Source organism: Gimesia maris (assembly GCF_008298035.1).
GTDB lineage: Bacteria > Planctomycetota > Planctomycetia > Planctomycetales > Planctomycetaceae > Gimesia > Gimesia maris.
This window is the reverse complement of the sequence record NZ_CP042910.1, coordinates 5,241,584-5,299,254: the sequence shown is the minus strand read 5'-3', so window position 1 is coordinate 5,299,254 and position 57,671 is coordinate 5,241,584. Positions and strand designations below refer to the sequence as shown.

The window sequence follows — 57,671 nt, the reverse complement described above, 5'->3', positions numbered from 1 at the left end:
GGATGGCCTGCGAACCGATGTAGTTTAGAGGTCGGCAAGTTTCCAGAGTGAGGATAGCCAGGGTTACCATATCCCGGCGAATGATTTCCCGGCAGATCCGATCTGCGATCTGCTGTTGCTCGACAGTGGGAGCAAAATCTTCAGGGCGTTCTACCGCAAAAGCGTGCGCGAGCCACTTTTTGATCATGACCATCCTAGCCTGTATCCAGATATACTGAGCGTTTTGGAGCGACACTTACTGAAAGAGAGTCGTCAGTAAGCTTCGAGAGTTAATCGAACGCAATATCGTAATTCTGTTGTGGTTTCAATTGACGCAAGTTATTTCCATCGTTGAACTAAGTCTAACAATAGCAGGATTGGATAAAAATGAAAGTATCCATCTGAAAGAAATAGGGATTCTGAAGAATCCCTGAAAGAACGGTCTTTTGTTTCAGGCAATGTTGAAGAGCGCCCTGGCGTTGGCGGTTGTGATTTCAGCCATTTCTTCAGCTGTTTTCTGATGGAGTTCCGCCAGGCACGCGCAGGTGTATTTCACAAATGCAGGTTCATTTCTTTTGCCGCGCATGGGAACCGGGGCCAGGTAAGGGGAATCTGTTTCCACCAGCAGGCGATCCAGGGGAATCTGTCTGGCGGTCTCACGCAGTTCGTCATTTTTCTTGAAGGTCAGCATGCCTGCAAACGAAATATGCAGACCCAGGTCCAGGCAGGCGGTCGCTGTTTCCGGACTGCCACAGAAGGAATGCATAATCCCTTTGAGTGGTGCGTCACCCGCTTCCTGCTGCAGGAGTTCTACAACATCCGCTTCGGCTTCACGGCAGTGGATGACAAAAGGAAGATCCAGTTTGCGGGAAAGTTGAATGTGTCTGCGGAAGTAATCCTGCTGCAGTTCAATCGGGGCATAATCCCAGTAACGATCCAGGCCCGTCTCGCCAATGCCTACCACTTTATCAGCGGTCGAGAGCGTCTCTATCAGTTCCCAGTCATTGGGTTTCATTTGAGCAACATAGTTGGGCTGAATACCGACCACTGCGTAAACATTCTCAAAGGTCGCCGCCAGTTCAACGGCACGTTGACTGCTTTCCGCGGTAATGCCGATGGACAGGATTGTCTCTACACCAGCGTCGATGGCGTTTTGCACGGTCTCCGGGCGATCGGGGTGAAAGGCTTCTTCGTCCAGGTGGGCGTGGGTATCAAATAACTTCATAAGGAATTACGGATTTCAATTCTGAGATGTTGACAGTTTCTTTTGGGGAGCGACTTTTTTGGCGTCGGTTGCAAAGTTGATCGACTGAAAGCCGGCAGCCAGACAGGTATCATAGGTGTGGATCATTTCGCTCAACGGGACGTCTGCCTGGATATCCAGGATTACCGGGATTTCTGGTGCCAGTTCCGCCAGTTGCATCAATGTCTGTTTCAACTGATCGAACTGAGCATACTCGCGCTCGTTTAATTCTACAATAGTCTGGTTATCCTGCTGTTTGAGTTTTAGCCAGACTTCACCCAGTGGTTGTTCTTGCGGAGTTGATTCGACAGACTCAATACTTCCCGTCGCGAGTTCTGTTGGCAGCAGAAATTCACGAATCTGGTTTGCCGAGGCGCTGATGAAGAAGATCAGCAGCAGAAAGACCACGTCAATCATTGGCGTCATGGTTGCCTGATCCTGGATGTCGGATCGGCTGTTATGATGAGAAGGGATTTTCATGGCAGGGTCAGTTACTCATTCAGGACCAGAAATTTGACGTTGGATATTCCTGCGCGGGCGCAGCTGATTAGTACGGGTTCAACGATTCGATACGGGATGCGGCGGTCGCCTCGGATCCGGATTTCCATTTCCTGTCGTTTGTTTTCGTCCAGCGACAGAAGTTGTGCTTCCAGTTCTTCCAGGCTGATTTCATTGCTGCGCAGGTGCAGTTTTTCATCCAAGGTGATCGTGATAATCATCCGGCGTGGCGCTTCATCCGGTTCAGATTCGTTTTGAGAAGCCTCGGGCAGTTCGACTGCCTCCAGTTTCTCATTCTGAGTCAGGTGAGTGGCGGCCAGAAAGAAGACGATCAACAGAAAGACAATGTCGATCAGGGGGGTGATATTAAATCGAATTCCCGGCTGACGGGGGCGTGTAGGGACTCGCATCTCTGTTAACCTCCGGGAGGTGATGAGGGTCGCGTTCCCTGCTGATCGGCGAGCCGTTGTGCCAGTTCCTCTTCCGGTCGTTTCCGGAGTGGTTTGCCCGGCTGTTTCGCTGGTGCAGGCGTACTGCGTTTGAAGTCAGCAAAAACATGTTCTGCTAATAACGAGGATTGCGCAACGAGTTCATCAATCCTGTTACGGAAAAAAGCAAAACTGGCGAGAGCGGGGACAGTCACACTGAGGCCGAACAGAGTTGTGATGAGCGCTTTGGAAATTCCAGGAGCGAGTTCTGCCACATCCGGATTGGCTTTCGCTGTGAATTCTGAAAAGGCCAGGATCATCCCCCAGACGGTTCCCAGCAGCCCCAGCATGGGAGAGAGTGTGCCGATGACGGACAGGTATTCGATTTTTCGATTCAATCGTGCCGACTGTTGCATGGCGGCGTCTTCCATGGCTTTTTCAACGGCTCCGTAGCCCAGTTGAACCTCAGCCAGTCCGGCAGAGAGGATATAAGACAGAAAGCTGGGGTTAGACTTACAAACGGAATCGGCACTGCGATATTGCTGCTGTGAGATTAAACCATGGACTTCTTCTGCCAGGCCGGGAGGCATCAGCGCGTTACTGCGAATGCTGATGACATGTTCCACGATTAACGCGACCATCGCGATACTTAAAACTGCGATGATGATTCCAATCGTGCCGGCATCATCTACCAGTTGACGGAAGTCGACTTTTGAAATATCTGATCCTGCACCCGATTCCGAATCCTCTGCAGCAAAGCAGAAGGCAGGAGATGCCAGCGGTAGGCAGATGCAGAGGAGACTGGCCCAGAGGAATTTACTCAGCGATTTTCTTCGATCCATCAAATCATTCATTTCCAGAAAAAATTCGTACTGTTCAATTATCTTGTGTCGTCGGTTGCGAACTCGCTTTGGTGATCTGGTCAATCATCTGCAGTGCCATTTGACGTGCAGGTGATTTTGAATATCGTGCCGCTGTTTCCTGATAAAGTCGCAATGCGTTCACAGTCTGGCCCATCGCCAGAATCGAATCGGCGGCTTTCAGACTGGCCTCTGCCGACAGTTGAGGATTTGAATTTTCAGCAAGTGGGATCCAGAGAAAGGAAGCAGCTGCCTGGCCATGTCGTTCCAGCATGGCATACCCGGTTCCCAATAGAAAATGTGGGCCTGCTCTCAGGAGTTCCGGAACCTGATTCAGATTGCGTTCCCAGCGCTGCAGTTCCAGCAGGCTGATATCACCGGCACGCAACCGGAGACGCCAGAGTTGGGTCCGTGCCAACTGCTGGATATTGATTTGTGGACTTGTTGCCAGAGAGCGAAGTGTTGCTTCTGCCTGTGCCTGATAATCTGGAGCCGTTAACAGAATACTGGCCCCGATCAACTGTTTCACTTCATCCTGATCCGTTAACCAGTTTTGTGCTGCATTGCGAGCGGGTGATAAAGTATCTTTGATGCCCCAGTCCAGTGGAATCAGATCGAATGAACGGGCATCAGGCTCATTCTCCACCATGATTTGAAAACGAAGCGCCGCCTTTAAGTTGTCTCCGAGCGCTAAAGCAGCTTTAGTCATCAATGCCAGAATTTCACGCCGAACCCAGAGACGGTTTTCTATATTCAAGGCTTCACTGAAAGATTCGATCGCTTTTTCGTATTCTTCATTTTGAAGCTGTTCCAGTCCCTGCTGGTGCTGTTCAGTTTGGGGGGTATGGACCTTTACGATTTCGGAACTGGGATATGTCTTTACTGTGCCACTGGGCAGCAGCTTCACTTTGATCTCTGATTGGGTGAAATCCAGAATCGTACACGGAAGAGTGGCCTGACCGACATGATGATCCGGGCGAACTTCGATCTTATCCTGGGCGCAGGAACTCGCTGTATTCTGAAATAAGAATACAAGTGCCAGGTTGATCAACAGGAATGCTCGCATGGAATTCTTTCGACTGGGAAATCAGTTATTCTGCAGGAGCTGATGTGGTCGTTTCTGAATTGGCCTGCTCTTTTTTCTGCTCAATCTGATCCTTGGTGAAAAACCAGGAAAAGAGCATTAAGAGAGCGCCTCCTGTAATCGCCATATCTGCCACGTTGAAAATACCGGTTCTCAAGGGGCCAAACCCGATGTTGAGAAAATCGATGACAATGCCATTCAGGAACACACGGTCAATTAAATTACCGATCCCCCCCGCCAGCAATAAAGAGAGAGCGATGAACTGTACCAGAGGCATCTGCCAGCGAAAAACCAGCATTCCCGTCACGAGAATCAGAAAAGCGGCGTTGGCAACGACCAGCAGAAAAAAACGGACTGGTTTTGACAGGCGGCTTCCCACACTGAGGAATGCACCCGTATTTTCTGCATATTCCATCCGGAATGTGTTATTCAAATAAGTCAACGGTGGTTCGTATTTAAGTTTTTCGACGGCGATCTTCTTGGTGTACTGATCACAGCCAACGCAAAATAACAGGCAGGCTATCAACAGTGTATAGCGAGTTGCTTTGGAAACTGACGATGACATTAAACACTGGCTTTCTGAGAGATTGAATTATTATTCTCGTGATCCGCAGGCTGCTACCGCAATTCCTTAGCGGTGTTTGATAAATTTGCGGACATTATAGTATCGATAGCTGCCTTTATTCTGACGAGCCAGTTTATCAAGTGAATTGCCTTCCTTGACCGGAAAACCCTCTCCAAATTCGATACAGTGGATTTTCGCCTTACCACCATTTTGTTCACGAATGTCATTGAGGTCTGCACTGGATAACTGTGGATGCTTTGCATCTGTCAGAAAGAATATGACATCCGGGTTAAAACTTAAAGCTCTTTTTAATGCGGGCAGATGGTCTGTTCCCCCATCAGGTTCGACACTTTGAATAAACTGACGAGCCAGGGTTCGATTGATATCTGTGGCATACAGTAATTCCGCTGACTTTCCCCGATGCTGCATGGCACGCGTGGTGGTATTATAAAAAATGATCTGGAACTGCTGATGGTGATTTAACCCTGCCAGGCTGGAAATCAGTTCTGATCGGGCTTTGCGAATGGGGGCTCCCTGGGGAGCGGCCATGCTGCCAGAACAGTCCAGTACGAATACAAATCGCTTGCCTGAATCAACGGCGTCAAAAAAATTGACATTCCCGGCCCCCATGACGGGAGGAGCCAGCGCTGTGCTGGGGGACATTAACTGGTCAGTGGTCAAATCAGTTGTGGGAGCACTGGGGGCCTGAGTCGGGCCTGCCCCGAGCATTTTCGAATTCAACTCCGGAAGCAGGGGCGCCACGGGGGGCTGTTCCATTACTTCGCTGATCTGTTCCTGAGCTTGTGAAACCTGTGGATTCTCTGGTGATTCCAGAGGTTCCTGATCTGAATCCTCGGGCTGATCGGCATCTGGGGATTGTTTGACATAAATCCCCACACTGCGGAGTTCTCCTTCATCGCCTCCTGTCTGACCGCTGTCGCAGCGATTCAGGCTGGAAATCAGGATCAGCAGGATCAAAGAGTGTATGGCCAGTGAAGCAGCCCAACTGGGGACAACAAGCAGAGGGGAATTCGTCTGCCATCGTGCTGTGCGTTGTTCCATTTCTGTAAATGCTGCTGGCATTAATTTAAATCCATGACTGATATATTCATTCCGTATAAACTAACTTAAGTCTCTATATTGTAGTGGATTATCAATTCTCGAACAGTCGGGATTCTAAAGTAGAGGATTGCATGGAACAGACGGTGCACTGAAAGATGGAAGTCATTGAAGTATTCGTGTTTCTCTTACGTTATTCCTTATTCAACTGTTGAAGGTATTGTTTTGTTATATCAACAGGAAAAACGCCATCTGGTGGCTCATAGGTAAATTCCGTTTCGGGTATGGGGGTATTCAGAGTGACTTTGCTAAAGTTAAGTGTGACCATACTTTGTAAAGAGTCCTGATTTTTTTTCAGGTAGACAATTCGACGGGGGAAAAGCGTATCCTGATCGAGGTAAATTCTAACAGCATCCGGGACATAAGCAGGTAATTCTACAGGGGCTGCAGGATCCCCTCCCTTCCATTGTGTCAGAAATTCGTCTTTCCAGACGCCATTCAAGACTGTTAATGACTTTCCACTGATGGTTCTTTCTGCCACGCTGACAAAATTCATATTTTTCTGAATGGATGCCAGTAATCCCGGAAGCCCTCCCAGGCCCAGTTCTGCCACCAGCATGTTTGATTGTGCTTGTGGATTAATCTCTGCCTGCTGCAGAATCGCCTGTACATCTCTGCGGGTGACACGCGATTCTCCTTTAATCGTGTGTTCTGTCCACAATACCTGGCCATCACAGATTTCGAGCAGGGTTCCCACCGGTTTTTTATCTGAATTCTGACTCTGTACTTGAAACTCGAGACGAAGTTTCAGGTCTTTCCCCTGTTTCAGGTCTTTTGCCTGCAGATAACTTCCAGTGATTATGAAAGGCTTGGGCCCAATCTCAACTTTCTCAGTAATGTGGGTTCGAATTGAACTGTATGAAAGGAGTTTTTCCCTGGCTTTATTAAGCATTGCCGCTGCATAAGCCGGATTTTTTTTCAAATTTTTCTCGGACTCATCAGAAACCGCATTACTGGCTGCTGGTTGGTCCTGCGGATCAGTCTGCGCGAGGAGTCGTTCATTGCTATGGTCGTTATCCTCTTGTCTGCTCAAGCTTTGTGGCAATTGAGCCCAGGAAGAGATCGAGAAAAAATCATTCAGGACTGCGACGAGCAGGAGGCCTGTTGTCAGGGTTAAAATGCGTAACATGTTCTAATTGTTCGGAAAAAATCGAATTTATCAAAGAATCGGACCACATTAGTCCGAAAACAGATGTATGAGGCAATCCATGTGTCTCTAGCTGGTTGAAGTATTTCAACCGGCAGACCGTTTAGCTCAGCGTAAGATCGTTAAAATTTGGGACTGATCGCATTTTAACGTTATTTCGGGCTTGGGGTCGACCTGAAAACTGAGTCTTTTTTGAACCGAACGTCGACCGTTCCAATTTCCCAGGGATCGACGTCTTAGTTTGCGATGGACGGTTCTTCACTTAACAAGTCGCATTATTCGTCGTGGGTATTCGAACAAGGGGTCATGATGAAGTACTACTTCCTGGCTTTAGGAACATTGGTAGTTGTCTGTGTTGGCTGTGCAGCCGACGGACAACAGGTAATTAAAAAAGGGCAGTACCATGCTCCACCAGCTGCGATGATGCAGCGACCGGGGCCAATGGTAGATGGACCGGGGCCTGGCGTATTGCCTATGCTGGCTCCGCCTCCAATGAGTGCCTACGCAGCACGAACCTCACAGGTTCGCTTCGTAGGACCAGCGGGCATGAAAGTGGGCTGGCAAGTCGCGGAAGGCTATGCCGAAAACCAGATCACAGCTCCGGGACGTTACAACTTCAACCAGGGGGCAACCTACCGGTTAAAGCTGTCACACATTCCGGGACGATCGATTCCTGCTCTGTATCCTTCACTGCAGGTCTATCCGTCACATCCAACGACAGATGCTTACCTGTCTCATAACAGTATTCCTCTGGAAATCACTCCGGAAGATCTGGATCAGGTGGAAAGTAACAACTTTGTCACCAAGGTGATCTATCTGCCGGATGAAAAATTCCAGGAACTGGCGATTGCCGGCGTGGAAACTCTGGTTTCTACCCGTCTTGATCCCGGTGTAGACCCGGTCGCAGAAGCAGATCGTCGTGGAACAATCATGGCTGTGATGCGTATGGGTAACATGGATCTGGAGATGCCAAGCGAAGATGGCGGTAACGAAACCGTATCACAGGTTTCCTATGATGGTGACGCCGGAGCTCACATGGCTCCCATGCCGATCCCCGGGGAAATGATCGGTATCGCATCCGGTGTACCTGTTCCCACAATGATGGGCGGCATGGGTGCTCCTGGGCAGCCAGCTTACAATCCAATCGCTGGAATGGGACCAACTCCTGCCTGGGGTATGCCTATGACAGGGACACCGATCGGACTCCCAGGCCCTCCCCACATTCCATTGGGTGGACCAGCCAGCCTGAAGTCTCACACGATTCGGAATGTATCGAAAACCAATCTGCCAAAACCGGTGGATCACTTCCTGGTGGACGTCAAACAGGATCCGGCACCAAGCCTGCCCAAACCTGTCAAGTATGTTCAATACTCGGAAAGTCATCCGGTACATGCTCCTGGCCAGGTTTCTTACCCAAGAACCATGGCACCAGGACCTGGTTATTAAAAGACTCTGGACCCACGTGACACTCCTGGTAACAAAAACCAGGAGTGTCACCCCTTGTCTTTTCAAGTGTCATCTCTGCTCTCAAATCTCATCTTTTACGGCTAATTCTCTTCTGTCATCCCTCTGGACAACTGATCGTAGAAACTCTTAGTCATGACAAATTCAAAACGACAAAACCGATCAAGCTTATTAACGCTCCTGTTAATGACCCTGATCGTTTTTGTCATGCATGCACCGGCTGCCTGGTCTCAAGAGATGATCGGCGGTCGCCAGTACAATTCAGGGAATCAATTCTATCATCCTCTGAATCAGCGCACTCCACCAGGGGTTGCCGGTCAATGGGCGGCAATGTCCGGCCAGGTTCAACCCGGTTATATTCAACCGATGAAATTCAGCCTGCCTTCCACGGGAACTCTGACTTTTTATGCAGGAGGTCCTGATCAGGCAATTCAAAAAGCATCACCTGCCTCGATTGGTTTTGGTGTCGGTTATGTGTATCGCGTCAAAATCAGTGGGATGCCGGAATTTCCAGGCGTCGAACTGTATCCGACAATTGAGTTGATTGATCGTCTCCATCCGCCTGCCGGGCTGGCAGAGCAGTATCCGGTTCCTGTCAGTTTTACAGCAGAAGATATAGAACTGGTGTTGTCCGGAAGGATGGTGACAAAAGTCGTTTACCTGGAGCGACCACAAACTGCAGTACCTGCCCAGTTTGATCGACAGCCAACGCAAACCATTACCGCACAGAAAAATCTGATTGCCGAAGCAGATCTGCTGGGCCGTCCCATGCTGATTCTCAGAATGGGGGGCCGACTGCCTTCCACTCGTGGTGAAGACCCTGCATTTTTCGGGAACGGGGCACCTGTACTTGAAGTAAATCCACCGACGGTCAAAAACTGATGTTTCGATTAACCAAAGGAAATTCCGTGTTAAAATTGTCGTTTAGAAATCAAAGAGGAGTATCGCAAATGCAGCGTGTCTGCTCTCTGGCGGCGATCATGCTGATGACTGTCAGCAGCGGGTGTTCCAGTTTATCTCCCGTTTCGGTTTCCATGCCCTGGGATAAACCAGCAACGAAACCAGTCGAAAAAACGGCACCGGCAGTTCAACATGCCGACTTTGACAATAGTGAAGGAGCGGTCACGCTGTCAGCACCAGCTCCACAAGTGGCTCCTGTCTCTGCAGTTCAGCAGGTTGCTTACTATCAACCTGCTCCTGTCTGCGAGCGACCTCCCTACTGTGAGTTTTCTCCGGCTGAAGTTCGAGATTTTACACTCCCTGCAGGCAATGATCCTGCGGTGGTGGAAATGTATCCCGACGAATATCTGTTTGATGGCGGCGATCGTGAGAACCCGGTTCATTATGACGATTACAATCGTCTGGGACTGGATACTGAAGACACAATCGTGGAATACCAGACACACAAAGGCAATCACGAAGTCAAAAAGTCAAATCGCGTGGCAGTCTATGCTCCCCGGTTTGCAGCCATTCGTTCCGCCAGTTCGCCACTCTCTGGTACTTCAATAGATACACTGGCAACGACAGAAGATACCGTTCATGGTGTTGGACTGGATGCTCGCACTGTGATCACACAGCACAAACAGCGTGAGCAGCTGGAAGGAATTCGCATGCGTTCCCGTGCCAGCGGAGTCGAAACCGAACAGCAGCAGGGGGCTGTCGGACAAACCGCTTATCTGGGAGCTCACACCAAACTCAACAATCTGTTCCAGGACACCGGAACGGAATCAACCGGACAGTTTGATCAATCTGACGAAGCACGTATTGCGTATCAGATTCAGGCAGCCGCCATCTGGTCTCGCACTCAGTTTCCTGTCATTGCCATCCGTCAGCAGTCCGCACATTCTTCAAAGAGTGCCGTCAAGCCTGAAGAATATGTGGGCATTGAAGACAAACGCAAAACAGAAGGTAACCTGAAACTGGTCAAACTGGCCGACAAGAAAAACGCGGAACCAGGTGATATCATCACCTTTACAATCAAATACGAAAACGTGGGTGACTTCGATGTTGAAGGCATCAAGATTGTTGACAACCTGACACCGCGGCTCGAGTACATTCAGGACAGTGCCACATGCGATCGTAAAGGACGCCTGGTCGTAGAGGATAACCAGGAAGGCAGCCTGATCCTGACCTTTGAAGTGGATGAGACAGTTCCCGGGCACCAGGGGGGTGTGGTCACCTTCAAGGCACGCGTTCGCTAATCTGATATCGAGGATGAAAATTAGTCTATAAAATCAACTTTGTGGATTCCCGCGAATCCTGAGCCCGTTGTGCAGCATGCATGACGGGCTCTTTTTTTTATCTCTTACGATTTTCTGCTGCCTTGAGAAACAGCATCCCTGCCTTCGAAGAGTGTTTAAAAATACTACAGTCTGAGGTGTTTTACTGCAGATTATCTGAAATGATAAAGTGGAAGCGAAACGGGGTTAAATTGAGAGTCGACTATAAAATGATTGTTTTCAGGTACTTATCAGCTTAAGTACTGAATCTGGTGAGTCCACCGATGAGTTTTTTGTATAGGCCTTCTCAGTGGCACATGAATTGCCATTATCAGCTGTGGAATTTGTCAATGAGATGCGAAGTCTCACGCGGAACGCAGTTGTTCTTTTTCTATTTATTATTGCTGGCTTCGTATCCTGTATTCTTTTGAAAAGGATAAAATTCGATGACGGTGCAACAACAGGGATCTATCACTCAGGACCTTTGTGTGTCGCAGGATTTGGTGGTCGGGATGTTCTGGATACATTCAGTGTAAAAGGGATCCGGGATGAATTACTGGAACTTGTCAAAGGACAGCAGTGCGAAACGCTGGCGCTTGACCTGACCGGTGTGAAATTGATTCCCAGTGGAATGTTGGGATTGTTGTCCTCAATTCGGGATCTGGGAATCGAAATTCATCTCTACAATCCCTCTGAAGATATCAGGGAAGTACTTGAGATCACCAGAATGAACCAGTTCATGCAGTTGCATGATGTAGAAATTCCTTATTAAACAATTCCTACAGTTTATGGCTAAAAGCGAAAGCTGATCTTTATCGGCTTTCGCTTTTTTTATGCAGTCTCGGCAGGACTCCTTTTCAAAATTACAACCAGAGAGTAATCTGGATTCCGGTTTAAAATGATTCTATCCTGGGTTTAATCTGGTGGAAAAGATGTCTCGCATTATTTCCGAACGCTGGCAAAAAGTCGAAGATCTGATTGATGAGTTCTGCCAAACCGATCAGGTTCCAGCGATCGCATTACAATTGGCTGTGGGTGATGAATCCCGCAGTTATTTCTCTGGACGTCAGCGAATCTCAGATCAGGCAGATACACTTTCTGATGACGCTGTTTTTCTGGTCGCATCCATAACAAAGCCGATTGTGGTTTCGGGTGTGTTGAAGTTGCTGGAAGAAGGGGCGTTATTACTGGGAGATCGAGTCAAACGATTTATCCCTGAATTTGGTTGTGCCGGAAAACATGGAATTACTTTACGCCATCTGATGACACACACTTCCGGACTACCGGATATGCTTCCCGATAATCAGGAACTACGCGCTGCCAATGCGCCGCTCTCCGAATTTGTGCAACAGATCTGCGAACTCACTCCCGATGAACCACCCGGTAGAATGGTGCAATATCAGAGTACGGGAATCGCAATTCTGGGGGAGGTGATCTTGCGGATTACAGGACAAGCCTGCGCAGACTATTTGCGTCAGACGCTGTTTGAACCTCTGCAGATGAATGACACCTCCCTGGGGCTGACGGAAGAATGGATGCTGGGGGACAATCCACGAGTAACAAGAATCACGGAAATCCGCATTCCGGAAGAGCTGGATGTCGAGGCCCATTGGGACTGGAACAGTTCTTACTGGAGGCGGTTCGGGGCACCGTGGGGAGGTCTGCTGACGACTCCTGCGGATCTGAGTAAGTTTGCCGGAATGCTGAGAGCGGGAGGCCGATTTCAGGATCAGCAGATCCTTTCACCTCATACAATCCGAGAAGCAATACGTGATCAGTTACCATCGATCGCCGGATTATCTGTTGCTGCCAGGCAGGGGAAAGGCTGGGGACTGGGCTGGCAGATCGTATCCGCCTCCAACAGCGATTATTATGGTGATTTGCTTTCCCGGTCTGCTTTTGGCCATGGGGGAGCGACCGGGACCGTTTTCTGGGTCGATCCGGAACTGGATGCATCCGCGGTGATTCTGACGACGGAGCCACAGGAACCTCATGGACGATTTCTATCCCTGATCACGAACAGAATTGTCGCTTCCATTGAACCGGGGTAACGAATGCGCTGGCAGAAAAGAAATAAGGTTGCCTTGTTTTTTTCAATCGGATTATAATGCTTTCTCTTAGAGGAGATCTGGCCTGTATCGTTCGTATATGACAATTTATTTGTCTGATTCAAAATGAACTCTGAAGCTGCCGCCATCCTGACACTGCTGTCTTATCTGCTGCTTATTTCAGCTTTGCTGATCTACCAGGCCGTTCGTCTTCCGGATGGCTGGCGTGCCTGGATCTTATTTGCGATTACGCGGGTCTATGCACCTGGGCTGTGGCACGTCCGTCGGAATCGTCGTTGTCCCTTTCCGGGCGATTCCGCTGGCATCGTGATTGCCAATCATCGTAGCCCAACAGACCCAATCATCCTCTGGTATAATTCTCATCTGGGAAATCCGCAGAAAAAGATGCGCTGTATCAGTTTTTTAATGGCCAGGGAGTATTATGAGCTGCCTGGTCTGGTTGGATGGATTTCACGCGCCATGCATTCCATTCCAGTGGACCGGAATGGTCAGGATGTCGTGCCTGTACGGGAAGCTCTCAGGCGTTTAAAAGAAGGGGGATTGATCGGGGTGTTTCCGGAAGGCGGGATTCAGGAAGGTCGTCCGATTGCTCATGCCAATTCCGGAATCGCGTTTCTGGCTCTGCGCTCAAAGGCTCCCGTGTATCCGGTCTATATCAATAGTTCCCCTCGTGGCGAGAATATGATCGAACCGTTTTATTCACGGGCTGATACCTCGCTGGTTTTTGGGGAACCCATTGATCTTTCCGATTACCATGCAAAGCGTCTGACGCGTGAAGTTCTGGAGGAAGTCACCACTCTAATGATGTGGAAACTGGCTGAGTTGGGAGAGACCGAATATCTTGGCAGCCCACGACCTGACTCTCAGACTGCAGTAATCCCCATCCCCTCAGACCGGTATCATACCGCAAACTGAAGCAGGCGGCTGTCGATTCATGCTAATCGCTTTTGAGTCGCTCACGATTGGGAGTGCCTGTCTCACCCAACGCACCCCCAAGGGTTCTGGCCGATGAGCGTCTGCATTACAACAGTTCTCCCATCGACCAGAATACCCCCGGGGTTGCCTGCTTCTGTTTATTTAACTGGAATTACCCATAGAGAGTTGAACAAACAAAAAGCGAAATGATTGAATTACCAGGTATTCGACGGCTCAAAGAGAAATGCGACAAAAAAACTGATTTTTTGAGATGAATGATCCCTTTGTCACAAAATACCGAACTCCTTTTCTGGATAATCTGTGATAAATCAATAAGATGCAGTTATTAATCAGGCGATTACTACGAACCCTTTTCAGTTCAAGCTGTCAGAACAGCTATCAGAGATCCCTTAGAAAGAATGTGAATCATGCCGGCTCTGGGTGTAAATATTGATCATGTTGCGACAGTGCGTCAGGCCCGTTTAACTTATGAGCCAGACCCGGTATGGGCAGCCGTTCTGGCTGAACTGGGAGGGGCAGACGGAATCACTTTGCACTTGAGAGAGGATCGTCGTCATATTCAGGATCATGATCTCTACACGATGAAAAAGACCGTTCAGGTTAAGCTGAATCTGGAAATGGCAGCCGAGGAAGAAATGACTCAGATTGCCCTGGATGTCCGACCCGATCAGGTCTCTCTTGTTCCCGAAAAAAGAGAAGAGCTGACAACGGAAGGGGGGCTGAATGTGATCGCAAATGCAGAACGTGTAAGTCAGTGTGTCCATCGGCTGCAGCAGGCGGGGATTGAAGTCAGTCTGTTTATCGACCCTGATCCGGCGCAGATTGAAGCTTCGAAAAAAGCGGGAGTCCATGCGGTTGAATTGCATACCGGACGCTATGCGGATGCCTCTTCTGCAGGAGAACAGGAACAGGAGTTAAGTATCCTGGAAAAAGCTTCTGCATTCACGATTGAGCAGGGAATGAAGTTACACATGGGACATGGTCTTACGTATCGAAATGTGACACCCGTGGCGTTAATTCCCCATGTGAGCGAACTGAATATTGGCCACAGTATTATTTCCCGTGCCGTACTGGTAGGGATGGAACAGGCAGTTCGCGAAATGAAGGCTCTTGTGAATATCTGAGTTCCGGGTTGCGCCTTGTCAGGGACCCCTGTTCACAGATTAACTCATTGAGTTTGTTTATTAATATCGTTTAAATATCGAAGCTGATCACATCAGCAGAACGCTCCTGTTTCACTGTTTTTGCTGATCCTCAGAAACCGCAAAGTTGTATGCCGCCACTCATGTCAGGTCGAATATCTGAGGACCCGATTTGACAGAGAACTTACGTCTGACAGTAGATTTCTACCGCTTGATACGTTATGGTGATTTTCAAACTAGCAGAGCACATCGCCCGAAAGATTCCGTCCAATTCGAGTGTGGGTGTGTTTTGTGCCTGAGGGTTTCGGTATGGTTGCGAATTCCTGCAATCGCTGTTTTCCCAGCCGATCTACTTCTAATCATGATGAATATAGGTAACCCGGAAAATGTGATTGTTACTCCCGCAGCCTGAAACAGGTTATCTGGTGTGGCACTCATGGCAAAAACGAGTAAAGAGAAAAGCGTTCCAATATCTGAATCGTTTTGGTTTTAACTGAATTGCTTACACGTAGACTGGTGATTTTCTTTACCAACTGCGGTCTTTGCTTGAACTTATTTTGGAAATGATCGGTTCTACGCAGGACAGAGTATGGCGGACCTCTACACCTGCTGGTTTATTCAGAATTTATAGAGGAGCAAATTGCGATGACTCCCAAAGACTTTTTTGCTTTTGCAGAAAAAAACGGCGCCAAGATGGTCGACTTGAAGTTCACCGACATCTTTGGAACCTGGCAGCACTGTTCTTACCCCATCAGTACCTGGGATGAAGGTACTTTCGAAGATGGTGTCGGTTTTGACGGATCTTCGATTCGCGGTTGGCAGACAATTGACAGCTCAGACATGCTGGCTGTGCCTGATCCGGCGTCTGTAAAACTCGATCCGTTTTTCAAGTCACCTACTGTGAGTGTGCTGGCTGATATCGTCGATCCGATTACCAAAGAGGATTACAATAAAGACCCGCGAAATGTCGCTAAAAAAGGTCTGGCCTATCTGCAGCAGACGGGGATTGCCGATTCCTGCTTTATTGGACCAGAACCGGAATTCTTTATTTTTGATGATGTGCGTTATCTCTCCAACCAGAGAGGCGCCATGTACGAAATCGATTCTTCTGAAGCCGCCTGGAATACAGGCCGTTCTGAAGAGGGGAACCTGGGACATAAAGTTGGTTATAAAGGCGGATACTTTCCCGTTGCTCCGACTGACACCTATGGTGATTTGCGTGCTGAAATGGTCGATGAGCTTCAGAAAGTGGGCATCGTAGTCGAAGCTCATCATCATGAAGTTGCTACTGCAGGCCAGTGTGAAATTGATATGGAATTTTCACCACTGCTGCAGATGGCTGACCAGTTCATGTGGTACAAGTACATCATCAAGAATGTTGCCAAGCGTAATGGGAAAACTGTTACGTTCATGCCTAAACCTGTTTTTGATGATAATGGTTCCGGCATGCATACGCATATCTCATTGTGGAAAGATGGCAATACGCTGATGGCCGGTGATGGCTATGCCGGGCTGAGTGAACTGGCTCTGCATGCGATTGGTGGAATTCTGAAGCACGGCCGAGCCCTGATTGCTCTTTCCAACCCGACTGCCAACAGCTTCCATCGTCTGGTACCTGGCTTCGAAGCTCCTGTGACGCTGGCGATGAGTCAACGTAACCGTTCTGCTTCCTGCCGTATTCCCATGTACTCCGGAAGTCCTAAAGCGAAACGCGTTGAGTTTCGTTGTCCGGACCCAACAGCCAATGGCTATTTGAGCTTTACCGCGTTGATGATGGCCATGATTGACGGTGTGCAGAATAAGATTGATCCCGGTGAACCACTGGATCGTGATATCTATGATATGACACCCGAAGAACTGGCTGAGACGAATGTGGCTCCCAAATCTCTGGATGAAGCGTTAGTCGCTCTGGAAGAAGATAGCGCCTTCCTGACCGCTGGCGATGTCTTCAGTGAAGACCTGATTAAGGCATTCATCAAGTTCAAACGGACTGAAGAGTTGGATCCTATTCGATTACGCCCTCATCCTTATGAGTTCGATCTCTACTACAATGCCTGATCTGAGTGCAATTGTAGTCTGAAGGAATAATTTGACTCGCAGTAAGTCGCCTGATTTACTGCGAGTTTTTTTGCTTTGATAGCCATGGTGCCTAAATGGCAGCCTTGCAGGGTGTGTGATTGCTGCCAAAAGGGCATGTTTTGTGTACGGTTGGACTCAGTGGATCCCTGGGGTGCAGAATTATAGTGATTCTTAAGTGGTTGTTATTAAACGATATGTGAGAAAATTATGTGTTCAATGTCTAAAATGGCACAGGTTATGCATTTGGTGATATCAGCCAAAAACGGAATAAAACCCTTCGGGGTATCCATAACTCAACCAAAGTTGTTTCTATATTAAAGGAGCAAAAAAGATGTTAAGCACACGCACTCACAAACTAGGGTTTCCCTTCTCAGCTAATCTTCGTAACGAGTTAGATGATGCATTCAGTCAGATGTTTGGAAAGCCATTGTCCGGTCTGGAAGGGGCATATTCACCATTATCAGTCTGGGAAGAAGACAGCAAGTATCACATTGCGCTTGATGTTCCGGGTATGAAGAAGGAAGAACTGTCACTGGATATCCAGGATGGTCACCTGATCCTCACGGGAGAGCGTAAAGCTGTGGAAGAACGTGAATTTCTGCATAATGAACGACATTATGGCAAGTTTAAACGAGTGGTGCATCTGCCAGACTGGGCCGATCCGGCTTCCGTGAATGCGACTCTTGACTCAGGAGTTCTGACGGTTGTTCTGGATAAGAAGCTGGAAATGCAACCGAAAAAAATTGAGATTCATGATGTTACAAAATCTGAATAACCGCTAACTCCGTTTCAGATTTTAATAGATCTGGTTGGTTGCTCTGCCCTGGTCAGCATTTCGAAGCTGACCAGGGTTATTTTCTTATTGGGACTCCGTTATCAGGACAGCGATCGGTTCCATCAATCAGTCCGGACGTGACTATTTCCTGAGCAACGTCGCCTAAATGCTAAGTCCCCCGTAGATGCTCAGTATGAGGTCCTGGTAAAGATTTCATGCTTTTCAGATCAATCCTGCAAAGTAGTGCACGCTTAATGTCCTTTATGAATAAGGGTTTAGGTTGATGAGGGGGTGTCGTGATTCATCAGGGGGCCCGGACTCCGGCACGACAATTGCGAAGTCCTTGAATCATGTTTCTTAGAAATGCGCCAAAATTTCTTCAGCAGATGCTACCTGATATGAATTGTTCTGATGGTCAAATTGGAGTTGAAAACTAATAAGTCAATTCGTCTGTGAACGGCAGGCAATATTCCAAGACCCGATTCAAACACTGATTTTACAGTGAGCGCGCTCCAGCATCTGAAGATCTCCCCATGAGTCTCGACTCATTTTATTAATTCAAGGACTGAACGTGATGTTACCAGGATTTTTGATTGACATGGATGGTGTGATTTACCGTGGGACTGACCTGATTGACGGGGCAGTTGGATTTATCAACGAGTTGAAAAAACGTGATCTGCCTTTCATGTTTTTAACCAATAACAGTCAGCGAACCCGCCGTGATGTTGTTACGAAATTATCCCGGATGGGGATTACTGTAGGTGAAGAGCATATTTTTACCTGCGCCATGGCGACAGCCCGCTTTCTGGCACAAAGTAAACCGAATGGGACCGCTTATGTGATTGGAGAAGGAGGGCTGTTGCATGCATTGCACAGAAATGGATATTCGATAGTCGATCATGATCCCGATTATGTGGTCGTCGGCGAAGGTCGTTCGATGAACTTCGAAATGATCGAAGCGGCTGTTCGCATGATTGAAAATGGTGCCAAGCTGATTGCCACCAATATGGATCCGAACTGCCCGACTCAGAATGGTCCCCGACCCGGTTGTGGTGCGATTGTCGCCATGCTGGAAGCAGCAACCAAGAAACAGGCTTTCAGTGTTGGTAAACCCAGTCCGGTCATGATGCGAAGTGCCCGGCAGGAGCTTGGTATTTCTTCAGCCCAGACCACAATGATCGGTGACACGATGGAAACGGACATTCTGGGAGGTGTTGAGATGGGTTACCGTTCGGTGCTGGTACTTTCTGGGGGGACGGCGTTATCCGATCTGGCGAATTTCGCGTATCAGCCTGACCTGGTAGTGGACAGTATTGCTGATCTGAATAATGACGAGTTCTTTCAGTACGAACGGACTCGATTTCATACAGCGGAGCGGTTACTGGCCTGAAAATCTAACTGTCGTGGGACTTTCTTTTGTGATTACAGGGGAAATTCGCTCTGATTGGTTCAGAACCCGTTCATGCGCGCATTGAGGTATTTCTGATGGTTCGCTACAATTCCTGAAAATATCACGATATTGTGATTCCGTACTATTTTTACAGGATTTTGCAGGAACTTCGATGATCTGCCGTTTTCTTATCGATTGAAAGGAAACAGCAGCAGGAATACTTGAATGGCACGTCTGACACAGGCCGATTTATCAGATCTGAACGAGTCCTTTGAAGAACGGACACCGTTGGAACTGATCCACTGGGCACAGGAAATGTTTGGCACACGTCTCGCAGCATTATCGTCGATGCAGCGTGCGGGGTGTGTCGTCGCCCATATGTTGAGTGAGATTAAGGCCGACATTCCCATTCTGTTTGTCGATACCGGAGTTCTGTTTCAGGAAACCCTCGAAACCAGGGATCGCCTGATTCAAGAGTATGGCGTCAATATCGTCACGCTCATGCCTGAGAAAACAATGCAGGAACAGACAGAAGAACTCGGTATTCTCTATCTTTCCGTTGAAGGACAGGAGCAGTGCTGTGATTTACGTAAAACGCAGCCATTGATCCAGGTCGCCGAACAATACGACGCCCTGATTGGGAGCCTGCGTCGCGCGGATGGCGGACAGCGTGCTAATGTACCGATCCTGGCGATTGACCCCGCGATGAACTGTCTGCGGGTCAATATTCTCGCCAGTCTTTCCAAAGAAGAATTTCAGGCTTATCTTGAAGAGAATCAGATCATTACCAACCCATTGCATCGGCAGGGATATCCTACGATCGGATGTAACCGGTGTACGACTCCGGTTATGGAGAGTGAACCCGGTCGAGCCGGCCGCTGGCGGCATCTGGGGCCCTGGTCTCAGTATTGCGGAATTAATCCGACCGATGTCGCAGGTAAACATGCACCTTCGATTGAACTTCCTCAGGATCTGGTGGATCGAATTCTGGGACGTGAAACCGACTTCATGATCTAATGGAAGTCACTCAGACTCTGTCAGTTCCAGGTGTAATCGTGTTGTGGAACTCCCCCAGGCGGGAATGAAACCGGCAGCGCGACTTTTCTGGAAGAACTGGTTGCGCTCGGCGTTTGTATCTGTATAACCAAGCGTGAATACTGATGTGAAACCCTGCTTCTGGATTTGAATCATCTCGCGTTCTTTTGACTCGATCCAGTCACCGGCATGCATGTAAGCAGACTCCCAGAGTAAACCATCCGGATTGTGAGGATGCACCTGCTGCAGATTCAGCCCCGGAACAAAGACTCCTGTGGCATCCCCCACAAAGACGGAATTGCCAATCAGATTTAGCCCCCGGTTCTGCAGGATGAACTTTTCTGGTGATACCGCTTTGACCTCACGGATCAGAGCAACCATGGCTTTCACACTTTGCACTCTACGTGGAATTTTCCAGGCTTGATTCGTGATATAGAAATCAACCGTATCGACGGTATCCAGAAACAGGCCATCAACGGGTTGTTGATAGATCTGCTTGACCCGCTGAATCAGAAAATCGCGCCAGGCAGGCTGGCTGACATCCATCTGCCATGACTGGAACGTTTCGTTTTTACTGAGCGTCAGGTCTGCCAGAGAAATCTGGGGGGCATGTTGTTGTAAATACTGTTGAAAATTCTGGTATTCAATCTGTCCCAGTTCTCCCACACTGAGATACGCGATCAGTTTTGCTTTTTCCTGATGAGCTCGATCAGCCAGCTTTTGGATCTGTGCTGGAGACAGACCGCGAAGTTCTATGACAATCACCTGGCCCGGCTGGATACGCTGCTGTAACTGGTCTAATACCTGTGGATCGCTGCCGTAATAGAGTTGAAAGCCGGCAGGTATGAAGCGTTTTTGCTCCATAGCTGAAAGAGGCTGAATCGTTGAGATTATCAGGCAGAGAACGAAGAGCAGTAGCTGAAGCGTACGTAATTTCATGGTATCGTTCCCAGAGCAGTTGTTTGTATTTTCTCAAAGGCATCTGTTATTCTAGATGAGCTTGTTGTTTTGTCAAAAGTTTCCTTTGTTGAATAATCTGGAAGTACAGCATGAGTCAGAATCAGGTTCAGTCCAAATATCATACCACTTGCAGATTCATCAGTCTGGCTCTGCTGTTTTGTCTGTGTTCGGCGTTCGGGTTGAAAGCAGCCGAAACGCCTCCCAATATCATTATGATTGTCAGCGATGATCAGGGATATCGGGATCTGGGGAGCTTTGGCAGTGAGGAAATTATGACTCCTCATCTGGATCGCCTGGCAAAAGAAGGAGCGAAGTTGACCAGCTTCTATGTCACCTGGCCTGCCTGCACTCCGAGTCGAGGTAGTCTGTTGACCGGCCGCTATCCACAGCGAAACGGTATCTATGACATGATTCGCAATGAAGCACCTGATTTTGGTCATAAATACAAGCCTGCGGAATATGAAGTGACCTTCGAACGGATAGGCGGGATGGACGTCCGCGAAAAGTTACTGCCGGCGTTGTTGAAACCGGCAGGTTATGTCAGCGCCATTTATGGAAAATGGGATCTGGGTATTCACAAGCGGTTCCTGCCTCTCGCCAGGGGGTTCGATGATTTTTATGGATTTACGAATACCGGCATCGACTACTTCACTCACGAGCGATATGGCGTGCCTTCAATGTATCGCAATAATCAGCCCACAGAGGAAGACAAAGGCACGTATTGCACGTACCTGTTTCAGCGGGAAGCGGTTCGTTTTATCAAAGAGAATCATCAGAAACCATTTTTTCTTTATTTGCCTTTCAACGCACCCCACGGTGCCTCCAGCCTGGATCCTCGAATTCGTGGCGGAGCGCAGGCTCCGGAAAAATACAAAAACATGTATCCGCATTTGAAGGATACCCTGGTGACAAAGAAGAAAACCGGGCGCTATGAATTTCGGGAACGTCCGGATGGACCGGTGATTCATCAGGGAGTTTCAGCAAGTAAAAGACGACTGGAGTATGTGGCCTCTATCACCTGCATGGACGATGCGATTGGCGAAGTGCTGGGTTTGCTGGACGAATATCAAATTGCTGACAATACCATTGTGGTCTTCTTTTCTGACAACGGAGGCAGCGGAGGCGCTGATAACAGCCCTCTCAAAGGGAAAAAAGGGATGATGTTCGAAGGGGGAATCCGCGTACCCTGCCTGGTGCGCTACCCCGCCAAAATTAAACCGGGTACGGTGAATGATGAACTGCTGACATCACTGGAACTGGTTCCGACATTTCTTAAAGAAGCAGCGATTCCTCTGCCAGAAAATGTTGTCATCGATGGTTACGACATGTTGCCTGTTCTGATGGGGAAAACAACCTCTCCCCGAAACGAAATGTACTGGCAACGCCGCGAGGATAAAGCCGCGCGGGTCGGACACTGGAAATGGGTGGAGTCGGAAAAGGGGAGTGGCCTGTTTGACCTGTCACAGGATATTGGTGAGAAACATGATCTCTCCCCAACCCATCCTAAAAAACTGGAAGAAATGAAGAACCATTTTGCGAACTGGAAAAAACAGATGGCCGATGCAGAACCCCGAGGCCCATTTCGCGATTATTAAACGTCAGGGAACTCGCATCAGGGTTTCGTAAGCAGTTCCTGTTTTTGAGAAGGCAGTTCCACTATGGAATCGATTGGCAGACTCTGCTCGATCAGTTCCAGGCCGCAAATCAATGGTTCTCTCTTCTGTGCGGTCAATGTCAGATTCAAATCATTATCGAGATGGATTTGTGAAAACTCGCGTACCAGGATCTTCTGGTTGGATTGTGTTTCCTGTAAAACATCAAGCTGGCTGATCAGGGGCTTTCCATTGAGTGAAATATCGAAGACCCGTTGCCCGGTACTGGAATACTCCGGCTCTCTGAAATAAAGCCGGACCGTGTAATCTCCCGCTTTGATTTGCTTCAAACTGATCTCTCGGACCCCCGTGATTCCGGATGCACCAACCCATGGCCAGCCACGGCCTCCTTCTATCCAGAGAGAATGTTCATAGAAAGCCTTGACTGATTTCGGACTGATCTGCAGATCAAGTTCCGGAGAAGGGCCACCCACACTGGGAGTATCCAGCCAGAGTGTCCCTTTGTCGGTCATGCGGTCACCGGGCGCACCAAAGTTCAAACCCACCCGGTGAACCTGCTGTACATCGCTTTTTCCCCAGACCATCCATTGCTCATGTGTCTCGGGCATGGAAATCATGGAGAGTCCGACTGGCAGGGGATAGCTGCAGGTACATCCCTGGAAATAGTAGGGGACGTTGAGCAAACCATTGGCTGGTACGATGCTGTTAGTGCAGCCCGAGCGGGGGCCACTGATATGAATCGTTCCGCTTTCGACTCGCTTGTCGTAGAACGCTGCTGTTCCGGATCGCATGGTATAAAGGTAGCTGTAGTCGACACCTCCATCGCAGCCATAACTCTTGGGGAAAGCACGTGGCTCTGTATCGCCTGTGAGTGGGTTGGTGCGTTCGCCGATGACGGGAGGCGCAGGACTCCAGTCGTTTTTCTGATAGGGGGGGCGATACTGACTGGGTTGCTTTTGAGTTTGATCGAGCGTGGGCAATTCTGTGGTCAGCATTTCTGCCTGTGTGGCATCCAGCTTTCTACCCGTATAGACGTCAGCAAACTGGGGGGCAAGTAATTTGTAGGGAGGACGAATCCCTGCGGGGTAACCCTGCCAGTATTTCGAATGGGAAATCATGACCCCGTCTACAAACAGTGGTTGAGGAGCCCGTTTAAAATTCCCCACGCTGTCGTCATACCAGAGCACCCCGACTGGAGCTTTTACAAGCTCATCCGGGCTGGACCAGCCGCCGGTATAGTTGGAAGATCCAGGGATGGCACCCGCTTTTTTAAACACCGAATAACCGTCTTTGCGAGAAATTTTAGCCTGGGAGAGATTTTTGAACTCTGCAGCCAGCTTTTGATGATCCGCTTCTGAGGTTTTCACGAATAACGTGCCACCATAGGGTCTGAGTGATGGGTAGAGCACGGAAATCAGTTCTGAGTAAGTTTTCATTCCAGAATAAACGGGTTCAGCAGCGATAATCGTCTGCGCAAAGTAGGCGGGAAGTTCGTATTCGCTGAGCGGACCAGGGAGGAATGCCAGTTTTGAACTGGTCTGACCTCGTTCTAAATACAGCTGACGCAGAAGTTTGACCTGACCGGAATGATTTTCCTGGTAAATGATTTGCAGCTGTGGCTGAGTCAGCAATGTATTAAGTAGTTTTGCATCTGGAATTCCTGCCAGAAGGACATAACCGCCCGCTTGAAGCTGGTCAGAAAACATAGCAGGTAATGAAGCATTTGGGAGCGGATTTGATTCTGAAGCTGTCTCTTCCAGTAAGGATGAGTCATATGTGACTGGTGTCGTTTTACCCGGTCCCAGACAATAAATGCTGCCTTCGAGTGTCACGGCAATCAAGTGATCTGATGTGGCGAGTAGAGAATGGATGGTTCCCTGCACGCCCGGGATGGCTGCCTGATATTTAAGACTCTGGTCGCCGACCTGAATCTGCTGCCTGAGCCCGCGCTTGCCATCGGGACCATAATTCTGACCATTTTCATGACGGGCTGAATTGACATCGCGGTCGAATTGCAGACTGGGAGTGGCAACTGCAGTTTCGCCTCGTCGTGCTGCCTTGCCGGCGGCTGTAAACCAGCCTCCAGGAGTGCGTCCCGGTTTGGGCAATTCAAACTCAATCAGTTTTCCCGTCTGTTTATTCAGGCGGGCCGGGAAAGCAGTACCACAGGGAACAATTAATTCTTCGTCTGAGATCACCAGATAGCCTTGTGGTGTTACGCCCCCCAGGGCTTCTGCAGCATGGGGGTGTTGACCATACAGGAATCCCAGGCGATCATTCATCCATTTAACTTTGCCGGTTGTCGTATCGAGGGCGTAAACAAAAGCACCCTCGAAAGGCCAGACTCCCGCTGCAAAATAAACGGTGTCATTTTCAATGACGGGGCCTCCCCGTACAGGCCAGACAGATATCAGACGCCGATTCCCCAGAATCAGACGCTTAGATGGTACTGCACGAAACTTCCAGATCAGATTTCCTGTCTGGGCAGAAACGGCATAGAGACAACCGTCATCCGAACCAAAGTAGACAGTGTCTTTCCAGGCAACCGGGGCAAAACGAACCGGTCCATCGGTCGTGAACTGCCAGAGTGGTTTCCCCGTTTGGAGATCGAGTGCCGTCACACTGTCATTCAGTGAAGAACCATAAAACAGAATACCATCTTTGACAACAGGTTCATAACCGGCGTCAAACTGCAGACGTTCATTTTTAAAAGCCGGTTCCAGTGGTGGGAGCCGATGTACCCACTGCAGATGAAGAGACTCGGGAAGTGATTGTTCTGTATGGGCAGAGCGGGCAGGGTCCAGACGCCACATCGGCCAGTCGCTGGCTCTGACGGATGCTCCCATTAAAGGAATCAGCAGAAGCGGCAGCAGGTAGACTCTCAAAGCAGGACAGTGCATTCAGCCAGACCCTTTTCTGGAAAGTGGAAAGCAGAAGTTGAGAAAGCTGTCTCTCAGAGTGTCAAGCTATCATGTGTGACAGACAGATTCAACTCTTATCCAGCGGGGGCGCTTCGGCAGTCGAAGCGGGAGATTCCGGGCGTGGGACCTGTAAACTGGCCCAGATTGCCGCCACGCAGCAGAGGATCAGTTCAATGAACCAGAAGAGTTGAGGCCACGGTGTTTCCAGGCGTGCAACTGGCGAAATACGATGTTGCAGATACGAAGAAATCTCGAGTAGTTGTTGTTCTTTGTCTCTTCGTTCCTGTTTGGCGGATTCAAACTGTTTGATAAACTCTTCATGTTGTTTACGAGCTTCTGGATCAGAAGGAGGTTCGCCTTTCGCCAGCGTGTGCTCCAGCATCAATGATGTCTTGTCCATTTTGAATTGCTGCAACGTCGCTTCTTTATATCGTTGATGTGACAGATACAGGACCAGAGACTGTCCAAATACAGTCAGGCACAGGATTGCGACGAGCAGAGACCGCTTTAGGGACAGCCCCAGTTTGAATGCCAGTGTTGTCAGGGCTGCACCGACGATCATTCCGTAGACGACAGAATAAACAAGCAATAACTTCAGGCGTTCTGGCAGATGGACTGCCAGGATCGACAGGGCCATTATCAGTACCAGTCCGATACAGAACCATTGAATGAATCCGGACCAGGAACTGGTAGGCTCGGGCTGGGATACTGCAGGCTGATCCATCATACAGTCAGTTTCATTTTGCTAAATGTTTTGAACCCAGACCACAGGCGGCTTGAACCCGGTCCAGAACCTGTTTTCCTTTTTCTCTGGCTTTGTGGGCACCTTCAGCCAGAATATCATTCAGGGTGCTGGTATCTGCAGCAAGCTGTTCTCTTCGTTCTCGGGCTGGTCCAAAATATTCAAGAGCAGCATCATGCACGGCCTGTTTTGCCTCTCCATACCCCATCCCCCCCGCACGATATCGCTGTGCCAGTTCTGCCTGTTGTTCGTCATTGGCGAAGAGTTTATACAGGGCGTAGACGGCACAGGTGTCCGGATTTTTGGGGTCTTCGAGCGTCGCAGAGTCGGTTTTGATCGACATGACTTTCTTACGCTGTTTTTTGGGATCCTCAAATATTTCGATTACATTTTTATAACTCTTGGACATCTTTTCGCCGTCTATGCCAGGCACTTTAGCGGACGTATCCAGAACTCGCGATTCGGGCAGAATCAGGGTTTCCCCAAACAGGGAATTGAATCGCTGAGCCAGGTCGCGTGTGACCTCGACATGTTGAATCTGATCCTGTCCCACGGGGACCAGATCACTGTCATACAGCAAAATGTCGGCAGCCATCAGTACAGGGTAAGTAAAGAGCCCCGCGTCAGCGGCGATCCCTTTTTCTTTCTTATCTTTGTAGGCGTGACATTTTTCCAGCAGACTCAGCTGGGTAATCGTCATCAGGATCCACGTGAGATCGGTAATCTCGGGAACGTCCGACTGTCGGAACAGGGTAGCTTTTTGGGGATCCAGTCCTAATGCCAGGAGATCGATGGCCGCTTCCATTGTGTTTTGATGTAAGCGTTTGCCATCTCGGATCGTGGTCAGGGCGTGCAGGTCGGCAATAAAGTAGAAAGCCTGTTCATTTTCCTGAAGATCAATGTATTGCTTGATCGCGCCAAAATAATTTCCCCAGTGGAAACGGCCCGTCGGTTGGATTCCAGATAACACTCGCATGAAAGGATTTTCTATATAACTTTAAAACTGAGAGTAAATTGACTGAGAGAATTTTGATCAGCAGTACTGCATCTAAGACAGAAAAGCATGGTGGTTTAACGTTCTGGATACTCCAGCGAACCTACAAGTTCGCTGATATGCGAGCATTTTTCGGAAACCAGTATCCCTTCCAGTTCGCTGACCAGTTGTGCCGCAAGGCCCGGATTGTAGAAGTTTGCGGTTCCAATTTGAACGGCTGAAGCTCCTGCGACGATGAATTCCATGACATCATCAATGTTGGCAATGCCACCGACTCCAATAATGGGGACGTCGACAGCGCGGGCCACCTGACAGACAACCCGTAACGCCACCGGTTTAATTGCGGGGCCACTCAGGCCTCCAAAAATGCCACCCAATATCGGTTTTCGACGGCGCCAGTCGATTGCGGTTCCCTGTACGGTATTGATCAGGGAGACCGCGTCAGCACCCCCTGCGCTGGCAGCCTGTGCGATCTCAACAACGCTGGTGACGTTTGGTGTCAGCTTCGCGATGATGGGTAACTGGCAGCTTTCAGTGACCTGCTTTAGCATTTTTTCAGTCATCTCAGGCCGGGTACCATAATCGACGCCACCGCTGACGTTCGGACAGGAGATATTCAGCTCGAGGGCCGTGATCTGATCTGAGTATTGATCCAGCCGGGAGGCCATGACAGCCATTTCATCAATACTGCGTCCGGCAATATTAACGATCAGGGCTGTTTCAAGCGAGGAAAGGTAATTCAGTTGCTTTTCCAGAAAAAGATCGATTCCGTCGTTATCCAGACCAATAGAATTAAGCAGGCCGGCACTGGTCTCTACAGTACGTGGAGGTGGATTACCGATGCGTGGCTCTGTGGTAATCGTCTTGGGGATAATGCCTCCCAGGCGGGAAAAATCCAGAAATGCTGCCATTTCTTTCGCGTATCCGAACGTTCCCGAGGCAACGAGAATGGGATTTTTGAGCTGCAGGCGGTTCAGGGAAACCGCTAAGGGGTCCGTTTGGGTTGAGGCATTCATGTAAGTCAGGTCCATGTAGCCGCAGGCTACGTGATCATTCTGTTTATTTATCAAAGATATGCCAGGCGAACCATCTGGTTCCAGAGGCTATTCACCAACCAAGGCATGATACTGTTAGGGCGTGAAATCCGCTGAGTCACATCTTAGCGTTCCCGGATGGTGAGGACCAGTTAAGGCGGTAGGGAATCAATTACCCCCATAGCAAGAAAAGCTGCCTGGAACTGATTCCAGGCAGCTTCGAATAGTTTCTATGCATCAGTCGGTTCGACTGGAATCTATCCAGTCAAACGACTTGCGAGATAGTCCCTGAATTACAAGTACTAAATAACACCACCATGGGTACGGTAGGGGGTTGCCACGTCCGGCATGTCGAGCCCCCAGATTCGTTCCCAGATTTTAGGAATGTGCCGCATACTTTCTGACTGGAATATCAATTGACGAGCACGATCATCTCGCGAAGATGAGTAGATAGGAACCACGCATCCAACCTGAGTGAGGGATACTGCAATTAACATGCTGGCCAATAGGAACTTACGCATTTTTTTCTCCATGATATGGTCGTGCCATATTTGCTGGTCTTGATCCCAGGCAACGATCCCTTAATTCAAACCATTGAATGAAAGGCATCAAACCGATATCGAAGGGGTTAAAGTGCTGAATTGTGATGCGAGGAGATTGGAGAGGCAGGATTATAAATGCCGCTTTTAATTTCCTCTAGGTCGTTTTATCGACATTCAGATCAGGTGACTTTGGTAAAAAATGCGGATTATTCCAATTATTTTGGTAATCCGGTTGAAGCGGCTGATTTAGATTATCAGTTAGACTGGTTTGCCACTGACTTCAAGTGACAAACATTCACTTTAGCAGACCAGCTCAGTACGTAAAAAAAGCCGGGCTGTTTGTGTACCATAAAACAGACCGGCTATGAGAAAGTTCATACCAGTTCTTTCAACAATAATGTCTTTGGAAAGCGGCTCTAAGGTGTATGCTGAGATCCTGAACTGTAGGAACCGTTATTATAGGTTCCCATAGATGGTGCTCCTGGTGTGGCACCCGGGCTCGGTGGAGCTGGAGGTGGTGCCGAAGCTGCAGGGGGACTCACTGAAGGTTGAGAAGCCGCAGCATTTAAGCGAGCTGCTTCTTCCTCCAGATTGCGTACACGTTTCTCCATCTCCTTGCCAGGCTTGAATGTGACAACGTATTTTTCTTCTACGTCCACACGATCACCTGTGCGAGGATTTCTGGCTTTCCGCGCTGCTCGTTTTTTGACTTCGAAAACGCCAAAATTGCGGAGTTCAATACGCTTGTCTGTGACAAGTGTATCAACAATCGCATCGAACGTTTTTTGCACAATCTCTTTTGTTTTGAGTTGTGTCAGACCAATCTCTTCCGAAATCACTTTGACAATCTCTTTTTTCGTCACGACTGGGTTCTCCCAATTTTGAGAAGCCGTCGGACAGCTACGCCCTTCCGCTGGGCACTCTAGAGCCGTCTCAACTGTAATGGGTTACACGACTTAGTGTCACAATAGATTATTTCCCACAATTGAACAGTAAGTCAAGACCGATCTTCGGTCACAGCTTTGAAACGGTGTCGTATTAGACATGAATTCACTAGAGAGAGGTGATACAACAATAGCAGATCGAAATGAGGATTGTGGTCTAATTGTTGATGTGATGTTGCTGTAAGTGTAGTAATTATAGTTGTTTATGGAAAAACATTGTTCGGTGCGCAGCAAGGTTCCGAAAAACTCGCAGACTTGTTATTGTTCCCAGTTAATGACATGGATTTTTTTTCACAATCTTCAGATGAATTTGCGAATAAAGGGTCTGAAACTTTGAATCTGCGATGTTTCAGTGTTCCAAACTCTTTAAAAATACATACTTAATAAATGGCAATTGGTTGAGTGCCGCAAAGAAAATCGAGCGACTGACTATTCAGCTTACGTCGAAAGCTCGATTTGTAGAGAAGATTTTCTCAAATCATTCTAAGTGATTTCTCTGATGTAACCTTATCTAATGAAGGGTGTTACAGGTCCGTTTTTGCAGCCTGAATCTGAATGTCTTCAAAACTGACAAAATTACCTTTACCTGCGCCCGGGCAGTCTGGAGAAAGTGCTTCCCAGCTCGCTCGGCTTTCCAGATTGGAATTCCAGAAGGGCCATGTTTTACATTGCGCCGGGCGTGCTTCATAGATCGTACAACATCGTTTTTCAGGATCGAAGAATGTACAATCCCCATTGGTAAACTCCGTTAAGGAACGTCTCCCGCCATAGAGACGCGTATGCATCAACAGAATTTCTCCTGTTGTTTTTCCCGTTACTTCTGCAATCGCCTTGATTTCCGACTCATCAACCCAGACAACACCAGGCGCACCCGTACAACAGTTTCCGCATTGAGTGCAGGAAAAATGAAGTCCATCGCGATACCATGGTTCCTGTTCAGAATTCTGGTCACTCATTATTAAGATCACTTCACGATAAAATTGTTAAACTGAAACAAAGAAGTTCATTTTGTAAGTGACTGAGGCGAGTATGTCAAATACAAACAACCAGATCCAGGTCGGCGGGATCATTCTTTGTGGCGGCGAAAGCTTAAGGATGAATTATCCCAAAGTATTGTTGCCATTGGGTCAAGAACTGATGCTGCAACGCGTCATTCGCATTGTGTCCGAAGTCGTGTCTCCTGTCATCATTGTGGCGTCCCGAGATCAGGAATTGCCGGAAATCCCTGATTCGATTCGCGTTGTCTATGATGTAAATCCAGGAGCCGGGCCGCTTCCCGCGATTGCACTGGGGTTACGGGAACTGGAACGCGATTGTCAGGCTGCTTTTGTGTCTGCCTGCGATACACCGCTGATACATAAAGATATGATCCAGGCCATTCTTTCAAAACTGGCAGAGCATGATCTGGCCATGGTTCGGGAAGGTCAATGGTATCATCCACTTGCTGCTGTGTACCGGACATCATTGGTAGAAACGATAGAGGAGATGCTGGCAGCAAGGATTCAGCGTCCGATTGATCTGGCAGAGCGGGTCAACAGTGCTTTTCTGGATGTGGAAGAATTGAGAAGTATTGATCCCCAGTTACATGGTTTACGAAATATCAATACCCGCGAACAGTATTTTGAACTACTTCGTGAAACCGGACTGGAAGCAACGACCCGTGTTCCGTTTGACAGGTGACAAGCCCGGTTTTTTTGCTCCTGCCTTGTGCATCAGGGGGAGCGCATGCTCCGATTGGCCTGCATGACAGCGGTCTGCCAACGGGCGATATCCTCGGGGGTTACCTCATAAAAGTTGATGGAATATCCCAGTTGTGCTTCAGGTTCAAAAAACCTGAAAAACCCTAAAGCATCATGTTCCAGGTTATAACGACTGCCGTCCTGTCTACGAAGTGTATACGGGCGCCCTTGCAGAATACTGACGCTGATGGCATATTTCCCGGGGACAGGGCGAAACTCAGCAGGTAAATCATATTTGATGCCCAGTTTGCCTGGGGGAACTGTACCAAAATAGGCCAGCTTCAAATCGCTTATCGGATTTTGATTCAGATAGTCCTGCAGTCGATACAGATCCTGCCCCCAGTCAATATTGGAATCGACAAGGTGCGAATCCCCCTGTTCCGGTCCGCCCGACAGTTCGTTAAAATAAGCCAGATGATCTGGTGCGTAGCGAAGAGAGAGTGGAAGAGAAAGCATCGCGATGAGAATCAGATATGAACGGATTTTATGTCGATCAAAGTCGAGCTGATCAATTAAGGGAGCGCACAACAGAATGATGAACGGGAAGACTGGTAGAACATAGCGCAGGCCGAGTTGATTATTGGCCAGACTGGCGATGCAGAGCAGTAGCACAACCGGTGTGAGCAGCACGGCCAGAGTCCGTCGCGCGAGTAAACGGGGCTGCTTGAACCAGCTGTAAATTGCGATCACGATCAGAAACTGAAACCCGTGCGGCAATTTGTAAAGCATCGTATAGAGGTAGTACGACCGAAAGCCATGCTCTTCCCACTGATTGTCCAGAAAGGTGGGGTGGGTTTGTTGCATGATAAAACGTTGCAGATCAAAGCCCATGAGATAATCGCGGGGAACTGGCAGTGGAATGATTTGCAGGAATTCCGGAAGAGCTGTCAGCACTTTTAACTCGGAACTTTGGAACTGATAACTGTTCACGGGCTGTAATGAATCACGAAACAGATAACCGGCATTCAGGATGAACAGGCTCGATAGTAAAAGTATTCCCCAGCGGAGTACGACTGTTTTATTTGCAGGTCGCTCCTGGATTTCAGGGCTCTTATATCTTACCAGAACCCACTGGATCAGCAGTAAGGGGACTAACAGAATCGCTGTGTACTTTGTGAGTTGAGCCAGACCTAAAACGATACCGGTCACCAGAGCCCACTTCCAGGTGGGCAAGCAGGCAAACTTCCAGCCGCAGTAGAACACCGCCAGAAAAAAACCTGTGATGGCCAGATCCTGTGTTCCCAATGCTGCGCTTGCCAGGATATTTGGGCTCATCACCCACAGGAAAACGGCAAAACAGGCTGCCTGTGAACTAAACAGTTCGCGTGTCCAGAGTGCCAGCAACAGCCCAGAAACGCACGACAGCAGCAGGATCATGCAACGACCAAGAAAGTAGTAATGCTGATAATTTTCCGGATTTGCTTCGAGAAAAGCATCTCCATAATCGGCTGGATCTGACGAGAGGTCCGGAGATCCACTTTGAGCAGAAGTCATCAGTAATGGCAGCGCGGACCAGCTGCGAATCAAAGGAGGATTGAGCCGATCATGGTCAAATCGGCCCGTTTCCAGACTCAGAAACCCGACTGGCAGATGCCAGTACTCATCATGTGTGACACTCAGCTGTCGGGCGGAATACAGACCCAGGCAGAATTGGATCAACAGGAGAAAACCGACGACGGACCAGAAGACAGGAGGCCGTCGTATTACTTTCTGAAGTGAAGCCATAACTGTCCGAAGGCTGAGTGAAAGAAGGATATCTGAAACATCTCAAAGTTCGATGATATCCTGATCAGATTGGATACGGAAGTGAACTCCGGCAGTAGAAAAGGATGCAGGCAGGTTTTGAATCGGGTGCCGATTGAGATGGATGATCATCGGGTGGCTCACCCTCCAGCCAACTTAAGACGGGCGTCATCACTCTGGCTGGAGGGAAGCCTCAGTTCTATTGCGCCTCATAAGATTCAGGTGTATGAGGCTTCTATTCGACAGGCGGATAATTCTATTGCAATGCCTGTGCCATCATTGGAATTTCTCAGAATCGTGAAAAGATGCTGTTTTTCAGTCCGGATTACGTGCCCGAATCGAGGAACTGTCAAATTGAAAAATGGCAGAGTCGAGGAAAGTGACAGGTCTGTCTGTTTTAGCGACAGGTGGGACAGGCTGGATTCAGTGGTTTTTAATCCAGGTTTTCACGTCGCGTGTCACATCGCGCATGATGATTTGCTGTTCGGGGACTGCCTGATAAAAATGCAGTTCCGCCTGCTCATAGTCGTCTAACTGCAGATTTTTTGAAGCAATTTCGAGGATGCGATCGGCCATCTGCTCGATATCTTCATTCTGCTCGTGGGGGTTGAAGGAAACTGCCATCGTCACGCGAAAAGTAAGCGGGTTCTGCTGTTTTCCTTTGAGGCGTCCCCCTTCGACGCGGGGCCGTGAGTGGGGAAACTCTTTTGCCAGGGCGTTTTGAGTGTCGGCGAAGTGATAGGTGTTAATCGTCTGAAAAACATACAACGATCCTGACATCAATAAACCGAAGATCAACAGGCCCAGAACGATGGTTCTGCCTTTGACTATCCGGGGCATTGATTCAGGATCGTGAGTGGTCATATTTGATCAGCAATAGTTTCCGGGCGTATTCAGTTTTCCAGTTTCGCAGCTGCTTTGTTGATGGCTTGCAGATACGCTTTGGCGCTGGATTCAATGATATCGGTACTGACGCTGCGGCCGGTAAACAATTCGCCGTTAATACGAACTTCTACCCGAACTTCGCCCTGAGCATCCTTCCCGCTGGAAACGCTGCCTACATGGTATTGATCCAGTGCTGCTGTGATGCCAGAGATGCGTTCCAACGCCCGGAAGACCGCATCCACAGGGCCGTCACCGGTGGCTGCGTCGCAGTGAATTTTGCCGGTTTCATCTGCCAGTTCAATGGTTGCGGTTGCGATTGTTCCCGTCCCGGCGGAGGTATGAAAGCGGACGATTTTCCATTTTTCCGGCATATCGGAAGCCTGATTTTCGATCAAGGCAACAATGTCGGAATCGTAGATTTCCTTTTTCTTATCAGCTAACGCGATGAATTCATTGAAAATCCGTTCAAACGTTTCTTCGTCCAAAGTGTGTCCCAACGACTGAATGCGATCGCGAAACGCATGGCGGCCACTATGTTTTCCGAGGACCAGATTCGTGCCTACATAACCAACATCGTCAGGTGACATAATTTCATAAGTTGTGCGTTCCTGCAGCATGCCGTGCTGATGAATGCCGGCTTCGTGGGCAAAAGCATTTCTCCCGACGATGGCTTTGTTGCGTTGTACCGACATGCCGGTCACTGTCGAGACAAGATGGCTGATTGGATACAGGCGCTTTGTATTAATATTTGTATGTACGCCGTAATAGTCAGCACGTGTCTTTAATGCCATCACGACCTCTTCCAGAGCGCAGTTTCCAGCCCGTTCCCCTAAGCCGTTAACGGTACATTCTACCTGACGGGCTCCCGCTTCCACTGCGGCGAGGCTGTTTGCGACAGCGAGTCCCAGATCGTTATGACAGTGGGTGCTGATAATAGCCTGGTCTATGTTTGAAACATTTTTTTTCAGTGTGGTGATGACATCATGAAAATGGGCGGGAGTCGCATAGCCTACGGTATCGGGAATATTGACTGTGGTGGCTCCGGCTTCAATGGCTCGTTCTACGACTTCACAGAGAAAGTCTTTCTCGGTTCGGGCGGCGTCTTCCGGAGAGAATTCGATATCCGGGCAGTAATCCCGGGCTCGTTTGACCATTTCGACTGCCGTCTCCACGATCTGTTCTTTATTCATTTTCAGTTTATGTTCACGGTGGATGGAACTGGTGGCGAGGAAGACGTGAATCCGGGTCTGTTTTGCTTCTTTTAATGCTTCCCAGGCTCGGTCAATGTCTTCCTTGCGACAGCGTGCGAGAGCACAGATGGTTGTCTGGTCGCCAAATTCGTTGGCAATTTTCTGAACAGCTTCAAAATCTCCAGGAGAGGCAATCGGGAAACCTGCCTCAATGATATCGACCCCCAGTTTGACAAGCTCCCGGGCGACTTTCATCTTCTCCGAGGTGGTCATGCTGCAGCCAGGTGACTGTTCACCGTCTCTCAAGGTGGTGTCAAATATCTTTACTGTGTCATTGGACATTGGTTTTCTCCATGAGTCAATTTCCGCTCCCGGTCAGGGGGCTAATGAGAGACCAGAATAGTACCAGCAGGCAAAATAAAAAACCCTGAGGCCGATCTGGTCTCAGGGTTTCGCTGTTTTTGATTAACAATCGTACAAAGAACCTAAGACCTGGCTTGTAGAAGCAGGTTTCGTAGCAGGCTCAGGTTTAGTCGATTGTGTACTTGCATTACTTTTTAATTCTTCATCTGGATTAAACTGGGCGGCCTGGACCGCCTGATTTTCCTGACAATTTACCTGCGCAATCGGCCATGGTCAACCCGTTGTCGATTGAATTTGTCAAAATCAAAGACAGGTCTGGCGATGGAGGGTTCGGTGAAAAATGTCCGGATCTGGTGATCTCACATTATTTTGCAGCGAGTCCCGCTTTCTCCTGTAATGCTTCTTTGCCCATTCGGTGGCAAAAATCACCAAAGGATTCCCCATCCTGACGTTCCTCTTTAAAAGACTCCAGTATCGGCGAAATTCTGCTGGTGATTTCAGCTAAGGGGACCATGTCGTCATATATGAAAGCCAACCGGTTTCCGAGCGAGTTTCCACCCAGATAGAGCGTATATTTACCCACAGCCCTTCCGACAAGTCCGATATCGGGAACATACGGGCGGGCACAACCGTTGGGGCAACCTGTTGTGTTGACAGAGATTTTTTCGTTTTCCAGTCCCAGGCGAGCCAGTTCCTCCTCAAATTCGGTAATCAATGCAGGCATCACTCGTTCCGATTCAGTGATGGATAACCCACACATGGGAAGTGCCGGGCAGGACATTGAAAAACGACGAATCAGGGTAAGTTCATCTGCTTTTTTCATTCCGTGATCCGTCAAGATCTGATCAATTTCGTTACGCAGAGCGGGATCAATGTCGCAGAAAATTACGCTTTGTTTCGCTGTGATACGGGCATTGAATTTATAGGTTTCCAGGATCTTTCGCAGACCAGATTTGATGCGAAGTTCCCCTTCGTCCTTGATACGACCATTTTCGATGTTTACACCGAGAAACAGTTTTCCGTCTCCCTGTTCGTGCCAACCCATATGGTCTTCCATACCCGTTACTTCAATATCACGGGGAACTGCAATCGTTGAACCATAATGAGCTTCAACCTTCTCACGGAAGGTTTCGATTCCCAGGTTATCTACCAGGTACTTCATACGAGCCTGTTTACGGTCTTCACGATTACCGAGGTCACGCTGTACTTTCACGACCGCTTCCGCAACCGCCAGTACCTGGTCATTTTCGACGAAACCCAGAGGCTTGCCTAAAGCGGGGTAGGTTTTTTTATTGCTGGGTGTCACTCCCATGCCGCCACCGACATAGAAATTATATCCAACAATGGCGTCATTTTCGACGATTCCCAGCAGGCCGATATCCTGTGTGTAGATATCGACACAGTTGTCTTCGGGCAGGGCAATACCGATTTTAAACTTACGGGGGAGATACGTTTTACCGTAGATCGGTTCCTCAACCGGCTGGAACTCGGCTTCATTGGTTTTATTGCCTTCTTCGTCTGTAATCCACAAGTCGAAGTAAGCGGTCGTTTTGGGGCGGAGATGTTCCGCAAGCGCATATGCCATATCCTGCATGGAGTCGAAAATGGCATTGTTCTTATAGGGAGCAGGGCAGGCCATTACATTTCGATTGACGTCACCGCAGGCGGCCAGTGTGGTCAGCTTGGTGTCATTAATCCCTTTGATGGCTGCTTTCAGATTCCCTTTGATGACGCCATGCAACTGAAATCCCTGTCGTGTGGTCAGTCTGACTGTTCCGTCTCCGTATTTGTCACACAGGTCCAGTTCCGCCAGAAATTGATCTGCAGTGACTTTACCGCCCGGTACTCGAGTACGAATCATGCAACTGAATGTTTTACCCTTGGGGGTTCCATCCGGATTTTTGGCTTTTCTGAGGTCACGGTCGTCTTGTTGATAAGTGCCATGATGCTTCAATAGTTGTGTCGAATCGCCGGAGAATTCATCGCTGTCGTTTTGCAGTTCTTCAGCAATGGTGCCACGCAGTTGATGACTGCCTTCTTTAATAAACTCCATTTTGGAAAGCTTGGGGCCTTCTTGGGATGTCATAAGATCAATCCTGGTTGATTTTGTCAAAACGACATTCAGAGCCGCACTTCACCGGAAGCTTTTCTGAATGACTAGGTAGGTTTTATTGGAATCCAATTGGAAAATCTGAGTTATAACAGGTACGATCCAGGCTATCGAAACAGTCCATTACGTGGATTGAAGCAGGTATTCCTGGAAAAAGTGACGGTGTTTTTTTGTTCATTCTCTGCAGGGTGAGTTGTACTTTTTATGAAGTATAAACGACTTCCATAATCTTGAATAGTGACTTTTCCGTGTCCTTCGCAGCAGAGAATTTGCTGACCAGATATTTACCATAAATGAGAAACATCAAGAAACAATCAATTCTTTTATGTGCCACGGGACTCGGTATAGGCTGGATTCCTCGTGCTCCTGGTACCTTTGGCAGTCTACTGGGACCACCGCTGGTCGCAGGTCTACTGTGGTTTCATCCTGGGTGGCCCGTCTATTTATTGGTTTCCGTGGTCATCTTTCTGCTGGGGGTCTATTTCTGTGATCAGGGGGCGAAACTTCTGGGGATTGATGACCCCGGATGTATTGTTTTTGATGAAATAGGTGCATTCACGGTAGTCTTGCTACCTGCTTTCCACCTGGAGCTCAATTTACGGTTCTTCTGGGTGTCTGTAATCGGATTTCTCTGGTTCCGTCTGTTTGACATCTGGAAGCCTTGGCCGGTTCGATTTTTCGATCGGATCCATGGTGGCTGGGGAATCATGTCTGATGATTATGTTGCCGCGGTTTATGCAGCGATTTGCCTTTACGTGACATTAATTCTTTTGGGGTGGTTTTAGATTTCCTTTAGATGCGTTATCTTGTGAAACGATCAGGAGTTTCTCGTATATTGAAGGAATCGTTAGAGTGTCTGCAGAGATTATCGATGGAAAAGCACTTGCCGCAACTTTTCGCGGACAGATTGCTGAAGAAGTCAGTCAGCTCAAAAATGAAAAAAATATTATCCCGCATCTGACGGCTGTCCTCGTGGGTGACGATCCCGCCAGTGCCGTCTATGTTCGCAATAAACAGCGCGCGTGCGAAAAAGCGGGTATTCAGAGCACACTGAAACGCTTACCGGCTGAAACATCTGAAGCCGAATTGATCTCGATTGTTGAATCACTGAATGCAGATCCCGGGGTGCATGGTATTCTCGTCCAACTGCCTTTGCCCGGACACATCAAAGAGACAGCCATTCTGGATGTGGTCAATCCGTTGAAAGATGTAGATGCTTTTCACCCGGAGAACGTGGGATTGATTGTTCAGGGACGCCCCCGTTATCTGCCCTGTACTCCGTACGGAATACAGCAGATGATTCTCTCTACCAAAATGGAAACAGCTGGAAAACATGCTGTGATTTTAGGGCGTAGTGAAATCGTAGGGAAACCCATGGCCATGTTGCTGATTCAACGGGGGCTGGGGGCAGATGCAACGGTGACCATCTGTCACAGCCGGACTCAGAATCTGAACAAGATCGTCAAAACTGCAGATATTATTATTGCAGCGATTGGAAAACCTGAGTTTGTGACCGCTGAGATGGTGAAGCCGGGAGCGATTGTAATTGATGTTGGTATCAATCGTGTCGACGACAGGCTGGTGGGTGATGTTGATTTTGAGGGAGTCAAAGAGGTTGCGTCGGCGATCACTCCCGTTCCTGGTGGTGTGGGCCCGATGACGATTGCCATGCTCTTAAAGAATACACTGACGGCGGCCCGTATCCAGTCTGACAGCAATTGACCTGATTTGCTGTTTCAGCATATGAGATCGATAAATGACTTCGAAGATTCGAAAAAAAAGCTCTCCCGTTGTTCGGGAGAGCTTTTTGTATTTACGACTGTTACGCGAGGTAGCAGTCAGACTCAATTAAGGAGTCTTAGGATCTGCAGGCTTTTCTTCTGCCTTGGGCGCATCAGCCTTTGGTTCTTCAGCGGCTGGTTTAGCAGGATCTTCAGCTGGTGCGGCAGTGTCATCTGCTGGCATTGCAGGATCTTCGGCTGGTGTTTCAGCAGGTGCTGGTTCGGGAGTTGGGGCAGGTTTATCACCACATCCAACAGCGAATAATGTCAGTCCCAGCAACGTAAAGAGTGTCGAAAGTAATTTCATCTCTGTTCTCCATTTCTCGATTAGTTATCTGATTTGTCAGACTGAGAATCTCACAAATCGGGTTTAATTCCGTCATATTTTGAAAGAAACCCTGTAATCAGGCCGGTTTTCACTATTCAAACAAGCCCCCCTGTTAAACATAAGAGGCTGACTGTCTCAGGTTTATTCCCCGGAATTATGAAAATTCCAAAAAGTTTTCAGTTTGCTCCGTCCTTGCAGGCCCTTATTACTTATGGGGCCACGTGTAAGCAGATCAGCCTGGTACTCTTGGATTTCAGGACTCAGAGAAAAATGTCATATATTGACTTTCAGATAGAACAGACCTATCGTGAATATTGAAACGAACAGGAATCGTACATGCGAACTCGGCAAGCTGTTCAAGGCCGTTGATGTCTGACTGGTGATCGCAATCTGTTGATCCTGCAGTTATGAATCAAAAACCTGGTTTTTAATGTGTTGGTCTCTTTTTCACCTGCCCACAAAGCTCTCTCACGAATTACAGGCTCAATCGCAGGACAATTTCAGTTCGATTCACGTGCTTCATAGATGATTTGTGATTGAACGGGCCTCAATCTTTTACGGTGTTCTTACAGTCCTTTGAGTTATGACCTTCAATCTTTTTATTGAAGTCTGAGCCATTTGGTGTGGCCGGGACATACGTCCTGCTTTCAGTAAAAGTAAATGAGGTGTTCTCGATGACTGTTCTGGACCTCACTGAGTGAAAAACTCATTTAACAATTCTGTATCAGAATCAGAATTGTTTTTATTAACAAAAACGGGATCGAGCAGGATCAGCAAACGGCTGAGTCTCTGCAGGCTCGTGTATGAGATCGATCAGAAGGCTGCGGTTATTTTGATCGAACAGGTGTAAGCGATGATAAATTACATAAAACGAACGGGTGTCATATTTGCATTTTTAGCAGTACTGGCTTTTAGTCAGGCTGATATTTTTGCGCAACGGGGCGGAGGCGGCGGACGCGGAAGTAGCGGTCACAGCGGCGGTGGCCATCGTGGAGGAATGTCTCGCGGGAGCAGTGGTCATCACAGTGGAATGTCACGGGGGAGTTCTTCCCGAGGCAGTATTTCAAGAGGGAGTTCGCGTTCTGGCCGTTCTTCACGCTCGGTTCCTTCAAGAAGTCATTCTTTTTCTCAACGCCGTTCTACTGCACCGCGACAGAGTGCTCCTTCCCGATCGTTGAATTCCTCCTCGAATCGCACTTCCAGATCGGCAATGAAACCCGGTCAATCATTTGATTTCTCAAGAGGAAGTCAGTCTGGTACATCAAGACGTTCTGGTTCCATCTCATCCCGCCAGGGAAGTCGGAGCGGTAATCCCGGCCTCAGTCCTGGAAGCAGGGGGCGAGGCAGTTCAGGATTTTCGCATTTCAATAGTGGATCTCACAACCGGTTCAAGAGTGGTTCTTCGCAGCGGGGTAATAATCCGGGATTAAGTCCGGGAAGCAGCCGGTTCAGATCTGGTACATCCAACAGTATAGGAAGTCCTCACTCCAATAGAAGTTCCGGTTTCAGTTCGAGTCGAAATCATCAGGGATTTGGGGACCGTCACTCTGGTAGTCCCGGGTTGAGACCAGGGGGAGGCCGCCATGGCGATCGGGATCATCATGTTTCGCATGGGCCGGGCTTACGACCCGGAGGAGCGCATCGAAATAGTGGAAACCACGCACGACATGGTAACAACAGATATCATTACCGACCTGGTTACTGGTCCGGATATCGATCACGATATGCATTGGGAAATGGATTTGGTTCGGGCTACGGATATGGATACTATCCTTACTACCACTATCGCCGCTACGGTTATCGTCCCTGGGTCTGGTCAACGTTCGGTGGTCTGTCAGCGTGGATCGGTTATAACAGCCTGAATCCGGTTGTATATGATTACTCGCTCAATGACGGTTACATTTATAATAATGGCGTGCAGATGGCGCCTGTGTCCGCTTATGAGTCTCAAGCTGATCAGATTGCAGACAGTGTACCACCACCGGAGGATGCGACCGAGTGGATGCCTGTGGGGATCTTTGCCATCGTTCCTCAGGGGACAACGGAGGTCAATGTTACCGTGCAGCTTGCTGTGGGGAAAAACGGTGCGGTCGCCGGTACCTATTTCAATAAAGACGGGAACATTACTTTGCCGCTTCAGGGGGCCATTGATGAATCAAAACAACGTGTCGCCTGGAAGATCGGAGAAGAAGATACCATCACCATGGAGACCGGTCTGGACAGTCTGACCAAAGATAAGTCGACCGTGATCATCTACTTCACCGGAGGAGCTTCTGAAGTCTGGGACATGCTGCGTATTGATGAGCAGACTGCGAAACTCGCTCAACAGGATCTTCAGGTTGACGATTTGAAATACGAACTGCTAAGTTCGTTTCAGGAACTGGAACAGACACTGGACGAGGCGTGGAAAGATTATCTGGCACTCCCGGAAAACTTCTCGACAACAGGACCGAATCCTTCTGTGGAAGAACTGGAACCGATTGTGCAAAATTATCAGCAGATACAGCTTGATTCCAACTATCAGGTGATCACCCATCGCCAGGAATTCCAGAATACATATCAGTTACTGACTGATTATGTAAAAAGCCTGAAAGCGCAGCAGAAAGTTACGGCACAGAAAAAACTACCGGCGCCTCCTCAAGTGGCTCCGACAGTTAATTCACCCACGATACTGGAAGCACCAAAACCACTGCAGCCAACTCAGCCCGTGCCGTAATTCTGTATCTGGCGATTCAAATGTAAAGAAAAAACGTCCTGGGAACAGGACGTTTTTTTGTACCTATCGCGTACTCATTCACTGCAGAAGCGTCCAGAGGGATGGGGATGTGTCAGTCAGTGGTCTGTTGAAGTTGTTTCGCAACCTGTTCCGCCTGGCGCAGCACACGCATCAGATTCAGCCCCATAATCTGTTTGATCTGCTGATCTGTGTAACCTCGATCCAGAAGGGCCTGTGTGATCAGGGGATACGTGGAGACATCTTCAAGCTGAGCGGGCAGGGTGGAAACGCCATCAAAGTCAGAGCCGATGCCGACGTGATCCACGCCTGCAACTTTTACGATGTGGTCAATATGATCAACGACATCGTGGATCGTTCCCGGCTTCATTTTATGGCTGCTTTTCCAGCGATTGTATTCCCGATTGTAATCCGTTTCATTTGGATATTTCTGTTTCAGTTCCCGTCTGATATGAAACATTTCGGTCATCTGTTTTGCCGATTCGGGGACGACAAAACCGGAGAAGTAGTTCACCATGATCACGCCGCCATTCTGTTTCACTTTGACCAGGATCTCATCGGGAACATTCCGCGCATGATCGGCTATGGCGCGTGCTGAGGAATGTGACGCGATGATGGGGGCTTTACTCACCCGCAGAACATCTTCCATCGTTGCCGGAGATACATGTGAAATATCAACCAGCATGCCCAGCTGATTCATGGTCAGGACCACTTCTTCTCCAAAGGGGGACAGTCCGTCACTGATGGCGGTGTCGGTGGCTGAATCAGCCCAGTCGAGCGAGTCGGAATGCGTCAATGTCATATAGCGTACACCCAGTCCATAGAAAATCCGCAGCAGTGACAACGAATTTTCAATGGAATGGCCGCCCTCTACTCCTATCATGGAGGCAATTTTGCCCGATTTGTGAATCCGGTCGATATCATCTGCGGTAGCAGCCATCTCGAACGTATCAGGGTATCGCTTAATCATGCGATGGATCAGATCGATCTGCTCCAGGGTGTAATGTGCTGATCTCCGTTCTTTTTGTGTTTCCGAGGGGACATAGGCAGACCAGAATTGCGCACCCACATTTCCTTGTTTGAGACGTGGTATATCTGTATGAAACTGAGGTTGAGGCTCAGCGATGTCAGCCTGCTTGAATGATGAGGCCGCTTTTTCCCGCATGGCCCAGGGAAGATCGTTATGCCCGTCAATGACCAGACATTTCTGATGCAACTGTCGAGCCCGGTCTGACAGGATGACGGGCTTGCGATCTGGTGGTTCGTCAGCCTGCCCTGTTTGAGCTGAGCAGAAAAAGGAAAGTGCCAGCAGCAAGCCAGGAAGAGTTTTCTGTAATGGTCGATTGTTGAAGCTCATAGTATTATTTCCAACATATAGAAAGATAATGCTCAAAAGATTCACCGGGGCTGTTTTCCACTTGAGATATTCAGTCTCAGGCTGTGTCCCGTTTTACCGCAGCGTCTCCAGTTTCATTTGAAACGAGTGGATTAGCTTGTGAGCTGCTATGTTTAAATGCGAAGCGCTGTAGAATAGACGATTCACAGTGTGTTGTCAGGAGCTTCTCCTGCGAAAGTCAGAATTGATATTGATGTCAGCACAGATTCTGGTTAGTTTGAGTCGGTACAAGATTCACTTGTGACTGACTGTTGAGCGCTCGATGCAGGGGTTACCACTGCATTGATGGTTTGTCTGAGGATGCTAATGATGAGTGAAAGCCTGGAAACAGTGTATTCGACCACGAATGCAATGGAAGCGGAATTTATTAAAATGACACTGGAAGGTGAAGGGATTCGCTGTTTACTCGAAAATGAGTTGCAGGCCGGCCTGACGGGGATCTTTGAGATCAAAGTTGACGTCATGAGTTCGAACGTGGATCGCGCCCGACAAATCATTGATGAAATTCGTGAATCGTCCGAGTCAGAAGAGGATTCATCTGAAGAAGAGTGAATCGCTTTCAGGGTTCCTGCTTTCTGAGGACAAACAGGCAAGGGGCTGCTGCTGAAGCCGAGTGGGCGTGAATGGTTTCCGTCTGGTATTCTATTGCTGATAACTGACTCAACCACTGGTCGATGGCGACGGTTTCTTCGTCACCCCCAGGGTGTCCCGGATAAGCGAGGATGGTCATGATCCCTCCGGGACGCAGGAATTCTTTTGCTGCGTTGAGCGCGGTCAGGGTTGATGACTGTTGCGTAATCAGATTGTGATCTCCTCCAGGCAGGTAACCCAGGTTGAACATGACTGCACCGATTCGACCTTGATATTGGGTAGGAATCAATTCTGAAATCAGACGATGGTCTCCACAGATCAGTTCGAAATTATGATATTCTAATTCCTGCAGCATGACCGCTGTCTGGTCCAGCGCCTGCTGTTGGATATCGATGGCAAAGACTTTTCCAGACTTGCCAGCCAACTCGCAGAGAAAACGAGTATCATGTCCGTTACCAGCGGTGGCATCGACCGCAGTCTCGCCTGGCTGGAACACTTGGGATATCAGAGCATGAGCCTGATCGGTGAGGCGCATCATAGGGAAGCTTTACTTTATATTTTGTGAGCGAGATCGAGTGATTTATCCAGAGTCGTCCTGTCCTCCAGAATATCTGCAAAATGATCTGCCATCCAGGGAGTCTGCAAACTTCCTTTTGAGGCAAAACCGTTAAAAAATCCAATTTGAGGCTGCTCTGGATGCAGTCCCAGAATGGGCAAGCGGCCCCGGATGACAGGCCGGACGGCAGCGCGATGTTCGACCACTTCTACAGGGAGTTTCAGAAATTCTGCCAGGCGCGAGCAGATTTCTTTTCGTCCTGCCGGGGTCGGTTCGCAATTAAGGTGTTCGCGATCATAAGTCGAACCGGCACGGTAGAGATCCTCTTTCCAGTGGGCTAACCAGATACCTCGATGGACCACGCGTCGCTCATTCAGCCCTGGAATCTTCAGGGTGAGTATTTCCCCTTTGGCGCCTTCGAATGGCACCGTTTGAAACCAGGGATTCTGTTGGCTGTGGATGCCTTCACAGAAAATGATTTTGTCAGCCATCATATTCCAGCGGGGCAGTCTGACTGTATCCGAGTGTAATTCCAGGTCTTTGACCGGATCTAGTTCTGCCTGTTGAAACAGGGTACGGGCTTCGAAATAGTGACGTGATGCTTCCAGGTAGGATGGTACATCCAGTTGCCCGCCCATCATTTCAAAGCCTCCTTGAGTCAGTTCAAATTGACTCTCATCTGCTAACGGCTCGGGAATGGTGACCAGTTCCGGGAAATGTGTGCGTGAGCGTTGTGCATACTGCTGAATTTCAGCGGGTGAAGCGAACAGCCGCAGCATGGGTTTTATCTCATAAAATTGTCGCTTTGTATCACGTTCGATACTTCGGTAAAAGTCCGTAGCGAATGAGAAGAATTCTTCGAGACGCCAGGAAACGACCAGTCGCATCCCGGTGATGGGGGTGATGAGTCCAGCAGCGATTTTAGAAGAGGTGATCAGTTCGCATCGATCCAGTATCTGAACGCGATAGCCTCTTCTGATCAAAGTCCAGGCTAATGCTGTCCCTGCCAGACCCTGTCCGATAATGAGATAATCAGTTTGGATCATGGCCAATAGTACTGTGTGTGCTGCTGTTTTGACAGGGAAAATGTTGATGTCAGGAACTGACAAATCATTATGGATGAAGCTGCTTGATGCAACCGTTCGGCTAGAGTCGATCACTGAATCAATCACAGCACATAGATCAACAGGGGCAGTATTTGGGTTTTATAAATAAAGTTGTTGAATATGTTTTGTGAATGTGTTCATATAGTGTATTTGTGATAACTATTGTTTTGTTACAGGGAAGGAAGACCATGATATTTGGCGTAAGGAAAGTCGCATTTCTGTCCGGGATAACACTTCTATTGGGTTTCCAGTTATTTTCAGTGGCCGATGAAAAACAGGAGCAGAAAGCGGATGATTCCAATATTGAAATTATGCGTCATCTGCTTAATGCCTGGTCGATCCGTACAAAAGAGAAGCGAACAGAACCGCTCCAATTTGTTCAGGAGCCCGTCATGCAGTATCAGGATCCAAGATATAAAGTGACTAAAGGTGCCATCTGGCGTCTGGGTGATAAGGGGAGGCCACGTGCCTATGTCGCCGTAGAGATGGATCATCCTCAGGATACGGCAGGGCGTGCGACATTTGAATTTGTATCCATGTCAGAAGGTCCCTTTCGTATCGATGGGCAAAATGTCAGCTGGCAACCCTGGGAAGTGGATGCAAAATTTCAACCCTTTCCCGATGGTCCCCAACCCGCCGACACCCCGGAAGGCCGATTAGACCAGATGGAGCAGATGGCCATCCGATTTTCGGCAGAAGAAATGCTGGGCAGAGAACTGATCCATCTGAATCTGCATCCGATACCATTCGACCGCTATCAGACTACGGAGGATAAAAATTCAGATGCCGCAGTGTTTTTCTTCGAACGCGGATTCAATCCTGAAGTGTTTCTCATCTTTGAAACCGATGGCAAGACCTGGAACTATGGTTGTGCCCGTCTGTCAGCTGCGGCGAATCTGGTGAAACTGGACGGGAAAGAAGTCTGGAGTTGTCCCAAGATCAGTGTGCGTCCCAAAGAAGATCAGATTCGTTACCAATGGACGAACGGTTATACCGCGAACCGGCATGTCTTTCATTTGCCAAGAGAGTTAAAGTCATCGCAATTTCGGTTCGGCCGAAATAGAGTGATTCCTTTAAAGAAAAATTCCGTAGAAGGGAAACCGCAGCCAGTGCCTGCTGAAGCTGAGGACGTCAAACCCGTACCGAACAAAGAGACTGAGTCTCCCTAAACAGACAATCAGTCGAAAGCCTGTTGTTGAACAGTTAAAGCTTTCATTTCCCGATACAGTACAAAAACTCCTGTCGATTACCTGATTTACTGCTGGCAGTTCGGTGGAAGATCTGGTTACCACAGATCGCTGGCGTTGCGAAACCTTCGTCGCCAAGCTGGTTTTCTGCCAGCAGTTCAAATTTTTCGGGGCTCGCCCGAAAAACGAACGTTTTGCCCAGCTCATTAGTCAGGTAGATCTGATCGTTGGCCAGGACCGGTGAGGAAGAGACTTTTCCACCCAGGCGGCTTTTCCACTGCTCCTTCCCTGTTTGTGCGTTCCAGCAGTAGGCGATGCCGTTATCATCGACGGCATAAAGATAACCCTTGTAGGCCAGCATTGATTGTTCATAACATTTCACTCGATTCGTCCAGGCAATTTTACCTGAACCGTCGGCTTTGACAGCCATCGTCCCTTTTAAGGGAAAACCTCCACTGGTAAAGACAAGATCACCGTCCCAGACCATCGTCCCGCAACTGACGATCCACATCGCCGGGGCGGACCAGAGGTCGCGTCCGGTCTGGGGGTCAAAGCTTGCGACTTTTGCATTACCACTGAGCAGCATCTGGTCGCGTCCTGCGATCTGTGCCACGATCGGGGTCGAGAAATTCATCTTTTCCGGCCGCTTGATGCGCCAGACTTCGCGGCCCGTTTGTTGATCAAAGGCAGCGATGAAACCATTCTTCTCGTATTCAGATGTGATGATCACGGTCCCCCGGTACAAGAGGGGAGAAGGGGCATAGCCGAACTGATATGCCAGTGGCAGATAGCCGCCGGCTTTGATCTGCCATTTTTGTTTCCCATCCAGGTCGAGTGCCGTCAGTTGAATCCGGTCGAATTGTGGAAAGACCGCGAACACGGTTTTCCCATTTGAAGCCAGGGTGGGCGAAGCGTGTGTGTTTTTCTGGTGAATCTTTGGGGCAAAATCTCCTTGACTGACATCAGTATTCCAAAGCTGCCGCCCTGTAGTACGATCAAAGCAGACCACAGATTGAATTTGTTTTGCTTCGTCCACGGTAGAAATCAGAACACGGTCATTCACCACAATCGGCGAGCTATGCCCCCGACCGGGAAGAGGCGCCTTCCAGCGTATATTTTTCGATTCGCTCCATTTAACAGGAGGGGTTTCCCCTTCTGCAGCGACGTTATTGGCATTCGGTCCCCGCCAGACACGCCAGTCATCTTCTGCAACTGCAAGATGTGGATGTAGACAGAGTATCATGATACAGAGCAAACAGTGTCTGGGGATTGGTAGAGACATCTTATGGCCTTTGGTTTCCGGAATCGTCGCAGTACTTCGGGGGGAGTTGAGAATCGTGTCTGTTTATTGTGGTCGGGCGGGCGACATGGTGCAAGGCGATTCGACCGTCTTATCACACTCTTGAAAAAATGAGAGTGGGGTACAATCGATGCCGGAGCAGTCATTCTACGATTCCAGGTGAATTTATTTTTAGTTCGTGACAGATTGACTTTGAGTTTGTTAGAATGAGTCAGTTCAAAGATGCGTTGGGTATGCGCCAGCATTTCAAATCACGGTCCTGTGGTATCAACGCTTTTTATAGCAAGTCAATCCATTCAAAGCTGAAGTCGTGTTGTGACGGTATCTGATAAATCCTGCTGGAAAATTCAGTAGGGATTTTATACGTCCGTTGTGTCTACAGTGTGCGGAAATGAGGGCCTGAATGATTTTTGTCAGAGATCTTACACGGATTTTCGAATCCGGAAATCAGGATATTCTTGCCGTCGACCACGTTTCTTTTCAAGTCAAACCCGGTGAAGTATATGGATTGCTGGGCCCGAACGGGGCAGGCAAAACGACAACGCTCCGGATGATCCTGGGGCTATTGAAACCGACCAGTGGCGATGCAGAAGTGGAAGGGTTTCTGGTTTCCACCCATCCCGATGAAATCAAGCGTCGCGTGGGGCTGGTCTCAACCAGTGCCGGCCTGTATCAATGGCTGACCCCTCGCGAGATTCTTACGTTTTTTGCAGACGTGTATGGTGTCCCCGCGCTGCAGGCAGCAGATCAGGTGGAAAAACTCTCGCGACGGTTCGGGCTCTCCTCCTTCATGGAGCGGCGCTCTGCCACATTGAGCACCGGGCAGAAGCAGCGCGTGAACCTGGCTCGCTCACTGATTCATGATCCACCGGTCATGCTGATGGACGAACCAACGCGCGGTCTGGATGTTGTCGGGAGCAAAGTGATTTTTGATTATATCGACCTGCTCCGTGATGAAGGAAAAGCTGTGATTGTCAGTACTCATCGCCTGGATGAAGCCGAACAGCTCTGTGACAGATTTGGTCTGTTGCATAATGGAAAAAAGAATTACGAAGGCACCCTGGCAGAACTGCAGCAATGCACTTCCTGTCAGACCCTGACGCAAATCTTTCTGCAATTACTCGATGCGCCCGTTGAGAATGCAAAGAATTTACCCGCCGCCCAAAGGGAACTGATTTGATGGCATCCCCCTACGATCAGGATTCTGACGATCGCATTTATACACCCACCAGGTCTTTCCGGTTCTCAGGACTGTTGCGAAAAGAACTACGCGAAATTCTTCGGGATCGACGGACCGTCATTACACTGATTCTGATGCCCTTGCTGGTCTATCCTTTATTGGGGCTGATGCTGCAGAAGTTTTTTCTAAGTCAGGCCTCACAACTCAATGAAATCGAGTATCGAATTGTTCTGCCTAATGAATCAGAAGGGCAGATGTTCCGAGCGCTGTTTGAAGAGGGGGACAAAATCCTATCAGAGCGGAATCATTCCATTAAGAAACTGAAACCTGTCCAGGAAAACCAGACTGACAATGCACTGGCGGCATTTCAGGATGTCCAACCCGTTGTGAAATTCATGATTGCCGATTCAACGGGCGAGAATCACAACATACTTAAACTGGTTCGCGAAGGTGTCGTCGATGTTGGTGTGCGTTATTTTCCCATCGAAGTCAAAAATGAGAAGGCGCAACAGAAAGAACACAGTGGGCGGTTTCAGATCATTTATGGTGCACAATCTGCTCACAGCAAGCGTGCTGCAGAATACGTGGAAGAACGGCTGCAGGCAGTTCGCTGGAACTACCGGGACCAGATGCTGACAAATATGGGGGAGAGTGCCACCGTTCCTTTTGTAACCTCCTTTTCCTCAGTCAAGTCAGAAATGGTACAGGCCTATTCGCTGGTTACTATCGTTCCCCTGATTTTGATTCTGATGACCATGACGGGGGCCGTCTATCCTGCCATCGATTTGACTGCCGGCGAACGGGAACGGGGCACGCTGGAAACCCTGATTTCAGCACCCCTGCCCAGGATGTGGATTTTATGTGCCAAATTTATTTCAGTGCTGGTTGTCGCGGTGATGACGGCACTGGTTAATATGACTGCCATGCTGGCAACTGCTTATGCCAACGGCCTGGAGACAGTTCTCTTTGGTGAAGGGTTGACTCCGTTCGTATTGATGGAAATTTTATTGTTACTGGTGATCTTTGCCGCTTTTTTCTCCGCTGTCCTGTTATGTATCACGAGTTTTGCCCGCAGCTTCAAAGAGGCACAGGCATATCTCATTCCCTTAATGCTGATTTCGATGGCTCCCGGAATTCTGGGAATGGTACCGGATCTGAAAATGACACCTCTGTGGGCAGTGATTCCTCTCGCGAATATTGTGTTATTGAGCCGTGACTTTCTCTTGCATGAAGCAGAGCCACTGTTATTTTTTATATCGGTATTTTCAACTTTATTTTACGGCATTGTCGCACTCAGCCTCGCTGCCCGGATCTTTGGAACGGATACCATTCTGTATCAGAGTGAAACGTCGTGGTCTGACTTCTTCAGGCGATCACGCAAGACTCATCAATACCCGGCATTGAACAACGCGATGCTTTGCCTGGCGGTGATGTTTCCTGTCTTTATCCTGTCAGCTGCCTTTGTGGGACGCCTTAGAGAGTTGACAATATCTCAGCGACTACTGGTTTCAGGAGTCTTAACCTTCTGTCTGTTTCTGTTGATTCCACTGCTGTTCGCCTGGTTGGGCGGGGTGAATCTAAAGACCGGTTTTCGCTGGTTTAAACCTCGCGTGGTTTCCTGTCTGGGGGCAGTACTCCTGGGGTTCACTTTATGGCCTTTCGCTTATGAAATAGAAATATTTGCATTAACAGATACAAGAATTGAAACACTTTCTCGCCTGTTTGAATCAATGAAAATTGAACTGGCAGCTGTACCCTTATGGGTCAAGCTGATCTCGCTGGCTGTCATGCCGGCTGTCTGCGAAGAACTGTTTTTCCGTGGCTATCTGTTGAGTTCGCTTCTGCATCGCTTCTCAAACTGGTGGGCGATACTGGCATCATCACTGCTGTTTGCGTTATTCCATGTCATCGTCAGGGATTCCCTGTTTATCGAGCGCTTTTTCCCCAGCTTTTTTATGGGGCTATGTCTGGCCTACGTGAATGTAAGGTCCCGCAGTGTCATCCCTGGTATCCTGTTGCATATGATTCACAATGGCCTGCTGATTACCATTGCCAGTTATCAGAATTACTTTGTTGACTGGGAAATCAATATTGAGAATCAGAAGCATTTGCCTGTCAGCTGGCTTGTTGGTTCTTTTCTGGCTGTGGTCATCGGCTTCGCGTTAGTGCGTCTCAGTAATCGAAGGCCGTCAATACCTGCCACTGAAACGCCTGCTGCCGAAATGGCTGCCAGTTGAATGCGAATTCATTTGTCATTTGAAAATCTGGGTTCGCAGTTTCTTTCCGGCCTGAATGTTTTCAGGATTAAGAAGCTTCTTTTATTCATTCCAGGACTGGAGAAATAATGACTTCGAAATGTGTCCTTTTCTGCCTGCGTGACTTGGGAAAAAGTGGTTATGATGCCCGTCAGACATGAGTCAACCAGTCCAATCATGGTGAATTTGCTTATCGTAATGGTCCCTGGAAACTGGTCTTTAAAATGAGTCGGCGAAATCTGGAACTGTCGCGCTGCAAACCGACGATTACAGAGTTCTACAATCTGGAATCCGATATTGGTGAAGAACAGGATCTGGCAGAGCAGCATCCTGAAATTGTCAACCGGATGACAGTTGATTTTAAGCATTTAATCGAGCAGGGCAGCAGTCGGGCTGGGCAGAAAGCGGCGAATGATTCACAGGTTCGGTTTGATATCACCCAGAAACAACGCTGGGCACCGGCTTTGAAAGACTGATCTATTTGTGTGGTTAAGACGATGTCTCCTCTTGAGCGTCATCGCTGGCAATTCGATTGCCTCGGATAATGGAATTGCTTCCAAAGCGACTGGCTATCTGATCCTTGACCTGATCCAGGCGAGAAAATTTCTGTTGATCTTCTTCATCGAATAACGATTTCTGGTGCTGCGAACCGCTTTGAAATCCTGTCACGCCGACACCAATGAGCCTGATGGACAGTGGCCGCTCCGGTAATTTCTGGTCCAGCATTAGTAAAGCTGACTGTTCAATTTCTCTGGTGAGGTCCGTTGGTTGGGACACTGTGATGGATCTCGTAAATGTGGAAAAGTCATCATAACGGATTTTCAGCTGGATGGTTTTACCACGCAGTTTATTTTTGCGCAATCGACGCGACACATCTTCCACCAGGTCCATCAGAATGATTCTCAGTATTTCGAGGTCATTGACGTCACTGGAAAAAGTGGTTTCGCGCGAAATCGATTTGGCCTGTCTTTCCGGGATCACAGCCCGTTCATCCAGTCCCTGAGAAAGATTCCACAAATGAAGGCCCTGTTCGCCGAACAGTTCCGTCAGGATTTTGGGTTCTAATACTCTTACTTGCGAAATGGTCTGGATGCCCAGTCGATTAAAACGCTGTGTTGCCATTTTTCCAATTCCCCAGACTCGGGAAACAGGCAGTGGATCGAGAAACTCCTGGATTTTATCTGGTTCGACAACGACCAACCCGTCAGGTTTATCAGCATCGCTGGCAATTTTGGCGAGAAATTTATTGGGCGCGACACCGACCGAAGCAATCAACTGCAAGCTATGCCTGACTTCCTGTTTGATTGAGGCCGCGATCTCTCTCCCATTTCCGAAGAGGAGTTGACTGCCACTCACATCCAGAAACGCTTCATCTAAAGAAAGTGGTTCCACCAGCGGAGTATATTTACGAAAAATCTTCTGTAGCGATTGAGAAACCTCGGCATAGTCACTCATTCGAACAGGAAAAAAATGCGCCTGGGGGCACAGTTGCCTGGCCGTTTTCATTGGCATCGCGCTATGCACACCGAATTTTCGAGCCGGATAATTGGCAGCCGAAACGACGCCTCTATGCTCGGCTCGACCTCCTACGATGATGGGCTGACCTTGCAGTTCAGGGTGGTCCCGTTCCTCGATTGATGCGTAAAACGCGTCCATGTCAACGTGTAGGATTGTTCGCATACTGGAAATCGCTGCTGTTCTATTTCTTAATATCACTTATAAACGGATCGCTTCCTGTCCGATCCTGCTATACGATCTTTCTATTGGTTTCACAGTTCTCTTCTATTACAGGCAATCTTGTTTTGCCAGAATTCATTTTAACATTGATTTCCTGTGAGGCGTACAAAAAAGAATAAAGTCAAATCAGATATAAACGCAGCTTGATCTTTGCAATGCTGTTTCCCTGTGCCTTATAATTATCGATTATCGATCCTGTTCCTGCCTGAACGCGATTCGCTGACGCGAATTGGTGTTTCAATACTTAGTCAATAAGGAGTCTTCAGTGAATAATCAAAATCAGAATCGTCGTGACTTTTTGAAAACTTCCGCCGCTGCCGTTGCCGGTAGCAGCGTTCCATTCTGGTTCCATATTGATCCCGCCAGTGCCTACAAATTTAAAGCCTCCAATGATCGTCCTGTGGTAGGTTGTATCGGAACAGGCAGCCGCTGGAATGCAGTGGGCCCGAATGCAATGAAGTACGGAGATGTCATTGCGGTTTGTGATGTTGATGCAGCCCATGCCAATAAGGCTCACGATAAGGTAAAAGATATTCAGGGCAAAAAAGGAAATAATAAAGAAGTTGCTGTATTCGAAGATTACCGTAAGATTCTTGATAATCCCGATATTGATATTGTCACGATTGTGACGACCGACCACTGGCATACCAAGATCGCGATTGAAGCGATGAAAGCTGGTAAAGATGTTTATTGCGAAAAACCTTTGACGCTGACCATCGATGAAGGGAAGCAGATTATCAAAGCACTGAAAGAGACAGGACGCGTCTTTCAGGTGGGAACACAGCAGCGCAGTGAAATGGGGCAACGGTTCCTGAATGCTCTGGGGGTCATCAAAGAAGGTCGTCTGGGGGATATTACTGAAGTCGAGTGTGTGATCGGCGGTGTGGGGCCCAGCGGTTCGATTCCTGTTGCTGATGTACCCAAGACCTTGAACTGGGAAAAATGGCTTGGTCAAGCCCCGCTGACCGATTATCGCTGGAAGGCGGGAGAAGGGGAGAAAGGCAGACCCAAGACTCGTGGTCATTATGAATTCCGCTGGTGGTATGAATACTCAGGGGGCAAAATGACGGACTGGGGTGCCCATCACGTTGATATCGCTCAGTGGGGGATTGGCATGGATCATTCCGGACCCACCCAGGTGATACCAATTTCCGCTGAGCATCCGATTCCATTGAAAAATGGCATGCCGACCAAAGACGATGCTTACAATGTTGCTTCCAAGTTTGAAGTTCAGTGTAATTTCCCGAACGATGTCAAGATGACGATCAAGAGTGAGGGACGTAACGGCATTCTGTTTACGGGAACGAAAGGACGCATGTTTGTCAGTCGGGGCGACCTGACAGGAAAACCTGTTGAAGACCTCAAAGACAATCCGCTCTCCAGTGACACCATCAAGAAACTCTACAAAGGTCGTCAGCCCGGCGATCATATGCGTAACTTCTTCGAATGCGTCGAGGCACGGGAACAACCCATTTCCGATGTAATGACGCATCATCGTGCCATCACCACCTGCCACCTGGCAAACATTGCCATTCGTCTGAATCGATCTCTGGAATGGGATCCTAAGACAGAGCAGATCATTGGTGACGACGAAGCCAATCAGTGGCAAAGCAGAGAGCAACGTAAAGGCTACGAAACCAACGCGTAGACAATCGTTGTGATTGAGCAGACAAAGCGCTCGGCCTGGAGGGGGATTCGTTCCCCTTCAGGCTATTTTTATTGATTGCTGTAATAAGTCCTGTTTGATTTTGAAGTCGCGCTATTTACTGTTCAAATCAAAAGAAAAGTGATTTTCCTCACCGGAGCTGACATTGATATCGAGGGTGCTCTTCTCGTTATAAGCCGCTGGTAAATATTGTTCCATCGCAGGTTCTTTACCTGTTCCCTCTGCGTTATCAACCATCTTATCTTTGGACTGACGTCGTGCGGTAATCTGGACTTTCCAGTTACCGGGTTGCATTTCTGTACTGAAGTCCCCCTCCTTCACGCTGGCAAAGTACGATTTATTTTCGCCAGAAGGATCCTTGAAAAGAATACTGGCATCTGGCAGAGGGGAACCATCAAGTTTGACGGTCCCCGTTACTGTCTCCAGTGGGGGACCTTCAGGACTACTGTTGCATCCTGTGAATGCTGAAGCGAACAGGATGACGGCAAGTGAATGAGATGTGAAACGAAGCATCATAGTTTGCAAACTGTCTATTAGAAATTGAACTTGTCGATCGACGTGAGTTATCCGTATCAGGTCAAAAATTGATTCAGATGAAGTTGGTTATTAAAACTCGCCGAGGACTTCCTGTCCGGCACGAGTTGAAAGTGCCTGCCAGGTTCCCAGATCGATATTATCTGAGATAAAGCGTACCGCACCATCTGCGAGTAGTATATGCACTCCACCGACGTGAAAACTGCGGGAATAGGTTCGCCTGGTTCCCGTACATGAAACTGGTCCCGCATTCGTACCTGCACAGGGAAACTGGGCCATATCATAATTGGCACATGAGTAGTTGCAGTCGGGTACCGGAGAGTTGGGAGGTTCTGCCGTGTTGAAAGCACTGCCATGATGTGTTGAGCCACCACCCCAGTAGTTTCCCACTTCACCCCAGGGGGTGCTCGCACTGGGACCATTCGGGCGTGCTACACCTTCCCCTCCCATAATTGTATTCGAAGTTCCATCTGTTACATCGCGGAATTTCGTACTTGAATAACGATAGAACATGCCATCACCGGTTTCACTACCCCAACTGTCATTTGTTTTGCCCGCACACATTCCATAATTGCCTCTGAATGCGATAGAAAAATTCGCGCTCGGATTTGAAGGGCATACGAGAGCCGGGATGATCGAAAATCGATGCGAGGAGCCATGCGTGTAAGCAAAGTCTTCCTGGATATAAGCATTATAAAGTGGTGCTTGGTCAATGTAGGGAAGTATCTGCTGCATCCAGGTTTCGCGGCTTCTGGTGTAGGGACCATAGCCGGTATCCCAGGCCCAGCCGTAAGGGAGTACACTGTGGGTATCAAGATAGTTGTGCATGGCCAGGCCAATTTGTTTCAGATTATTTTTACAACTGCTTCTGCGGGCGGCTTCACGTGCCTGTTGTACGGCTGGCAAGAGCAGGGCAATCAGAATCGCAATAATTGCGATGACAACCAGAAGTTCAATCAGTGTGAAGCCACGTTTAGCTTTATTTGGCTGGAGTTTCATCGGGCATTCTCTTCTTCGGAACTAAAAATCAATTAGTGGTGTATGACTATTTTTGCGCAGGTAGAGTGCTGGGATTTAGGGTAACACGATGGAAATTGGTGAGCGTTTTGATGAATTATTGAGCAGGTCAGGTTCTGATTATTCTCAATAATTGATAGTTCAGTAGCAAGCATATCCTGTGCCAATCCTGATTCGAGGAGAGTCGAAGTGAATCGGAATTACTGGCAGGAATATCTGGTTATTTCACATCCAGAGGTGGATTCGAGACTGCAAATCTTCAGATAACCTTTTTTTAACCGCATTCTGAACCTGGTTGTCGTGATAGCGCGTGCTGAAGTGCGCCAGAATAATCAATTCATTCTGAAATCGTTCTGCGCGTTCGACAATATCATCCAGATGCATGTGTCCGAACTTATGAATTTTTTCCCGACGGTGTTCGGGTCGGTAAAAAGTCATTTCTGTAATCAGTACTTTGGACTCATATGCGGTTTCGAAGTGATCCAGTCCGG

General features: G+C 48.6%; 51 protein-coding genes (2 of these 51 running past the window's edge). 22 read left to right on the top strand and 29 right to left on the bottom strand.

Annotation, left to right across the window (positions count from 1 at the left end; genetic code table 11):
* The 9 genes from GmarT_RS19515 to GmarT_RS19475 all read right to left on the bottom strand — a co-directional run.
* On the bottom strand, nucleotides 1-193 hold the 5' portion of the coding sequence (locus tag GmarT_RS19515; protein WP_002647623.1) for a hypothetical protein. Its footprint begins 194 nt before the window's first position; 193 of the gene's 387 nt are visible here — the first part of the coding sequence; its start codon is at nucleotides 191-193; the stop codon falls past the left edge of the window.
* A gap of 237 nt (nucleotides 194-430) precedes the next feature.
* Entirely contained in the window at nucleotides 431-1,204 is a 774-nt protein-coding gene (locus GmarT_RS19510; RefSeq protein WP_002647624.1) for a TatD family hydrolase, read from the bottom strand.
* A 15-nt stretch (nucleotides 1,205-1,219) separates the two neighbouring features.
* On the bottom strand, nucleotides 1,220-1,648 hold the full coding sequence (locus GmarT_RS19505; protein WP_187782309.1) for an ExbD/TolR family protein: 429 nt from the start codon (nucleotides 1,646-1,648) through the stop codon (nucleotides 1,220-1,222).
* A gap of 65 nt (nucleotides 1,649-1,713) precedes the next feature.
* On the bottom strand, nucleotides 1,714-2,130 hold the full coding sequence (locus GmarT_RS19500; RefSeq protein ID WP_002647626.1) for an ExbD/TolR family protein: 417 nt from the start codon (nucleotides 2,128-2,130) through the stop codon (nucleotides 1,714-1,716).
* Nucleotides 2,131-2,135: 5 nt separating this feature from the next.
* A complete protein-coding gene (locus tag GmarT_RS19495) occupies nucleotides 2,136-2,990 on the bottom strand; it encodes a MotA/TolQ/ExbB proton channel family protein (RefSeq protein ID WP_002647627.1) in 855 nt (284 codons plus the stop codon).
* Between the two features lie 34 nt (nucleotides 2,991-3,024).
* Complete coding sequence (locus GmarT_RS19490; RefSeq protein ID WP_002647628.1) at nucleotides 3,025-4,074, bottom strand: tetratricopeptide repeat protein; 1,050 nt, start codon at nucleotides 4,072-4,074, stop codon at nucleotides 3,025-3,027.
* Between the two features lie 25 nt (nucleotides 4,075-4,099).
* Nucleotides 4,100-4,657, bottom strand: a complete 558-nt coding sequence (gene lspA / locus GmarT_RS19485) for a signal peptidase II (RefSeq protein ID WP_002647629.1) — start codon at nucleotides 4,655-4,657, stop codon at nucleotides 4,100-4,102.
* A 66-nt stretch (nucleotides 4,658-4,723) separates the two neighbouring features.
* Nucleotides 4,724-5,740: a vWA domain-containing protein gene (locus GmarT_RS19480; RefSeq protein ID WP_002647630.1), complete on the bottom strand. Its 1,017-nt coding sequence runs from the start codon at nucleotides 5,738-5,740 to the stop codon at nucleotides 4,724-4,726.
* A gap of 169 nt (nucleotides 5,741-5,909) precedes the next feature.
* Nucleotides 5,910-6,905: a LolA family protein gene (locus tag GmarT_RS19475; protein ID WP_002647631.1), complete on the bottom strand. Its 996-nt coding sequence runs from the start codon at nucleotides 6,903-6,905 to the stop codon at nucleotides 5,910-5,912.
* 327 nt (nucleotides 6,906-7,232) lie between these two features.
* Here GmarT_RS19475 and GmarT_RS19470 point away from each other — a divergent pair, with 327 nt between their 5' ends.
* The 11 genes from GmarT_RS19470 (at nucleotide 7,233) to GmarT_RS19420 (ending at nucleotide 20,014) form a co-directional block, all read left to right on the top strand.
* Nucleotides 7,233-8,369, top strand: a complete 1,137-nt coding sequence (locus GmarT_RS19470) for a hypothetical protein (RefSeq protein WP_044238950.1) — start codon at nucleotides 7,233-7,235, stop codon at nucleotides 8,367-8,369.
* A gap of 153 nt (nucleotides 8,370-8,522) precedes the next feature.
* Nucleotides 8,523-9,269 carry a hypothetical protein gene (locus tag GmarT_RS19465; RefSeq protein ID WP_002647633.1) on the top strand — a complete coding sequence of 249 codons (747 nt, stop codon included), beginning with the start codon at nucleotides 8,523-8,525 and terminating at the stop codon, nucleotides 9,267-9,269.
* A 68-nt stretch (nucleotides 9,270-9,337) separates the two neighbouring features.
* Nucleotides 9,338-10,588 (top strand): DUF11 domain-containing protein, encoded by a 1,251-nt coding sequence (locus tag GmarT_RS19460; RefSeq protein WP_002647634.1) that lies wholly within the window; start codon nucleotides 9,338-9,340, stop codon nucleotides 10,586-10,588.
* A 445-nt stretch (nucleotides 10,589-11,033) separates the two neighbouring features.
* Entirely contained in the window at nucleotides 11,034-11,378 is a 345-nt protein-coding gene (locus GmarT_RS19455; protein WP_230682466.1) for an STAS domain-containing protein, read from the top strand.
* Nucleotides 11,379-11,538: 160 nt separating this feature from the next.
* Nucleotides 11,539-12,657 (top strand): serine hydrolase domain-containing protein, encoded by a 1,119-nt coding sequence (locus GmarT_RS19450; RefSeq protein ID WP_002647636.1) that lies wholly within the window; start codon nucleotides 11,539-11,541, stop codon nucleotides 12,655-12,657.
* A 123-nt stretch (nucleotides 12,658-12,780) separates the two neighbouring features.
* Nucleotides 12,781-13,590 carry a lysophospholipid acyltransferase family protein gene (locus GmarT_RS19445; protein WP_002647637.1) on the top strand — a complete coding sequence of 270 codons (810 nt, stop codon included), beginning with the start codon at nucleotides 12,781-12,783 and terminating at the stop codon, nucleotides 13,588-13,590.
* 428 nt (nucleotides 13,591-14,018) lie between these two features.
* Nucleotides 14,019-14,735, top strand: a complete 717-nt coding sequence (locus tag GmarT_RS19440) for a pyridoxine 5'-phosphate synthase (protein ID WP_002647638.1) — start codon at nucleotides 14,019-14,021, stop codon at nucleotides 14,733-14,735.
* A gap of 663 nt (nucleotides 14,736-15,398) precedes the next feature.
* Nucleotides 15,399-16,811: a type I glutamate--ammonia ligase gene (gene glnA, locus GmarT_RS19435; RefSeq protein WP_002647639.1), complete on the top strand. Its 1,413-nt coding sequence runs from the start codon at nucleotides 15,399-15,401 to the stop codon at nucleotides 16,809-16,811.
* A 352-nt stretch (nucleotides 16,812-17,163) separates the two neighbouring features.
* Nucleotides 17,164-17,607 carry an Hsp20/alpha crystallin family protein gene (locus GmarT_RS19430; RefSeq protein WP_002647640.1) on the top strand — a complete coding sequence of 148 codons (444 nt, stop codon included), beginning with the start codon at nucleotides 17,164-17,166 and terminating at the stop codon, nucleotides 17,605-17,607.
* 574 nt (nucleotides 17,608-18,181) lie between these two features.
* Nucleotides 18,182-18,997, top strand: a complete 816-nt coding sequence (locus GmarT_RS19425; RefSeq protein ID WP_044238953.1) for an HAD-IIA family hydrolase — start codon at nucleotides 18,182-18,184, stop codon at nucleotides 18,995-18,997.
* Nucleotides 18,998-19,222: 225 nt separating this feature from the next.
* A complete protein-coding gene (locus tag GmarT_RS19420) occupies nucleotides 19,223-20,014 on the top strand; it encodes a phosphoadenylyl-sulfate reductase (RefSeq protein WP_002647642.1) in 792 nt (263 codons plus the stop codon).
* Nucleotides 20,015-20,020: 6 nt separating this feature from the next.
* Here the strand turns inward: GmarT_RS19420 and GmarT_RS19415 are convergent, their stop codons facing one another.
* The gene (locus GmarT_RS19415; RefSeq protein WP_002647643.1) at nucleotides 20,021-20,971 is read right to left on the bottom strand and encodes an endo alpha-1,4 polygalactosaminidase; all 951 of its coding nucleotides are present in this window, start codon (nucleotides 20,969-20,971) and stop codon (nucleotides 20,021-20,023) included.
* A 110-nt stretch (nucleotides 20,972-21,081) separates the two neighbouring features.
* Here GmarT_RS19415 and GmarT_RS19410 point away from each other — a divergent pair, with 110 nt between their 5' ends.
* Nucleotides 21,082-22,587, top strand: a complete 1,506-nt coding sequence (locus GmarT_RS19410; RefSeq protein WP_002647644.1) for a sulfatase-like hydrolase/transferase — start codon at nucleotides 21,082-21,084, stop codon at nucleotides 22,585-22,587.
* 17 nt (nucleotides 22,588-22,604) lie between these two features.
* On the opposite strand, the gene GmarT_RS19405 is transcribed toward GmarT_RS19410, so the two are convergent.
* The 6 genes from GmarT_RS19405 to GmarT_RS19375 all read right to left on the bottom strand — a co-directional run bounded on the left by GmarT_RS19405 (nucleotide 22,605) and on the right by GmarT_RS19375 (nucleotide 30,738).
* Complete coding sequence (locus GmarT_RS19405; protein ID WP_002647645.1) at nucleotides 22,605-25,505, bottom strand: outer membrane protein assembly factor BamB family protein; 2,901 nt, start codon at nucleotides 25,503-25,505, stop codon at nucleotides 22,605-22,607.
* Between the two features lie 88 nt (nucleotides 25,506-25,593).
* Nucleotides 25,594-26,253, bottom strand: a complete 660-nt coding sequence (locus GmarT_RS19400) for a hypothetical protein (RefSeq protein WP_002647646.1) — start codon at nucleotides 26,251-26,253, stop codon at nucleotides 25,594-25,596.
* Between the two features lie 10 nt (nucleotides 26,254-26,263).
* Nucleotides 26,264-27,244: a tryptophan--tRNA ligase gene (trpS, locus tag GmarT_RS19395; RefSeq protein WP_002647647.1), complete on the bottom strand. Its 981-nt coding sequence runs from the start codon at nucleotides 27,242-27,244 to the stop codon at nucleotides 26,264-26,266.
* 95 nt (nucleotides 27,245-27,339) lie between these two features.
* Nucleotides 27,340-28,278 (bottom strand): dihydroorotate dehydrogenase, encoded by a 939-nt coding sequence (locus GmarT_RS19390; RefSeq protein WP_044238986.1) that lies wholly within the window; start codon nucleotides 28,276-28,278, stop codon nucleotides 27,340-27,342.
* Nucleotides 28,279-29,254: 976 nt separating this feature from the next.
* Nucleotides 29,255-29,701: an HU family DNA-binding protein gene (locus tag GmarT_RS19380; protein ID WP_002647650.1), complete on the bottom strand. Its 447-nt coding sequence runs from the start codon at nucleotides 29,699-29,701 to the stop codon at nucleotides 29,255-29,257.
* Nucleotides 29,702-30,306: 605 nt separating this feature from the next.
* The gene (locus GmarT_RS19375) at nucleotides 30,307-30,738 is read right to left on the bottom strand and encodes a YkgJ family cysteine cluster protein (protein WP_002647651.1); all 432 of its coding nucleotides are present in this window, start codon (nucleotides 30,736-30,738) and stop codon (nucleotides 30,307-30,309) included.
* Nucleotides 30,739-30,811: 73 nt separating this feature from the next.
* On the opposite strand from GmarT_RS19375, the gene GmarT_RS19370 reads away from it, so the two are divergent.
* Entirely contained in the window at nucleotides 30,812-31,462 is a 651-nt protein-coding gene (locus GmarT_RS19370) for a molybdenum cofactor guanylyltransferase (protein WP_002647652.1), read from the top strand.
* 32 nt (nucleotides 31,463-31,494) lie between these two features.
* Here the strand turns inward: GmarT_RS19370 and GmarT_RS19365 are convergent, their stop codons facing one another.
* From GmarT_RS19365 to GmarT_RS19350, 4 genes are all read right to left on the bottom strand, one after another.
* On the bottom strand, nucleotides 31,495-33,246 hold the full coding sequence (locus tag GmarT_RS19365; RefSeq protein ID WP_002647653.1) for an ArnT family glycosyltransferase: 1,752 nt from the start codon (nucleotides 33,244-33,246) through the stop codon (nucleotides 31,495-31,497).
* Between the two features lie 441 nt (nucleotides 33,247-33,687).
* Nucleotides 33,688-34,128: a hypothetical protein gene (locus tag GmarT_RS19360; protein ID WP_002647654.1), complete on the bottom strand. Its 441-nt coding sequence runs from the start codon at nucleotides 34,126-34,128 to the stop codon at nucleotides 33,688-33,690.
* Nucleotides 34,129-34,157: 29 nt separating this feature from the next.
* Nucleotides 34,158-35,681 (bottom strand): 2-isopropylmalate synthase, encoded by a 1,524-nt coding sequence (locus tag GmarT_RS19355; protein ID WP_002647655.1) that lies wholly within the window; start codon nucleotides 35,679-35,681, stop codon nucleotides 34,158-34,160.
* A 385-nt stretch (nucleotides 35,682-36,066) separates the two neighbouring features.
* The gene (locus GmarT_RS19350) at nucleotides 36,067-37,788 is read right to left on the bottom strand and encodes an NADPH-dependent assimilatory sulfite reductase hemoprotein subunit (protein WP_002647656.1); all 1,722 of its coding nucleotides are present in this window, start codon (nucleotides 37,786-37,788) and stop codon (nucleotides 36,067-36,069) included.
* A 317-nt stretch (nucleotides 37,789-38,105) separates the two neighbouring features.
* Between GmarT_RS19350 and GmarT_RS19345 the strand changes: the two genes are divergently transcribed.
* Nucleotides 38,106-38,597 carry a phosphatidylglycerophosphatase A family protein gene (locus tag GmarT_RS19345; RefSeq protein WP_002647658.1) on the top strand — a complete coding sequence of 164 codons (492 nt, stop codon included), beginning with the start codon at nucleotides 38,106-38,108 and terminating at the stop codon, nucleotides 38,595-38,597.
* A 67-nt stretch (nucleotides 38,598-38,664) separates the two neighbouring features.
* Nucleotides 38,665-39,534 carry a bifunctional methylenetetrahydrofolate dehydrogenase/methenyltetrahydrofolate cyclohydrolase FolD gene (gene folD / locus GmarT_RS19340; protein WP_002647659.1) on the top strand — a complete coding sequence of 290 codons (870 nt, stop codon included), beginning with the start codon at nucleotides 38,665-38,667 and terminating at the stop codon, nucleotides 39,532-39,534.
* A 126-nt stretch (nucleotides 39,535-39,660) separates the two neighbouring features.
* On the opposite strand, the gene GmarT_RS19335 is transcribed toward folD, so the two are convergent.
* Complete coding sequence (locus tag GmarT_RS19335) at nucleotides 39,661-39,900, bottom strand: hypothetical protein (RefSeq protein WP_002647660.1); 240 nt, start codon at nucleotides 39,898-39,900, stop codon at nucleotides 39,661-39,663.
* 1,582 nt (nucleotides 39,901-41,482) lie between these two features.
* Between GmarT_RS19335 and GmarT_RS19330 the strand changes: the two genes are divergently transcribed.
* On the top strand, nucleotides 41,483-42,637 hold the full coding sequence (locus tag GmarT_RS19330) for a hypothetical protein (protein ID WP_149303126.1): 1,155 nt from the start codon (nucleotides 41,483-41,485) through the stop codon (nucleotides 42,635-42,637).
* 112 nt (nucleotides 42,638-42,749) lie between these two features.
* Here the strand turns inward: GmarT_RS19330 and GmarT_RS19325 are convergent, their stop codons facing one another.
* The gene (locus GmarT_RS19325) at nucleotides 42,750-44,012 is read right to left on the bottom strand and encodes a dipeptidase (protein ID WP_149303124.1); all 1,263 of its coding nucleotides are present in this window, start codon (nucleotides 44,010-44,012) and stop codon (nucleotides 42,750-42,752) included.
* A 345-nt stretch (nucleotides 44,013-44,357) separates the two neighbouring features.
* Here GmarT_RS19325 and GmarT_RS19320 point away from each other — a divergent pair, with 345 nt between their 5' ends.
* Complete coding sequence (locus GmarT_RS19320) at nucleotides 44,358-44,603, top strand: putative signal transducing protein (RefSeq protein WP_157158970.1); 246 nt, start codon at nucleotides 44,358-44,360, stop codon at nucleotides 44,601-44,603.
* Between the two features lie 7 nt (nucleotides 44,604-44,610).
* On the opposite strand, the gene mnmM is transcribed toward GmarT_RS19320, so the two are convergent.
* Both mnmM and GmarT_RS19310 read right to left on the bottom strand, forming a co-directional pair.
* Nucleotides 44,611-45,180, bottom strand: a complete 570-nt coding sequence (gene mnmM / locus GmarT_RS19315) for a tRNA 5-(aminomethyl)-2-thiouridylate-methyltransferase MnmM (protein ID WP_002647667.1) — start codon at nucleotides 45,178-45,180, stop codon at nucleotides 44,611-44,613.
* 14 nt (nucleotides 45,181-45,194) lie between these two features.
* Nucleotides 45,195-46,244, bottom strand: a complete 1,050-nt coding sequence (locus tag GmarT_RS19310; protein WP_002647669.1) for an NAD(P)/FAD-dependent oxidoreductase — start codon at nucleotides 46,242-46,244, stop codon at nucleotides 45,195-45,197.
* 248 nt (nucleotides 46,245-46,492) lie between these two features.
* On the opposite strand from GmarT_RS19310, the gene GmarT_RS19305 reads away from it, so the two are divergent.
* Nucleotides 46,493-47,473, top strand: a complete 981-nt coding sequence (locus GmarT_RS19305) for a hypothetical protein (RefSeq protein ID WP_149303122.1) — start codon at nucleotides 46,493-46,495, stop codon at nucleotides 47,471-47,473.
* Between the two features lie 43 nt (nucleotides 47,474-47,516).
* Here the strand turns inward: GmarT_RS19305 and GmarT_RS19300 are convergent, their stop codons facing one another.
* Nucleotides 47,517-48,773, bottom strand: a complete 1,257-nt coding sequence (locus GmarT_RS19300; RefSeq protein WP_149303120.1) for an outer membrane protein assembly factor BamB family protein — start codon at nucleotides 48,771-48,773, stop codon at nucleotides 47,517-47,519.
* A gap of 421 nt (nucleotides 48,774-49,194) precedes the next feature.
* Here GmarT_RS19300 and GmarT_RS19295 point away from each other — a divergent pair, with 421 nt between their 5' ends.
* The 3 genes from GmarT_RS19295 to GmarT_RS19285 all read left to right on the top strand — a co-directional run bounded on the left by GmarT_RS19295 (nucleotide 49,195) and on the right by GmarT_RS19285 (nucleotide 52,702).
* Nucleotides 49,195-49,971, top strand: coding sequence for an ABC transporter ATP-binding protein (locus tag GmarT_RS19295; protein ID WP_002647672.1), 777 nt, complete (start codon nucleotides 49,195-49,197; stop codon nucleotides 49,969-49,971).
* Complete coding sequence (locus GmarT_RS19290; RefSeq protein WP_002647673.1) at nucleotides 49,971-52,208, top strand: ABC transporter permease subunit/CPBP intramembrane protease; 2,238 nt, start codon at nucleotides 49,971-49,973, stop codon at nucleotides 52,206-52,208. The genes GmarT_RS19295 and GmarT_RS19290 overlap by 1 nt, the downstream gene beginning before the upstream one ends.
* A 242-nt stretch (nucleotides 52,209-52,450) precedes the next feature.
* Nucleotides 52,451-52,702, top strand: a complete 252-nt coding sequence (locus GmarT_RS19285; RefSeq protein ID WP_002647675.1) for a hypothetical protein — start codon at nucleotides 52,451-52,453, stop codon at nucleotides 52,700-52,702.
* A 13-nt stretch (nucleotides 52,703-52,715) separates the two neighbouring features.
* Here GmarT_RS19285 and dinB read toward each other — a convergent pair whose 3' ends face one another.
* Nucleotides 52,716-53,906, bottom strand: coding sequence for a DNA polymerase IV (dinB, locus tag GmarT_RS19280; RefSeq protein WP_044238959.1), 1,191 nt, complete (start codon nucleotides 53,904-53,906; stop codon nucleotides 52,716-52,718).
* A 322-nt stretch (nucleotides 53,907-54,228) separates the two neighbouring features.
* On the opposite strand from dinB, the gene GmarT_RS19275 reads away from it, so the two are divergent.
* Nucleotides 54,229-55,611, top strand: a complete 1,383-nt coding sequence (locus GmarT_RS19275; RefSeq protein ID WP_002647677.1) for a Gfo/Idh/MocA family oxidoreductase — start codon at nucleotides 54,229-54,231, stop codon at nucleotides 55,609-55,611.
* 111 nt (nucleotides 55,612-55,722) lie between these two features.
* Here the strand turns inward: GmarT_RS19275 and GmarT_RS19270 are convergent, their stop codons facing one another.
* From GmarT_RS19270 to GmarT_RS19260, 3 genes are all read right to left on the bottom strand, one after another.
* Nucleotides 55,723-56,145 (bottom strand): carboxypeptidase-like regulatory domain-containing protein, encoded by a 423-nt coding sequence (locus tag GmarT_RS19270; RefSeq protein ID WP_002647678.1) that lies wholly within the window; start codon nucleotides 56,143-56,145, stop codon nucleotides 55,723-55,725.
* A gap of 90 nt (nucleotides 56,146-56,235) precedes the next feature.
* A complete protein-coding gene (locus tag GmarT_RS19265; protein ID WP_002647679.1) occupies nucleotides 56,236-57,162 on the bottom strand; it encodes a DUF1559 domain-containing protein in 927 nt (308 codons plus the stop codon).
* 243 nt (nucleotides 57,163-57,405) lie between these two features.
* Nucleotides 57,406-57,671 carry the end of an MBL fold metallo-hydrolase gene (locus GmarT_RS19260; protein WP_002647680.1) on the bottom strand. It continues 574 nt past the right edge of the window, so 266 of the gene's 840 nt are visible here — the last part of the coding sequence; its start codon lies beyond the right edge, outside the window; it ends in the stop codon at nucleotides 57,406-57,408.

Bases quoted from the DNA above. Each gene is read 5' to 3' on its own strand.
- GmarT_RS19415 (WP_002647643.1), bottom strand. From the start codon at position 20,971: ATGAAATTACGTACGCTTCAGCTACTGCTCTTCGTTCTCTGCCTGATA.
- GmarT_RS19360 (WP_002647654.1), bottom strand. From the start codon at position 34,128: ATGACCACTCACGATCCTGAATCAATGCCCCGGATAGTCAAAGGCAGA.
- GmarT_RS19375 (WP_002647651.1), bottom strand. From the start codon at position 30,738: ATGAGTGACCAGAATTCTGAACAGGAACCATGGTATCGCGATGGACTT.
- GmarT_RS19365 (WP_002647653.1), bottom strand. From the start codon at position 33,246: ATGGCTTCACTTCAGAAAGTAATACGACGGCCTCCTGTCTTCTGGTCC.
- GmarT_RS19295 (WP_002647672.1), top strand. From the start codon at position 49,195: ATGATTTTTGTCAGAGATCTTACACGGATTTTCGAATCCGGAAATCAG.
- GmarT_RS19440 (WP_002647638.1), top strand. From the start codon at position 14,019: ATGCCGGCTCTGGGTGTAAATATTGATCATGTTGCGACAGTGCGTCAG.
- GmarT_RS19305 (WP_149303122.1), top strand. From the start codon at position 46,493: ATGATATTTGGCGTAAGGAAAGTCGCATTTCTGTCCGGGATAACACTT.
- GmarT_RS19475 (WP_002647631.1), bottom strand. From the start codon at position 6,905: ATGTTACGCATTTTAACCCTGACAACAGGCCTCCTGCTCGTCGCAGTC.
- GmarT_RS19430 (WP_002647640.1), top strand. From the start codon at position 17,164: ATGTTAAGCACACGCACTCACAAACTAGGGTTTCCCTTCTCAGCTAAT.
- GmarT_RS19265 (WP_002647679.1), bottom strand. From the start codon at position 57,162: ATGAAACTCCAGCCAAATAAAGCTAAACGTGGCTTCACACTGATTGAA.
- GmarT_RS19510 (WP_002647624.1), bottom strand. From the start codon at position 1,204: ATGAAGTTATTTGATACCCACGCCCACCTGGACGAAGAAGCCTTTCAC.
- GmarT_RS19500 (WP_002647626.1), bottom strand. From the start codon at position 2,130: ATGCGAGTCCCTACACGCCCCCGTCAGCCGGGAATTCGATTTAATATC.
- GmarT_RS19370 (WP_002647652.1), top strand. From the start codon at position 30,812: ATGTCAAATACAAACAACCAGATCCAGGTCGGCGGGATCATTCTTTGT.
- GmarT_RS19470 (WP_044238950.1), top strand. From the start codon at position 7,233: ATGAAGTACTACTTCCTGGCTTTAGGAACATTGGTAGTTGTCTGTGTT.
- GmarT_RS19270 (WP_002647678.1), bottom strand. From the start codon at position 56,145: ATGATGCTTCGTTTCACATCTCATTCACTTGCCGTCATCCTGTTCGCT.
- GmarT_RS19420 (WP_002647642.1), top strand. From the start codon at position 19,223: ATGGCACGTCTGACACAGGCCGATTTATCAGATCTGAACGAGTCCTTT.
- GmarT_RS19405 (WP_002647645.1), bottom strand. From the start codon at position 25,505: ATGCACTGTCCTGCTTTGAGAGTCTACCTGCTGCCGCTTCTGCTGATT.
- lspA (WP_002647629.1), bottom strand. From the start codon at position 4,657: ATGTCATCGTCAGTTTCCAAAGCAACTCGCTATACACTGTTGATAGCC.
- GmarT_RS19465 (WP_002647633.1), top strand. From the start codon at position 8,523: ATGACAAATTCAAAACGACAAAACCGATCAAGCTTATTAACGCTCCTG.
- GmarT_RS19355 (WP_002647655.1), bottom strand. From the start codon at position 35,681: ATGTCCAATGACACAGTAAAGATATTTGACACCACCTTGAGAGACGGT.
- glnA (WP_002647639.1), top strand. From the start codon at position 15,399: ATGACTCCCAAAGACTTTTTTGCTTTTGCAGAAAAAAACGGCGCCAAG.
- GmarT_RS19335 (WP_002647660.1), bottom strand. From the start codon at position 39,900: ATGAAATTACTTTCGACACTCTTTACGTTGCTGGGACTGACATTATTC.
- GmarT_RS19480 (WP_002647630.1), bottom strand. From the start codon at position 5,740: ATGCCAGCAGCATTTACAGAAATGGAACAACGCACAGCACGATGGCAG.
- GmarT_RS19490 (WP_002647628.1), bottom strand. From the start codon at position 4,074: ATGCGAGCATTCCTGTTGATCAACCTGGCACTTGTATTCTTATTTCAG.
- GmarT_RS19445 (WP_002647637.1), top strand. From the start codon at position 12,781: ATGAACTCTGAAGCTGCCGCCATCCTGACACTGCTGTCTTATCTGCTG.
- GmarT_RS19325 (WP_149303124.1), bottom strand. From the start codon at position 44,012: ATGAGCTTCAACAATCGACCATTACAGAAAACTCTTCCTGGCTTGCTG.
- GmarT_RS19285 (WP_002647675.1), top strand. From the start codon at position 52,451: ATGAGTCGGCGAAATCTGGAACTGTCGCGCTGCAAACCGACGATTACA.
- GmarT_RS19290 (WP_002647673.1), top strand. From the start codon at position 49,971: ATGGCATCCCCCTACGATCAGGATTCTGACGATCGCATTTATACACCC.
- GmarT_RS19400 (WP_002647646.1), bottom strand. From the start codon at position 26,253: ATGATGGATCAGCCTGCAGTATCCCAGCCCGAGCCTACCAGTTCCTGG.
- GmarT_RS19390 (WP_044238986.1), bottom strand. From the start codon at position 28,278: ATGAATGCCTCAACCCAAACGGACCCCTTAGCGGTTTCCCTGAACCGC.
- dinB (WP_044238959.1), bottom strand. From the start codon at position 53,906: ATGCGAACAATCCTACACGTTGACATGGACGCGTTTTACGCATCAATC.
- trpS (WP_002647647.1), bottom strand. From the start codon at position 27,244: ATGCGAGTGTTATCTGGAATCCAACCGACGGGCCGTTTCCACTGGGGA.
- mnmM (WP_002647667.1), bottom strand. From the start codon at position 45,180: ATGATGCGCCTCACCGATCAGGCTCATGCTCTGATATCCCAAGTGTTC.
- GmarT_RS19505 (WP_187782309.1), bottom strand. From the start codon at position 1,648: ATGACGCCAATGATTGACGTGGTCTTTCTGCTGCTGATCTTCTTCATC.
- GmarT_RS19495 (WP_002647627.1), bottom strand. From the start codon at position 2,990: ATGGATCGAAGAAAATCGCTGAGTAAATTCCTCTGGGCCAGTCTCCTC.
- GmarT_RS19350 (WP_002647656.1), bottom strand. From the start codon at position 37,788: ATGACATCCCAAGAAGGCCCCAAGCTTTCCAAAATGGAGTTTATTAAA.
- GmarT_RS19310 (WP_002647669.1), bottom strand. From the start codon at position 46,244: ATGATCCAAACTGATTATCTCATTATCGGACAGGGTCTGGCAGGGACA.
- GmarT_RS19460 (WP_002647634.1), top strand. From the start codon at position 9,338: ATGCAGCGTGTCTGCTCTCTGGCGGCGATCATGCTGATGACTGTCAGC.
- GmarT_RS19300 (WP_149303120.1), bottom strand. From the start codon at position 48,773: ATGTCTCTACCAATCCCCAGACACTGTTTGCTCTGTATCATGATACTC.
- GmarT_RS19410 (WP_002647644.1), top strand. From the start codon at position 21,082: ATGAGTCAGAATCAGGTTCAGTCCAAATATCATACCACTTGCAGATTC.
- GmarT_RS19450 (WP_002647636.1), top strand. From the start codon at position 11,539: ATGTCTCGCATTATTTCCGAACGCTGGCAAAAAGTCGAAGATCTGATT.
- GmarT_RS19320 (WP_157158970.1), top strand. From the start codon at position 44,358: ATGATGAGTGAAAGCCTGGAAACAGTGTATTCGACCACGAATGCAATG.
- GmarT_RS19425 (WP_044238953.1), top strand. From the start codon at position 18,182: ATGTTACCAGGATTTTTGATTGACATGGATGGTGTGATTTACCGTGGG.
- GmarT_RS19345 (WP_002647658.1), top strand. From the start codon at position 38,106: ATGAGAAACATCAAGAAACAATCAATTCTTTTATGTGCCACGGGACTC.